The following is a 56,725-nucleotide window of genomic DNA, read 5'->3' as shown; positions in this document are numbered from 1 at the left end:
AGCATCTCTGCGTCGCCCAATCTCTCAACAGTTGGCCAGCCTGCAACACCACCTTCTACACTGTCCCATATGGCTTGCTCGCAAGCCTCAGACAACCACCACGCAAGGAGTCTGTCCCATGTCCGACAAAAAATGCGACTGCCCGGGCTGCAACTGCACGATCAAAGAAGGCGAACATTCCTACGCTGTACACGGTAAACACTATTGCTGCGAGGCTTGCGCTCATCACCACAAACACGGTGAAGAGTGTGCGATGAAGGGTTGCGGTTGCGCTCATCCGAAATAAGCGCGGCAAAAAAAAAGTGGAGCCTAATCAGGCTCCACTTCCATTTTCAGACTGTCGTCGTCCTGTCGTTCAAAGTGCCTGACCGTGCCTTGCAAGGTTCGCCCTTCGACCTTGACCACCACAACCTTGGCTTGGTGGAGGTCTTCCGGTACCGGTGCCTGAACGCACAAGGTGAAGCGGTAAGGGTCATCCGCGACCGTTTCCAGTGCGACTTGGCAATTCACCGTTTTGGTGATCTGGCCGAAGAAGGTGGTCAGGCCGTAGTCCAGTCGGGCCGGGTGATAAGTGTCGGTCATCGGTCGATTCCCCCTGTCGATTGCCAAGCCTGCGGTGGAGGCGGTGGGGTCAGTTGGTCTGGCGCCAGGTGACGTTTTCCAGACCGAATTTTTCTGCCATCGGTTTGCTGGTCTTTTGCACTTTCTCGCGGCCGAAGCGCGGGATGCGACCCACGCCCGCGTCGCAGCTTGCCCAATGCCAGGCTTCGGCGTTGTCCATTTTGTCCGAGCGGATAATGAACGACTTGGGGGTGCCATGCAGTGTGTAGTCGATGACGTAAAGTTTTGCGTTGTTCATAAAGCCCGAATTCCTCCCTGTGGTATTAAACGGATCGCGCTGTGCCGGGAAAATTCATTCGGATTGTCCGACGGTAGCTATCGTTGGCGAGGGCGGGGCGTGCTGGTTACCATGGCGGCTTCGCCAACCCCCAGTGAACGCTCGCCATGGCCCTCGCCGCGCCCCCTGATCTGACCGACACCGATGTGCCCGTGCAACCGCTGGCGCGAACCTATCCGCGTGGTTTGTTCATCGAGCCGCACGAGCATGTCTGGGGGCAGTTGCTGTATGCGATGAGCGGGGTGATGTGGGTGGAAACCCCGCACGAAGCGCTGGTGGTGCCGCCGCAGCGCGCGGTGTGGTTGCCGCCGGGAGTGCCGCACGGGATTCGTGTGGTGTCGGATTTGCAGATGCGCAATATCTACCTGCGCCCGGCGCTGGCGGCGACGCTGGATACGACGGTGCAGGTGATTGAAGTCGGTGGTCTGCTGCGCGAGTTGATCGTCGGGCTGGTGGCGCAGGGCGATGCCGGCGAGGCCGAGTATTACGAGGCACTGGTCGGGCTGGCGTTGCTGGAGCTGCGCCGGGCCAGGCGTTCGCAACTGAAGATTCCTCTGCCGGACGAGTCCGACCGGCGTCTGATGAATCTGTGTCAGGCGGTGATGGCCGCGCCGTCGCTGGAGATCCCGTTCGAGCAGCATGCGCAGAACGCCGGGGCCAGCGTGCGTACGCTGGCGCGCTTGTTCAAGGACAGCCTCGGCATGGGTTTCGCCGAGTGGCGACGGCAGGTGCAGTTGGCGACGGCGGCGGCAGCGTTGATTCAGGGCGTGGCAGTGAGCGTCATTGCTCGCGAACTGGGTTATTCGCCGAGCAGCTTCAGCGACATGTTTCGCCGGGAGCTTGGCGTAGCGCCTTCGCAATTTGCCGTGTAGGACAAATGTCTGATTTGTGAGATCCCTGTGGGAGCTGGCTTGCCAGCGATGGCGGCTTGGCATTCAACGGATATGTTGACTGACCCACCGCTATCGCTGGCAAGCCAGCTCCCACAAGGTTCTTTGTGAATTGGGGTTTTTGTCCGAAATTCAGAAGTCCTTGGCCGATACCGCTCCGCCCGTTTCCCTAGACTCTGCCCATCACTTATCGCGGCGGAGTTCCTTTCATGAACTACCTCATTTCTCTGGCCATTGGCCTGGGCGTCGGCCTGCTCTACGGCGCGCTCGATTTCCGTTCTCCCGCACCACCGGCGATCGCGCTGGTCGGTCTGCTCGGCATGTTGGCCGGTGAGCAGTTGTGGCCGATGGGCCGGCAACTGGTCGCTGGCTGGTTGTCCTGAATTTCCCTTTTTTCTTTCGGTGGATATGCCCATGAAAGCGTTGCAATTCGATCAGACCGGCGACCTGTCTTCCCTGCGTTTCGTCGACGTCCCGACCCCGGTGCCCGGCGCCGATGAAGTGCTGGTGCAGATTAAGGCTGCCGGGCTCAACCCCAGCGATGTGAAAAACGTCCTTGGGCGTTTTCCTTACACCACACTGCCACGGGTTCCGGGGCGGGATTTTGCCGGGGTGGTGGTCGAGGGGCCGCAAGCACTGATCGGTCAGGAAGTCTGGGGTACCGGGCGCGAGCTGGGCTTCTTCGCTGACGGCGCCCATGCGCAATTCGTCAAACTGCCGGCCAGCGGCGTGGCGCACAAACCGGTGCATCTGAGTTTCGCCCAAGCGGCCAGCCTTGGCGTGCCGTACACCACGGCTTGGGATGCACTGGAACGCAGCCTGGTCAGCGCCGATACGCGCTTGCTGGTGATCGGCGGCGGTGCAGTGGCAACCGCAGCTTTGGCCCTGGCAAAAGTGCGCGGCGCGCAATTGCTGGCGGCGGCGCGCCGGCCCGAGCAGGTAGCCGATTTGCAGAAGCAGGGCTATCAGACGATTCAACTGGATAAGCCAGAAGACCTCGGTGCGCAGGTCAACGCGGTGTATCGCGGTGGCGCCGATGTGATCTTCGACACCACCGGTTTCTGGCTGCCCGCCTCGGTGGCGGCACTGGCGACCTTCGGCCGCATCGCCATCATCGCCGCGCCGGTCGACGGCCACGTGCAATTGCCGGCGCTGGCGCTGTATCGCAAGGGCGGTTCGGTGGTCGGGATCAACTCGTTGTTGTACGGCGTTGAGGCGTGCGCGGCGATGCTCGAGCAGTTCGGGCGGTTCTTCGATGAGGACCGCTTGCCACTGCCGCAGGGCTTGGTGGAGGTGCCGCTGGCTGAAGGGCTGGCGCGCTATGAAGAGGTCAATCAGGGCGGTGGCGACAAGATCATCTTGCTGCCCTGACCACAGGGGAAAGGCATAGGATCCGGGATCATTTCCGTAGGATCCCGGCCGCTTCTCTGTGGGCCATGTCCTTTTCGCTCGCAGACCGGCAAAACAGGGAAAGGTCTGACTTCACCCATTGCAGTGCACCGTTGCACAGTCCCGTCTTTCACTCAGACACAGGGACAGGTGGATGCGCATCGCTGGCAGGCCCGTTGTTTTCACTCTCGAGATAGAAGGCGTTTCCCACGATCTTCAAGTGTTCGGTTTTCGCACCCGGGAAGTGCTCAACCAGACCTACGAACTGGATCTCGAGCTGGTCAGCGAGCGCCCCGATCTGGATCTGGAAGGCTTACTGCATCGGCCGGCCTTTCTCTGTTTCGGTGCCGACGGTAGCGGCATGCACGGGCTGGTCTATCGGGTCGGCCAGGGTGATTGCGGTGTTCGGCTGAGCCGTTACCAGATCACCTTGGCGCCACACCTTGCCTACCTCGCGCACCGGCGCAATCAGCGGATTTTCCAGAACCTGAGCGTGCCGCAGATCATCGCCAATGTGTTGAGCGATCACGGCATGCAGGCCGATGCCTGGCATTTTCAGCTCAGCGCCGAGTACCCGGCGCGGGTGTATTGCGTGCAATACCAGGAATCCGATCTGCACTTCATCCAGAGGCTGTGCGAAGAGGAGGGCCTGCACTTTCACTTCCGCCACCGCCGTGAGGCGCACCTGTTGGTGTTCGGCGACGATCAAACGGCGTTCCTCAAACACGACGTGACGACGCGCTATGTGCAGGGCAACGGCCTGGTTGCCGATGCGCCGGTTATCGACCAGTTCACTGTGCGCCTGGAGCCACGCTCCAACCTCGTCGAGCGCCGCGATTATCACTTCGAAAAGCCTGCGGTGCAGTTGGATGCCAAGGCCAGTGCAGCGCGGGTTCCGCTGCTGGAAGATTATGAGTTTCCCGGGCAGTTCACCCATCGCGAGCGCGGCAAGCACCTTAGCCAGCGTGCGCTGGAGCGCCATGGTGCCGACTATCGTCTGGCTAACGGGCGCAGCAATCAGGCGCTGATGCGCGGCGGCAGTTTCATGACCATGGCGGATTACTCGCGCACCGACTGCAACGATTTATGGTTGCTGACCGAGGTCGAGCACATCGGCAAACAGCCGCAAGTGCTCGAAGAAGCGTTCACCGAGCAGGCTGACGCAGATGGTTTCAGTCAGGGCTATCGCAACCATTTCGTCGCGACACCGTGGGACGTGGTGTTTCGCCCGCAGCTCAGGCATGTCAAACCGCGCGTCAGCGGCAGTCAGTTGGCGGTGGTGACCGGCCCGCCCGGCGAAGAAATCTACAGCGATGCCTACGGCCGCGTGAAAGTGCAAATGCTCTGGGATCGCGACGGCCAGCGTGATGAACAGTCAAGTTGCTGGCTGCGCGTGGCCACTGCCTGGGCGCATGACCGCTACGGCAGCGTGCAGATTCCTCGCGTCGGTATGGAAGTGCTGGTGGGCTTCACCGATGGCGATCCGGACAAACCGCATGTGCTCGCCTGCCTGCCCAACGCCGAAACCCCGGTGCCACTGGACCTGCCTGCGCAACAGACGCGCAGTATCTGGCGCAGCCAGAGCAGCCCCGGCGGCGGTGGTTACAACGAACTGCGCATCGAGGACCGGCAAGGCGCGGAAGAAATCTCCATCAGGGCGCAGCGCGACTTGGTGCAGCACGTGCTCAACGACTTGCGTGTGCAGATCGACAACCTGCACAGCCAAGTGATTGGCGGCGTCTCCAGCCTTGAGTTGCGTGACGAGGAACATCACCTGACCCACGGCAATCGCCTGACTGAACTCAAGCAGGACGATCATCTGTGGGTGCAGGGCGAGCAGCATGTGCGGGTCGCCAGCCAGCGCGTCAGTGCGGCGCAGCAGCTGCATTTCGGCGCGGGCGAGCAGGTGGTTTTCAACAGCGGCCTGCAGATCACTCTGGCTGCTGGCGGGCATTGGCTGACGGTCGGCGCCGCCGGCATTTTCAGCAGTGTGCCGGTGGTGCAGGGCGGGGCGCCGACGGTGTGTCTGCCAGCGGAACCCATGCTGCCGGGGGCCGCGCCGTTGCTTAAGGCGACGTTCCATGCCGTGCAGCAACGGCATGCGCTGCTGACCACGCGGACCTCGCGTTGCCTGATTTGCGAGGCGGCCCAGGCATGAACCTTTTGACGGATTGGCCTGAAGGTTTGCCGTGGGCTGAGCAGCAGGCGTTTGTGCTGCTCGACGGTGCGACGATCGCCGATCTACCGGCGCAACTGCGAAGGCTCGATCCCGCCGCCAACGCTTTCGCGCTGTACGACCAGCCACCGTTTTCGGCCCTGCGTGACGTCTCGCCGCTGCTGGTGGCGCTCGCTGACGCTGACGATCCGGTGGCGCGGTTTTATCGCCAGCACGCCCAACAGGAATGGGGCGTGCTGCTGTTCAGCGCCGCGCCGGCGCATGAAATCGTCGCGCATTTGCGCCAGTTGCTGATCGTCGAGTTGCCGGTCGGCTCGCCGGTGTTGTTGCGGCTGGCGGATGCCGCCGTAGCGCAGGCGCTGTTTGCCAGCGGCGATGCGAGTCTGTTCGGGCCGCTGGGGTGCGTGGTCACGGCGGATGGCGCGCGGGAAGTCTGGCACTGTCAGCGACCTCGGCACGGGCAGGGTGGGGCGCTGGTGGTGCCGTATCGGTTGAGCGCCGAGCAGGATGCCGCGCTGGATCGGGTGGATCGGCGGCGGGTGTTGCTCGACATCGATACCCACCTGCTCAAGCACTTTCCTGATTTTCATGTCGGGGACACGGCAGTTGAACGTTGGCAATTGCTGGAACGCATCCACGCCCATGCCAGCGAGCTTGCCTTGAGCAGCCCGTCCGAGATTCTGCTGTACGCCAACGTGGTGGCATGGCTGGACGATGCAGCGTGTAGTCGGCATCCGCAGATCCATCAGCTGATGCACACACCTTCGCTGCAATCCCCCGGCGAGCGCGTTGCGATTGCCGCTGCAATGGCCTTTCGATGGGCCTCTGAGAGGCATCAATCATGAATCACCCCGCCATCCTCGATGCGTTAGCCGCCTCGAAAGCGCCCATTGGTGCGCCAGCCGCCTGCCCCTTGCGCAACACCCACGTGCAACTGTTGCCCCTCGCTTACGGCCTGGTAGAAAAACCCTTCGACCCCAGCACCGAACTCACGCTGCCGTACACCCTGACCACGCGCCCCATGGGCATCCGCCGCCTGCGCGATGGCTGGCTGTACATCGTCGACAGTCTCAGCGGTGAGCTGTACGAATATCGCGTGCTCGACGGCGTCATTAGTGCATTGCTGCATCGCGGCAAAAGCGTCAGCGAGGAGCAGCGCAGCGCCATCGAAGAACGTCCGGCGTTGATCTTTTCGCGCAAAAGCACCCTTTACGTGACCTTCGCCGATGTGCAGTTGAGCGCGGCGAAGTGCCGACAGGTGCTGGACAGCGTGGAGGAACGCGAGCACTTCATGCAGGCGGTCGATCTCGGCCCGGTGCATTGTCTGATCGGCGGCGAGCATCTGCTTACCGTGGCCCAGGCCAAACAGTGGCTGGCGGAAGTGGCCTGCACAGCGAAACCGCTGGCCGAGGCGGACGCCACGCGGATGCCGACGGTGCAGGTCAGCGATGCGCCGGAGCACGAACGCGAACCCTATCTGTGGGAAAACCCGCGACGTTTTCGCGAGGCGCATATCGGCGAGTTTCTCGGGCGGGTGCACGGGCCTTATCAGGACGACACGCTGTTTCTGCTGGTCAACGACGACCTCGGCGTGATGCGCGATCTGGCCGATTATCAGGACCTGGTAGTCGGCTGGATCGAGCAGTGGAGCAACACCGACAACAACGAGCGCGACTATCTGCTGGCCAGTTACATCGAGTCGCTGAGCCAGCTCGGATCTCAGGACTTCGACACTTTGGCCAAGGCCAGCGACGATCCGCGCGCCCAGGCATTGTTTGCTGAACTGGAGCAATTGCCCGAACCGGATCGGGAAAATACCCGGCAGGCGCTGCTCGAGTATTTGAACAAGGGTGGTGAGGTTGTCCCGACCGATACCCGGGCTCGACCTGAACTGCAGCACCAGCGCGAAAAGGCACTGGACGAGTCACTGGCGCTGAACCGCTTTGATGGCGTCGCCCCGGATTTCACCGCGCACGCTCGCGTCACCGCCGAGGCGGACCGACGCTTTTACACCCGCGAATATTTTGCTGAAGTCGCCCCGGCCGATTTCGTCGAGCGTCATCTGAGCACACTGGTCGAGCTCGGCAAGGATCAGAGCCGGCGCATGAAAGACGTGCTCGACGGCCCATTGCTCAGCGGTAAGCGCGGCATCAACGACCTGATCGACCGCCCGGCGATGGACGAGGTGCTGAACAATCATCGCGACAACCTCGGACGCTGGAATCGCCTGCTCGAACGCATCACCGCCGACCGCGCGCAACTGCTGTGCGCCGGGCGTTTCCATCGCTCGGCGTGGTATTTCGACGGGCAAGTGCAGATCGATCAGGCGCTCGCCAGCGAATACGCCTGTCTCAAGGACATCGGCCGTAGCGACGCGGCCAATGAGCAAATGCTCGGTTACCTCGAGCAGCACCCGCAACTGACCCGCCCGTTGTTCTACACCTTGCCGCTGCGCTTGCAGACCGAACAGGCCGGGCAATATTCAACGCTGTTCAACGCCGGCATGGCGATGTTCAACAACCTGCCGGACTGGCTGGCCAAATTGCAGAGCATCGAGCAGCCGCAGCTGCCGGCCCTCGACGATCTGCCGGCACACAGCCGCGTCCTCGCCGATGCGGTGCAGGACACCTACAGCCCGGCGCTGAACCTGGGCCTGAGCCGAGCGCTGGAAGGCTTCGATCTTGCCGGTGAGAAAATCCCCGACCTCGACGAACTGTTCCAGCGCTTGCCCAAAGCCCTGCGCCTGCGCGTCTTCGACGCCGCGCGAACCAGCGGCGTGACCTTCACCGTGTCCACTCCGGCGGAACAAGCGGCGCTGCAAGCCACGATCAAGGAAGTGCTGCGCGAACGCGACTACCTGAAAACCCTCAACCGTGAACGCAACCAGCTCACCCACAACAAAAACCGCCAAGGCCACAAAACCGCCCGGGCGGTGGAATTGCAGCAGGAAATCGTCCGCGTGCGCACGCAACTGGCCTTGTTCGAAGGAAGACTGGCGGCAGCGTTAAGCCCGATTGATGAGGTGCCTGATCGCTCGGCTCGACTGTATGGCGCCACACCGGCGAAAGCGGGCGTGACGGTGGTGTTTCCGCCGGCGCAGCACGGGGAATTGCGTGGGTTGCTGGAGAACATTCGCGCGGGGGTGGCGGGGGTTTCGAAGGCGAGTCTGGTGCGGACGGAGGGGATGGGGTTGTTGGTGGTGTTGGTGCAGGTGGTGAATTTGGTGGGGGTTTATCGAGAGGTGATGAAGCAGACGAGGGACAGGAAGAAACGAGCGGAGTTTTCCGCGGCCCTTGCCGCGACAGGCGCGGCGGGTTTTACCGCTGCACAGGGGCTTGCTGATACAGCGTTAAGGGCTCGAAGATCCAGCCTTGTTGCCAGTTTGCAGCTGGAAGCGCTGCGACAGGTTCGTGTGCAAATGGGTAAGTTGCATGTTGGTTTGGGCTTCTTTACTTATGTTTTGGGTTTAAGCACCTCTGGTGCCAGCCTCGGAAAACAAAATCGAAAGTGGCAAGATGCGATTCGCAGTGGGACTCAAGCTGAGCAGACTGCGGCTGCGATGGCGACATTGGGCGCGACAGGCATGATTGCAACTAATGGCTACGGGTTTGGTAACACCATTTATGCTTCCATTAAAGTCTTAGCAGCACCGAATAGTTCTGCACGAACAGCCGCTTGGGCTGCCGCTGGTACACGTCTTTCTTTAGTGTTTTTTCGCTTCAATTTAGCCGGTGCATTGTTCACTGTTCTGGAGTTTGTCGGTACTTGGCTGTTCAATCGCTACAACGTCTCCGCCCACGACAAGTGGTTGAAAATCACACCCTGGAGCCGTGATGACCAGATGCGCGGTGACCACTCCCTGGATGACTATCAAAATTATCTGGCGTTTTTGATACACGCTCCTTACGCCCAATCAGGACCTGATCCCAGTGACACCTGGCTGAAGACTTTATTATTTGGCGCCAAACCGAGCGATATTCATTTGGTTCTGCCGAGGCTGGCGCTAAATGATCTTCTGCCGCCTTTAAACGGTAAACCGAGTCATCGCTTGGGAATCGGTGCCCATCGACTTGTTGTACCGCTGCATGGTCGCTGGGTGCCGCAAGCGCGCAAGGAAGTGATCAGTGAGGAGATATTAAGCAGTTTGCGAATCGTGAAATCGACGCCAGAGGGTTTGGTGCTCTGCCTTCAATACCCCGTCCGCCCCGATTCTGAATACGCGCCTGCAAAGGAAACGCTAGAACTTGCCATATGTATTCAGTCCGTCAATGGCAGAGGCGAGTCGGAAGCACGAACCCGTGTGATTCATATTGCCCCCCGGGATACCGGCCATTTCGCTGTAGTAGCTCCCGGCTCGGTCAAGGAAAACCCTCCGGTTTTATTGGTAGAAATTCAATATCTCGAATGGGCCGACCATGCTGAATAATCACAATGAGCCTCTTGTTGATGCGCAAAGTGAGGTGATTAGAAGACCGGGCGATGTAGAGCCGTTCCCAAGCGGAAGAATTACCTATCTCGCACCGTTGCCATTACCTACAGCAATGCCGCCTTATGGGCCTCATATTGGAGAGTTAAACGACGGATACATGGACTTTGGGCTTGGATTGCCAGAGGTATTTACGTGGCAGCTAATTTTCGGTGGGCCAATCGCAGGCGCCTTTATGATCATCGTTTTATTTCCTTTAGTTACAGGGTTACTAGGCATTATTTTTGGCTATGGAACCGGGGCCATTTGGGAATCAATGGTTGGTGTGTTCGAAGCGGGTTACGAGAACCAATCAATTTGCGGCCCCTTGATCCTTCTTATTGGCCTCGGCGTCTGGCACTACGCTCACAAAAAACGCCTCTCCCTCATCCCAACCCGCTTCAACCGTCAACGCCGCGAAGTCTGCTTCATGCCCGAGGGCGCCACCGAACCTGTCTTTGTCCCGTGGGAATCGCTCAGCGCCTGGATCATCGAAGCCAAGGGCGCCACCCAGTTCGGCATCCATCGCCAATACGGCATGGGCATCGGTTTCTATCAAGGTGAAACCCTCATAAGCCAGGAATTCCAATGCGCCGGCCTGGACCTCGCGATCAGCCATTGGGAAGCGATTCGCGGTTACATGGAGTACGAAGTCAACGACCTCAAATCAATTCAGGATTTGCAGGATCTGCAAGGCCCGGACGACCCGCCCCACGAAGGCCTGCACACTTTCCGTAACGCCCGGGCGCGGATGCATCAGCAGATCCGTGAAGGCCGCCGCTCGCGGTTGTCGGGATTTTTTTGGTACCTGTATCACGTCATGACTTTATGGACGATTCCAAACCGTTTGGTCGAATGGGAAGTGCGCCGACTCGAAAGAATCGGCAAGCAGGCGCTGCCGGAAGTCATGCGCGCCTGGTCCGAGCCGCTGCCGAAAGAGCAATGGGCCAAGCCCAGTGAAGAGTTGTTGCGGCTGAGCGAACAAGTGCGGCGGATGCACAAGCGCCAGCCGCACCGGCCGATTACGCAGATTTTTGCTGAGGTTTGCAGGCGGGCTGTGGACTGATGCAGAGCAGTTTTGTGACCAGAGGGAGGGAGGTTTTTTGCCTGTTTGAGCGCCTTCGCGAGCAGGCTCGCTCCCACAGGGGACCGCGCTGGATGCGGATGTTTCGGTTGATCTTGGCCGAGGTGGGAGACCCTCGGGGTGGCGGCCATTTCTCAGTTGTTGCTACCGGGTCGGTCAAGGAAAACCCGATGGTTCTGCTGGTAGAAACTCAATACCTCGAATGGGCCGACCATGCTGAATAATCGCAGTAATCCTCTTTCCAGTTCGGAATATGAGGGGGTTAAAAAAGCGGGCGATATTGAGCCGTTCCCAAGCGGGAAGATTACCTACCTCGCACCGTTGCCATTACCTACATCAATGCCGCCTTACGGACCTCATATCGGAGCGTTCAATGACGGATACATGGACTTTGGTCTCGGCTCACTGGAGGTATTCCCATGGCAGCTAATTCTCGGCGCGACGACCGCAGGAACTTTTATGGTTCTCGTTTTAATTCCTTTATTTACGGGCTTGCTAGGGATTCTTTTTGGCTATGGAAACGAGGCGATTTGGGAATCAATGGTTGGTGTATTCGAAGTGGCGTTGGAAAATGAATTAATTTGCGGTCCCTTGATCTTGCTCATCGGTATTGGCGTCTGGCACCACCACCACAAAAAACGCCTCTCCCTAATTCCAACCCGCTTCAACCGCCAACGCCGCGAAGTCTGCTTCATGCCCGAAGGCGCCATCGAGCCGGTCTTTGTCCCGTGGGAGTCGCTCAGCGCGTGGATCATCGAAGCCAAGGGCGCCACCCAGTTCGGCATCCACCGCCAATACGGCATGGGCATCGGTTTCTACCAAGGTGAAACCCTCATAAGCCAGGAATTCCAATGCGCCGGCCTGGAGCTCGCGATCAGCCATTGGGAGGCGATTCGCGGTTACATGGAGTACGAAGTCAACGACCTCAAATCAATTCAGGATTTGCAGGATCTGCAAGGCCCGGACGACCCGCCTCACGAAGGCCTGCACACTTTCCGTAACGCCCGCGCGCGAATGCATCAGCAGATCCGTGAAGGCCGGCGCTCGCGGCTGTCGGGGTTCTTTTGGTACCTGTATCACGTTATGACCCTATGGACGATTCCAAACCGTTTGGTCGAATGGGAAGTGCGCCGACTCGAAAGAATCGGCAAGCAGACGCTGCCGGAAGTCATGCGTGCATGGTCAGAGCCGCTGCCGAAAGAGCAATGGGCCAAGCCCAGTGAAGAGTTGCTGCGGCTGAGCGAACAAGTGCGGCGGATGCACAAGCGCCAGCCGCATCGGCCGATTACGCAGATTTTCGCTGAGGTTTGCAGGCGGGGCTGACTGGACGGTGCAGGCAGGTTCGATTGCTTTCGCGAGCGGGCTAGCTCCCACAGGAGACCACCGTACAAATGTGGGAGCGAGCCTGCTCGCGAAGGGGGCCGCTCGGTCAGCACAAAAATCTGCGCGCTCGCGCTCTGCTAGAATCCGCCCCATTCATTGCCAGAGACTCTCCCATGAGCGAGCCGATTCGTCTGACCCAATACAGCCATGGCGCCGGTTGTGGCTGCAAGATTTCCCCACAGGTGCTGGAAGTGATCCTCGCCGGCAGCGGCGCACAGAACCTCGATCCGAAACTCTGGGTCGGCAACGCCTCGCGTGATGACGCGGCGGTGTATGAGATCGATGCCGAGCGTGGTGTGGTGTCGACCACCGATTTTTTCATGCCGATTGTCGATGACCCGTTCGACTTCGGCCGCATCGCCGCAACCAACGCAATCAGCGACATCTACGCGATGGGCGGCGATCCGTTGATGGCGATCGCGATCCTCGGCTGGCCGGTGAATGTGCTGGCGCCGGAAGTGGCGCGGGAAGTGATTCGTGGCGGTCGCTCGGTGTGTGACGCGGCGGGTATTCCACTGGCGGGCGGGCATTCGATCGATGCGCCGGAGCCGATCTTCGGCCTCGCCGTCACCGGGCTTGTGGAAAAGCGCCACATGAAACGCAACGACACCGCCACCGCCGGTTGCCTGTTGTACCTGACCAAACCGTTGGGCATCGGCATCCTCACCACCGCCGAAAAGAAGGGCAAGTTGCGCGCCGCCGACGTCGGTGTCGCCCGCGACTGGATGTGCACCCTGAACAAGCCTGGCAGCCGTTTCGGCAAACTCGCTGGAGTCACCGCGATGACTGACGTCACCGGTTTCGGCCTGCTCGGGCATCTGGTGGAAATGGCCGACGGCAGCCAGTTGACCGCGCGCATCGCCTACGACCGCGTGCCGCGTCTGGACAGCGTCGAGTACTACCTCGATCAGGGCTGCGTGCCGGGCGGTACGCTGCGCAACTTCGACAGCTATTCGAGCAAGGTTGGCCGCGTGCAGGAGTTGCACAAACGCGTGCTGTGCGATCCGCAGACCAGCGGTGGTCTGCTGATTGCGGTCACGCCTGAAGGTAATGCCGAGTTCCTCGGCGTCGCCGCCGAACTGGGCCTGAGCCTTGCGCCGATCGGCGAACTGGTTGAGCGACAGACGAACGCGGTCGAGGTGATTTGATGCTCCGCGACTGCACCGACTACCGCGACATTTTCCTCAACGACCGGCCAATGATGGATGCCCGCGCGCCGGTCGAGTTTCACAAAGGCGCGTTCCCCGGCGTGGTCAATCTGCCGCTGATGAATGATCTGGAACGGCAGAAGATCGGCACCTGCTACAAGCAGCATGGCCAGCAGGCGGCAATCGAGCTGGGCCATCAAATGGTGTCCGGCGCAGTCAAGGCCGAGCGCATCCAGGCCTGGGCCGACTTCGCCCGGGCTCATCCCGATGGTTATCTGTACTGTTTTCGCGGTGGTTTGCGCTCGCAGATCACCCAGCAGTGGCTGCGCGACGAGGCGGGCATCGACTATCCGCGCGTCGGCGGCGGCTACAAGGCGATGCGCAGTTTTTTGATCGACACCCTTGAGCAGGCTATTGCGCAGTGTGATTTCGTTTTGCTCGGCGGCATGACAGGCACCGGCAAGACCGAAGTGCTGGTGCAGTTGCGCAACGGTGTGGATCTGGAAGGCCACGCCAACCATCGCGGCTCCAGTTTCGGCAAACGTGCCACCGGGCAGCCGTCGAACATCGATTTCGAGAATCGCCTGGCCATCGACTTTCTGAAGAAACGCGATGCCGGGATCGAGCAGTTTGTGCTCGAAGACGAGAGCCGTGTGGTCGGCAGTTGCGCCTTGCCGCTGCCGCTGTATCAGGGCATGCAGCAGTACCCGATGGTCTGGCTGGAGGATCGTTTCGAGGATCGTGTCGAGCGGATCCTGCGTGATTACGTCATCGATCTGTCGGCGGAGTTTGCTTCGCTGCACGGCGAAAACGGTTTTGCCTTGTTTTCCGAACGTCTGCTGGAAAGCCTCAACAACGTACAGAAACGCCTCGGCGGTGAGCGCCATTCGCGGATGCTGGCATTGATGGAACAGGCGCTGGCCGAGCAGGGCCGCAGCGGCGCGGTGTACCTGCATCGCGGCTGGATCGAGGGTTTGCTGCGTGAGTATTACGACCCGATGTATGTCTTCCAGCGCGAGAAGAAGGGCGGGCGGATCGAGTTTGCCGGGGAGCGTCAGGCGGTGATCGAGTATTTGCGTGCGAGGGTGAGTCAGAAGGCTTGAGGTGCAAGCACTGGCCTCTTCGCGAGCAGGCTCGCTCCCACAGTTGAAATGCGGTTCCCTGTGGGAGCGAGCCTGCTCGCGAAGACGCAAGGTCAGGCGCTACAAAACTCAGGTCGGGCAAGTGTCCTTGCCGTTATCCAGCCCCTGTTTGTAGACATGGCTCTGCAAACTGGCCTTGCCGTTGTGCCACTTCAGGGTCAGCACATACAGCGAATCGAAGTCATCGCCGGCCCAGTCATCGGTGATCTTCTGCCGCTCGCCCACTGCGTTGCCGGCGACCTTATTGATCAGATCCGGCAGATAACCGTGAGACCAGGCGGTGTAGATCGTCGAGTTGTGGTACTTCTCGTCCAGCAGCTCGCGGGCCAGATCGCTGGTGTCGTTGGCGGAGAACTCGATGTTCACCGGCAGGCCGAGCTTGATCGCGGCCGGGCTGATGGTCATCAGCGGACGAATGTAGCTGTAGGAATTATCCAGTTCGCCTTCCTCGACGTTGCGCGTCGGGTTGGCGGCGAACACGTAATCGGCCTTGCCGAATTTTTCCGGCAGCAGCGTCGACAGGTCGATAGCGCGGTTCAGGCCCTGGCAGTTGAGCTGGCCGAGGCCGCCTTCGGGCTTTTCCGCGTGGCGCAGGAACACCAGCGTCTGTGTGCCGTCCGCCGGTTGTGCGCGGCTTTCGCTGGATTCGAGGGACAGAAAAAGCGCGCTGACTGCCAGCAGGGAGGGCAGGGCCACGTACGCGCGATGTTTGAAACGTTTGGCGAAACTCATCAGATTCGTCATCAATTCGAGGGTTCTTCAGCAAAATCGGTTAAGGCTGACAAACCTTGGCACCGCGGGCTCCCAGCACCGGGTGTTTCCCTGTCGTGAACAGCTTCCTCTGCGAGAAAGGCATAACTCTGAGTCCTGTAACGCCGTTTGGTTCGTTCCAGGCCAGTGCGCAGCACTCTAGCGGCAACCTTTGCGGGCATGCAGGCAGGTTAGCGACAGGATGTTACGGTTCGTGTAGGCGCAGCGGCAGGCCTACTTTATGATCGGTTTTCAATTTGTGACTGGATGCTTCCAATGACCGATCTGTCTGCATTCCCGATTACTCAGAAATGGCCGGCGCAGTACCCGGACTGGATTCAGCTCTACTCCCTGCCGACCCCCAACGGCGTCAAAGTGTCGATCATGCTCGAAGAGATTGGCCTGCCGTACGAGCCGCACCGCGTCGGTTTCGACACCAACGACCAGACCTCGGCGGAATTTCTCTCGCTGAACCCGAACAACAAGATCCCGGCGATCCTCGACCCGCATGGCCCGGAAGATAAACCGCTGCCGCTGTTCGAATCCGGCGCGATCCTGATTTATCTGGCCGACAAGAGCGGTCAGTTGCTCGCTCAGGAAGGCGCGCTGCGCTATGAGACCCTTCAATGGCTGATGTGGCAGATGGGCGGCATTGGCCCGATGTTCGGCCAGCTCGGTTTCTTCAACAAATTTGCCGGCAAGGATTACGAGGACAAGCGTCCACGCGATCGGTATGTCGAGGAGAGCAAACGCCTGCTGAATGTGCTCAACACTCGCCTCGAAGGCCGCGACTGGATCATGGGCGAGCGCTACACCATCGCCGACATCGCCACGTTCCCGTGGGTGCGCAATCTGCTCGGGTTTTATGAGGCGGGGGATCTGGTCGGGATTGAGAATTTCCCCAATGTCACACGGGTGCTGGAGCGGTTTCTTGCTCGCCCGGCGGTCATTCGTGGCCTGACCATCCCGTCCTGACTTTCAGTTGTACACATGCCCCCTGTGGGAGCTGGCTTGCCAGCGATGAAGCCAGCACAGTCAACATCATTGGTGACTGACCTGCCGCCATCGCTGGCAAGCCAGCTCCCACAGGAATTTGAAATGTACATGCAAGATTATTACAAGCCCGGTAACGCTCTCTTGATTGATCCAGGTTTGTCCCGCACCCGCCGCAAGGCATAAGCTTCGCCCCCTACGACTTTCGTCTCATCCGCTGTTTTCAGGAAAGGCCCCATGTCCAGTCAGTTCCCCGAAGCACGTCCCCGCCGTCTGCGCCGCAATGCGAGCCTGCGCAGTCTGTTCCAGGAAACCGAGTTCAGCCTGAACGATCTGGTGCTGCCAATCTTCGTCGAGGAAGACATCGACGACTTCGTGCCGATCACCAGCATGCCCGGCGTGCAGCGCATTCCCGAGCGCAAACTGGCCAGCGAAATCGAGCGCTATGCCCGTGCCGGCATCAAGTCGGTGATGACTTTTGGCGTGTCCCATCATCTCGATGCCAACGGCAGCGACACCTGGCGCGAAGACGGTCTGGTCTCGCGCATGTCGCGCATTGCCAAGGACGCCGTGCCGGAAATGATCGTGATGTCCGACACCTGCTTCTGCGAATACACCGATCACGGCCATTGCGGCGTGATGCACAACCACGAAGTCGACAACGACCAGACTCTGATCAACCTTGGCAAACAAGCCGTAGCGGCCGCCCGCGCCGGGGCTGACGTAATCGCACCGTCGGCAGCAATGGACGGCCAGGTGCGCGCGATTCGCCAGGCGCTCGACGCCGCCGGCTTCACGCAGATTCCGATCATGGCTTATTCGACCAAATTCGCTTCGGCACTCTACGGCCCGTTCCGCGAGGCTGGCGGCAGCGCGCTCAAGGGCGATCGCAAAAGCTATCAGATGAACCCGATGAACCGCCGCGAAGCCCTGCGCGAATCGCTGCTCGATGAGCAGGAAGGTGCCGATGCGCTGATGGTCAAACCGGCCGGCGCCTACCTCGATATCATCCGCGACATTCGCCAGGCCTCGAACCTGCCACTGGCGGCGTATCAGGTCAGCGGCGAATACGCGATGATCAAGTTTGGCGCCCAGGCTGGGGCGATCGATGAGGATCGCGTGGTCCGCGAAAGCCTTGGCGCAATCAAGCGTGCCGGGGCGGATCTGATCTTCACTTACTTTGCGATGGATCTGGCGTTGGCCGGGATCTAAGCCGCACTTCGTACCCCTGTGGGAGCGAGCCTGCTCGCGAAGAGGCCGGATCAAGCACCACAAAAACCAAAAAGGCCACGCAACCATGAAGCTGCGGGGCCTTTTTTACGACGCGATGACGCTTAGAAGTCGATCGTCCCCGACAACTTCGCCACTCGCGGTTCGCCCTGGGTCAGGTAGCCGCCCTGAGCCGATTCCCAGTACTTCTTGTTCGCCAGGTTCTCAACACCGAACCGCACGGTCACGTCCTTCTCCGACACCTTGAACGCATAACGCGCGCCTGCATCGAAGCGGTTCCACGTTGGCAGGCTGAGGTTGTTCGCCGCGTCGGCGTATTGCCCGCCGGTGCGCAGCATCCGCGCATTCAGCGCAACGCCTTGCAGGCCCGGCACGTCCCAATCCACGCCAGCGTTGAACTGGAAGGTCGGCACGCCGATGGCGTGGTTACCGTCGTTGGCGCCGTTGAGGGTGTTTTTCAGTTCAGTGTCCATCAGCGTCAGGCCGCTGATCAGGCGCAGGCCGTCGATCGGCTCGCCGAAGACGTTCATCTCCACGCCTTTGTTGATCTGCTCGCCTTCGCGCACGTAGGTGCAAGTGGTAGCGCTGTTGATTTCGCAGTAGCCGTCGCTTGGCTGTTCGATGCGATAAACGCCCAGGCTCGCGCCGTAGGTGCCCATGTCGACCTTAACGCCCAGCTCGGTCTGCTTGGAGCGCTTCGGTGCGTAAACCTCGTTGCCGTTGGTCACGCGGAAACCGCCAGAGCTGGTCGGCGAAGTCGGCCCTTGGGCCAGGCCTTCGATATGGTTGGCGTAGAACGACACATGCTCCCACGGCTTGAACACGATGCCGTACACCGGCGTGGTGATCGATTCGTCGTAGCTCGACGAACGCGGGCCGCTGCCGTAGCTGGCGTAGCTGTAACCCTGCACCACCAGTTGCTGACGACGCAGACCGGCCGTGACCAGCAGGCGATCATCGAAGAAACCGAGGGTGTCGGAAATTGCCACGCTTCGGTTGAAGGTCTTGCCGACGATGCCCGGATCGTTGAGATCGCCACCGGCGAAGTTGCCTACCGGCGCTGGGGTAGTGATCGGGTGATAGATGTTGTTCGAGTAGCGGGTCAGGTCGAAGTCATAGGCACTGCGCTGCTCGGCCCAGATCCCGGTCAGGCCGAAATTCAGCTTGTGGCTGACCGGGCCAGTGTTGAATTTGCCGTTGAGACCGGCCATGACGCTGGTGTTGTCCTCGTCATGCGGGACGAACGAGCCGGTGGTGAACGAGGCGCCGCTGTTGCCAACCAGCGTGGTCGAGTTGTACCGGCCGACTTCACGGGTGTGCTTGGCGCCACCGGCGGCGTAGGCGGTCCAGTTGTCGTTGAGGTCGTACTCGGCGCGGAGCATGCCGAAGGTGTCTTCGATGTCGGTGTAACCCCATTTCGGCGCGTAGTTGGTGTCCGCCGATGGCGCGTCCGGGATGTGCGTGGCGGTGCCGAGGTTGACCGAGCTGCGGCCACCGTTGACGCGTTCCCTCTGATAGGCAAAGTCGCCGGAAACCCGCAGCGCATCGCCGCGATAATCCAGACCGATGGCGAACAGTTTCGAGCGCTGGTTCTCGTGATCGATGCCGGTGTCGCCTTCGCGCTGCGACAGGTTGACCCGCGCGCCGAAGCGGTTGTCTTCACCGAAACGCTGGCCAATATCGAAGTGATGACCGATGCGGCCTTCGCTGTTGATGTCGGTGGTGTAACGGCGCAGCGGCACATCGCCCGCGCGTTTGGGTTGCAGGTTGACGCCGCCGCCGATGCCGGAACCGGTCGGGGTCACGCCGTTGATGAAAGCGTTGGGGCCTTTGAACACTTCCACGCGCTCCAGCGCATCGGTGGAAATGATCTGCCGGGGCAACACGCCGTACAGGCCGTTATAGGAAATATCATCGCCATTGAGCGGCAGGCCGCGAATCATGAAGACCTGCGCCTGGTTGGAGAAGCCCGAGGCTTGGCGCACCGAGGAATCGTTGAGCAGTACATCGGCGACGTTTTCCGCCTGCTGATCCTGGATCAGTTGCTCGGTGTAGGACGCCGCGCTGAACGGCACGTCCATCATGTCCTGATTGCCGAGCACGCCCAACTGGCCGCCGCGCGCGACCTGACCGCCAGCGTAGACCGGGGGCAGGGCGTTGGGTGCAGGGGCTTGGGCATTGACGTTGACGTCGTCGAGCACCAGTTCTTTGCTGTTGTCTTCAGCAGCGTGAGCGGTGACGGTCAGGGAGCACAGCAGGGCGAGCAAAGTCGGGCGAAATGGAGCGCCGAGTCGAGCTGAAGCGGGCATGTCGGATACCTGGAGGCGAGCGGCCAAAGAAAAATAAGGGCGGCGCGGAACTCCTTGCGCTAATGCGACTCCAGGCGCGAATGATAGGGTTTCGCAGTAACGTTTTGCAATCAGTTTGTCATCAGCCTTGAAGGCGCTGCCGAAGGCATGGGTCGCGATCGGACGATCTTTTGATTTTGTCTTTTAAAACAAGATCAAAAGATCGCAGCCTGCGGCAGCTCCTACGGGGATTGTGTATCGTGGCCTCGGGTTCACGGATTGGAAAAGTGCATGTACACCTCAAGATTGATCATCGCCCTCGGCGCCGTGCTGCTGCTCGCCGGTTGCGCCAGCCAGCGCAGCAACGAACCGGCGCCGCGTCCGCCGGCCGAAGTGAAGGCTGAAATCGTTCGGCTGTTGCCGGCAAAAACTGCCGACCGTCAGGGTTGGGCCACGGACATCTACGCCGCGTTCGCCGCGCAAGGCATCAACACCACCACCCAAAATCTGTGTTCGGTATTGGCCGTGGCCGAGCAGGAATCGACTTTCCAGGCTGACCCGACGGTGCCCGGCCTGGGCAAGATCGCCCGCGACGAAATCGACCGCCGCGCCGCCAAGGTGCACATCCCCAGCCTGCTGGTCAGCGGCGCCCTGCAAGTGCGCTCGCCCAACGGCAAGACCTACAGCGAACGACTGAATGCGGCGCGCAGTGAAAAAGAGCTGAGCGCGATATTCGACGACTTCATCGGCATGGTGCCGATGGGCCGTACGCTGTTCGGCGGCTTCAACCCGGTGCACACCGGCGGGCCGATGCAGGTCAGCATCGAATTCGCCGAGGAGCACGCCAAGGATTACCCGTACCCGGTGGACGGCACGATTCGCCGTGAAGTGTTCAGCCGGCGCGGCGGCATGTATTTCGGCATCGCCCATTTGCTCGGCTATCCGGTGAATTACCGCGAGCCGCTGTATCGCTTCGCCGATTTCAACGCCGGCTGGTACGCCAGTCGCAATGCCGCGTTTCAGAATGCGGTCAGCCGCGCTTCCGGCATCCCCCTGACCCTGGACGGCGACTTGATTCGTTACGACTCGATCATGCCCGGCAGTACCGAACTGGCGGTGCGCACCCTCGGCAAGTCGCTGGGCATGCGCAACCCGACGATTCGCGATCAACTGGAGAAGGGCAAAACCCTAGAATTCGAAGAGACCAAACTCTATCAGCACGTGTTCGAACTGGCGGAGCGGGCCGAAGGCAAGGCGTTACCGCGCGCGGTATTGCCGGGGATTGTGCTGCAGAGTCCGAAGATCACCCGCAAACTCACCACAGCCTGGTTCGCCAAACGCGTGGACGAGCGCTACAAGCGCTGCATGGCCAAGGCCGGATAAAACACGCAGACATAAAAAACCCGGCTGCGGGAGCCGGGTTTCTCTGCGGTGTTGCGCTTGCAGTCATGCATCAGGCAACACGGCGTTCGATCAGACGATCCGAACCACCTTCAGCAACACGGCGTTCGATCAGACGATCCGAACCACCTTCAGCAACGCGGCGTTCGATCAGACGATCCGAACCACCTTCAGCAACGCGGCGTTCGATCAGACGATCCGAACCACCTTCAGCAACGCGGCGTTCGATCAGGCGATCCGAACCACCTTCAGCAACGCGGCGTTCGATCAGACGATCCGAGCCACCTTCGGCAACGCGGCGTTCGATCAGACGATCCGAGCCACCTTCGGCAACGCGGCGTTCGATCAGACGATCGGAACCACCTTCGGCCAGACGGCTTTCGATCAGCTTGTCCGAACCGCCTTCGGCGATCATGGTGTGCGCCGGGGTGGCGGCGAAAGCGTTAACTGCGAAAACCGAGAAAGCAATGCTGAGAAGAGTCTGGCGTTTCATGATGGTGTGCTCCGGGGTGTTGTTGGTTGGTATGGAGCTGATGTTACGCCCGGAATTTTTTATGAGAACTTCATTGCCGTGATGGTGAACATCGACGTCGATGATGGTTGCGGACAACCGCGTAGCAGAGCCTCAGAGCACCTTCACCGCACGCCCGATCGCCTGAATCGGCCCGGTCGGTTTGCCGATCGGTGAGCCATTGGCGCCTTCCAGCGTCAGCTCAAACAGCTGGTTCGGTTGCAGCGGCGGCAGTTTGTCCAGCGGCACCGACAAAGCCTGCCCGGGTTTGACCAAGCCCAACGACACCGGCCCCGACCAGCCGTCAGCCTTGGTCCAGAACTCCAGCGCCTTGTCCGCCGGCACCTCGACCACGCCCAGTGGAATCAACTGGATCTCCCGCGCATTGCTCGCCTGAATCACCCAGCCCGGCGCCTTGTCCTGCGGCGCCACCAGCACCACCAGATAACTCGGTTTCGGCGCAGTCTGCGTCAGCACCATCGTACCCAGAATCAGCGTTGCAGCCAGGCCCGCCGCACTCAAACCGCGCCACAGCGGCAGCAGATTCCACCACGAGGTCAGTGGTTTCTTCACCGTCAACCGTTCGAGACTGCGCTCGATACGTGGCCATAACTGCGCCGAGGGTTGCTGAGGTTCGGCCAGATCGGTCAGCTCCAGCAGACGTCGCTCCCATGCGTCGACTGCCGCGCGCAACTCAGGATCGTTCGGCAGGCGCCGTTGCACCTCGATGCGCTGTTCGAACGACAAGGTGCCGAGCACGTATTCGCCGGCCAGTTCATCCCGTTCCTGCGCTGATTCGCCGGTCATCCCATGCACTCCCGCAAAGCATTGAGGCTGCGCTTGATCCACGCTTTGACCGTGCCCAGCGGCGTGTCCAGGCGCGCGGAAATCTGCGCGTGGCTGTATCCGTCGACGTAGGCATGGAGGATGCAGCTGCGCCGCTGCGGTTCCAGTTGCTCGAGGCAGCGATGAATGCGCGCCGAGTGAACATCGACCGCCTCATCAGGCGCCGCTGCCTCATGTTCTTCACTGAACGGCGTTTCCCGACTTTGCTTGCGCAACTGATTCAACGCCAGGTGCCGGGTCACGCTGAACATCCAGCCCCGCGCCGAACCCCGCGCCGGGTCGAACCCGGCCGCACCGTGCCAGATCTTGATGAACGCCTCATGCACAATGTCCTCCGCCAGCGCCGTATCGCGCACCAGCCGCTTGGCCACGCCGAGCAGGCGCGGGCCTTCCTGCACATACAAATCGCGCAAAGCCGCGCGCTCGCCCCGGGCACAGGCGGCGAGGCGGGCTTCGTAATCGAAAACGGATTCGGGTAAAGGCATGGGGTGCAATCTAGCTCACATTTCCCAAACATCCAGAGGCATGGTTCCCTGTGGGAGCGAGCCTGCTCGCGAATGCGGTGGGTCAGAAAGTAATAAGGCGACTGACACTCCGTCTTCGCGAGCAGGCTCGCTCCCACAGGATTGTGCACTGCTTCCGAATATCAGTTCGCCGCCCAGAAAATATAATCCGCCTGGTACTTCACCACTTCCTGCTTGCCCTTGTTCGCCATGGTGCACTCACTGCCCGGCGCGACGCCGCCCTTGAGCGCGACACGCTGGATGTAGCTGACCCCGGTCATCGCGCCTTTGCCCTCGGCCGGATTGGCCTTGACCAGTTGATAGGGCAGGTTGCCCGGGCTCGACGGTGCCACGGCCAATTGCGTGCCGGTGACTTTCGAACCGTCCTTGGCTTGCCAGGTCGCTGGCGGGCCGAAATAGGTGCCGACCTGTTTGCCGCTGCGATCATTGAGCACCGCTTTCGGGCCGACAAAGGTCCACTCGGTCTGCCCGGCCATATTGGGTTTGTCGCGGCATTCGTAGGTGATCTCGCCAACCCCGGTGGTTTCCAGGGCAATCTTGTGCCCGTCCGGCACCTTGATCGCGTCGGGATAACTGCTCTGGGCGAAGGTGGTCGCGGTGAAGGCGAGCAAACCGGTGAAGCCAATCAGCTGGGTGATGTTCATCCGATGATTCTCCGAAAAGGGTAGGGCGCTGACAGCACCAGAGTGGGCTGTTACAGGGACTACCCGTGGCGGAGGCGATTGGATGCAGTGCCGGAAAAATATTTTTGGATCACCTCTATACCTGTGGGAGCTGGCTTGCCAGCGATGGCGTCGTGTCAGCAGACATCGATTTTTCTGATACACCGCAATCGCTGGCAAGCCAGCTCCCACAAGGTTCTTCATCAGGCTTCAGGCCGGAGGCTTTCAGGAGTTCCTGGGTGTATGGATGTTTCGGCGCAGCGAAAATCTCCCGCGACGAGCCTTGTTCAACCACCTTGCCATCCTTGATCACCATCAAGTCATGCGCCAGCGCATGTACCACCGCCAGATCATGGCTGATGAAGAGGTACGTCAGCCCATGCCTGATCTGCAACTGGCGCAGCAACTCCACCACTTGCTTCTGCACCGTGCGATCCAGGGCCGAGGTCGGTTCGTCGAGCAGGATCAGCGCCGGTTCCAGCACCAGTGCGCGGGCGATGGAGATGCGCTGGCGCTGGCCGCCGGAAAACTCGTGGGGGTAGCGATGGCGGCTTTGCGGATCGAGGCCGACTTCCTCCAGCACGCGAATCACCGCTGCCTCGCGCTCGGCCTCGCTGCCGATGCCGTGGGTCAGCAAGCCTTCGGCGATGATCTGCTGCACCGACATGCGCGGGCTGAGGCTGCCGAACGGGTCCTGAAACACCACCTGAATCTGCCGGCGCAACGGGCGCATCAGGCGCTGATTGAGCAGGCTCAACTGCTTGTTGCCGAAACGGATATTGCCCTCTGATTCGACCAGTCGCAGGATCGCCTGACCCAGCGTCGACTTGCCAGAACCCGACTCGCCGACGATGCCCAACGTCTTGCCGCGTTGCAGGGTGAAACTGACCCCGTCCACCGCTTTGATGTAATCCTGCTGACGGCTGAAGAGTTTTTTCGGCAGGGGAAACCACACCTTCAAATCATCAACTTCCAGCAGGTTGTGCTCGTATTCACTGGGCACTGGCGCGCCGCTCGGTTCAGCCTCGATCAATAAGCGGCTGTAAGGATGTTCCGGCGCCTGGAACAGCGTCTCGCAATCGGCCTGCTCAACGATCTCGCCTTGACGCATTACGCACACACGCTGAGCGATTCGGCGCACCAGATTGAGGTCATGGCTGATCAGCAACAGCGACATGCCGAGGCGCTGCTGCAACTCGATCAGCAGCTCAAGAATCTTCTGCTGTACGGTTACGTCCAGCGCCGTGGTCGGCTCATCGGCAATCAACAGTTCCGGCTCGTTGGCCAGCGCCATGGCGATCATCACCCGTTGCCGCTGCCCGCCAGAGAGTTGATGCGGATAGGCTTTGAGTCGCTGCAACGGCTGGCGAATACCCACCAGTTCCAGCAGCTCCAGCGTCCGCGCGCGGGCGGCGCGGCCCTTGAGGCCCTTGTGGATTTCCAGCACTTCGCTGATTTGCTTTTCCACCGTGTGCAGCGGGTTCAGCGAAGTCATCGGCTCCTGGAAAATCATCGCAATGCGATTGCCACGCAAACCGCGCATCTGCTGTTCGCTGGCGTGCAGCAAATCGACGCCGTTGTAGCGAATCGCGCCGCTGCTGCTGACGCTCTTGCCAGGCAGCAGGCGCAGGATCGAATGCGCCGTCACCGACTTGCCCGAGCCGGACTCACCGACCAGCGCCAGACACTCGCCACGGCGAATATCGAGGTTCACACCGTGCACCACTTCTTGCCCTGCGAAGGCGACGCGCAGGTCGCGGATCTCGATTAAATGGTCTTGCATGTCAGCTCCTCGGATCAAAGGCATCTCGGCACGCTTCACCGATGAAAACCAACAAAGACAGGATCAGCGCCAGGGCAAAAAACGCCGTCAGCCCCAGCCACGGTGCTTGCAGATTGCGTTTGGCCTGGCCGATCAGTTCACCCAGCGATGCGGTGCCGGCGGGCATGCCAAAGCCGAGGAAATCCAGCGCGGTCAGGGTGGCGATGGCGCCGGTGAGAATGAACGGCAGGTAGGTGAGGTTGGAGGTCATGGCGTTGGGCAGAATGTGCCGGCGCATCAGTTCGCTGTCGGTCAGGCCCAGCGCCCGCGCGGCTTTCACGTATTCGAGATTGCGTCCACGGAGGAACTCGGCGCGCACCACGTCGACCAGCGCCAGCCAGGAAAACAGCGCCATGATCCCCAGCAGCCACCAGAAACTCGGCGAGACGAAGCCGGACAGAATGATCAGCAGATACAGCACCGGCAACCCCGACCAGATTTCCAGTACGCGCTGCCCGAGCAAGTCGACCCAGCCGCCGTAATAACCCTGTAAAGCCCCGGCGAGAATGCCGATCAACGCGCTGATCGCGGTGAGGATCAGCGCGAACAGAATCGAGATCCGCGTGCCGAAAATCACCCGCGCCAGAACATCGCGAGCCTGATCATCGGTGCCCAGCCAATTGCTCGAAGACGGCGGGCTGGGCGCCGGTTCGGTGAGGTCGTAGTTGACCGTGTCGTAACTGAACGGGATCGGCGGAAACAGCATCCAGCCGCCCTGATCCTCGATCAGTCTGTGTACGTAGTTGCTGGCGTAATCCGGCTGGAACGGCAACTCGCCGCCGAAATCGGTTTCCAGATAATCGCTGAGGATCGGAAAGTAAAAGGCGTCGTGGTAGCGGATCACCAGCGGCTTGTCGTTGGCGATCAGCTCGCCACCGAGGCAGATCAGGCACAGGCCGATAAACAGCCACAGTGACCAGCGCCCACGGCGGTTGGCCTTGAATTGCGCGACGCGGCGCTGGCCCAGAGGCGACAGTGTGAACATCAGGCAGTCCTCGCCGAGAAATCGATGCGCGGGTCGAGCAGGGTGTAGCAGAGGTCGCCGATCAGCTTGATCAGCAGGCCGAACAGGGTGAACAGAAACAGCGCGCCGAACACCACCGGATAGTCACGCGACACCGCCGCTTCGTAGCTCATGCGCCCGAGGCCGTCGAGGTTGAAGATGGTTTCGATCAGCAGGGAACCGGCGAAAAACACTTCGATCAGTGCCGACGGCACGCCGGCCACCACCAGCAGCATGGCGTTGCGAAACACGTGGCCGTACAGCACGCGCCGCTCGGTCAGGCCCTTGGCTCGTGCGGTGATCACGTACTGCCGGCTGATCTCGTTGAGAAAGCTGTTTTTGGTCAGGATCGTCAGCGTGGCGAAGCCGCCGATCACCAGCGCCGTGACCGGCAGTACGAGGTGCCAGAGGTAGTCGCCGACCTTGCCCAATGTGCTGAGGCTGTCGAAGTTGTCCGACACCAGCCCTTGAACCGGAAACCAATTGACGTAACTGCCCCCGGCGAACACCACGATCAACAAAATGGCGAAGAGAAACGCCGGCATCGCATAGCCGACGATGATCGCGGTACTGCTCCAGACATCGAAGGCGCTGCCGTTCCTGATTGCCTTGCGAATGCCCAGCGGGATTGAAATCAGGTAGGTGATCAGCGTCGCCCACAAGCCCAGCGACAGCGACACTGGCAGCTTCTGCACGATCAGGTCGGTGACCTTGGCGCCGCGAAAGAAGCTGCTGCCCAGATCCAGTTGTGCGTAGTTTTTCAGCAGCAGCCACAGGCGTTCGTGCAGCGGTTTGTCGAAGCCGTAATGGTGTTTGATTTCCTCGATCAGCGCCGGGTCCAGCCCACGGCTGCTGCGCCCGGCACCGCCGACCGCCGCGACCTCGCCGCCACCGCCCATGCTGTGCCCGCCAAAGCCTTGCAGGCGGGCGATGGCTTGTTCCACCGGGCCGCCGGGCGCGGCCTGCACGATAAGAAAATTCACCACCAGAATGCACAACAGCGTGGGGATGATCAGCAGCAATCGGCGACTCAGATAACGCAGCATGTCACTGGCCTCCCGCAAGCTGAGCGCTCATCTGCTGCGTCGTCAGCGGCCTGGCCGAAACTTCCCACCAGGTGTTGAGGCCCTCGTCATACGAAGGTTGCACGGCGGGCATGCCGAAGCGGTTCTGATACACCGTCGGCGTGCCTTTGGAGTAGTAGTTGGGAATCATGTAGTAACCCCATTGCAGCACCCGGTCGAGGGCGCGGGCGTAATGCACCATGGCTTCGCGGTTGTTGGCCTGGACCAGCCCGTCGAGCAGTTGATCGACCGCCGGATCGGCCAGCACCATCGCGTTCGAGCTGCCGACTTGCGTGGCACTTTGCGAGCCGTACAGGCTGTACAATTCGCGGCCCGGGGAGACGATCGGATCGCCACTGCGCGGGAAAGCGCAGACGATCATGTCGTAGTCGCGGGCGTTGAGGCGGTTGATGTATTGCGCTGAATCGATGCGGCGCAGATTGAGTGTGATGCCGATCTGCGCGAGGGTGCGTTTGAACGGCAGCAGCATGCGATCGAAGCCGCCCTGGCCATCGAGAAATGTAAACTCCAGCGGCTCACCGGCGGCGTTGACCAGACGATTGTTTTTTGCCGTCCAACCGGCCGCGGCGAGCAGCTTCAGCGCTTGCAGTTGCTTGTCGCGGATGTAGCCGCTGCCATCGGTTTTCGGCGCTTCATAGACCGTGGTGAACACCTCGTCAGGGACCTTGCCGCGCAACGGTTCGAGAATCTTCAATTCTTCGGTGTCGGGCAGGGCGCTGGCGGCCATTTCACTTTTGGGCCAGAAGCTGTTCTGACGCACGTAGAAGCCGCGCATCATCTGTTTGTTGGTCCACTCGAAATCCCAGAGCAGGCTGATCGCCTGACGCACGCGGCGATCCTGGAAGAACGGGTTCTGCAGGTTGAACACGAAGCCCTGAGCGGCGGTGGGTTTGTCCGGGGCGAGGATCGACTGTTGCAAACGACCGTCGCGCAATGCCGGGCTGTCATAGCCGACCACATAACCGGACGAGGAGAACTCGCGGTTGTAGTCGAACGCGCCGGCCTGCAACAGTTGGCGAGCGACGTCGGTGTCGCCGTAGAAATTCACCGTCAGGCTGTCAAAGTTGTACATGCCGCGACTGACCGGCAGGTCCTTGCCCCACCAGTCCGGGTCACGCTGGAAACTGATGCTGCGCCCGGCGTCGACTTTGCTCACCCGGTACGGCCCGCTGCCCAGCGGTGGCTCGAAGCCGCCGCCATTGGCGAAGTCGCGGGTTTTCCACCAGTGCTCGGGCAGCACGCGCAGCGTCGCCAGATCCAGCGCGAGGGTGCGATTGAGGTTGTTCTTGAAGGTGAAACGGACCTGCCGTGGACCTTCGACCAGCACGTCCTGGACGTCGGCGTATTGCTGGCGGTAACTCAGGCTGCCCTTGGTCATCAGCAGGTTGAAGGTGTAGCGCACGTCTTCGGCGGTGATCGGCGTGCCGTCGGCAAAACGTGCCTTTGGGTTGAGGGTGAAACGCACCCACAAACCCTCGGGGTCGCGCTCGATCTGCTGCGCAACCAGAGCGTAAACCGTGTAGGGCTCATCCAGCGAACGGAACGCCAGCGGCGCGTAGACCCAATCGTTGACCTGCACCACGGAAATGCCCTGATCGGCATACGGCGTGATGTAGTTGTATTGACCGATCTCCATCGACGCACGGCTGAGCGAACCGCCCTTGGGCGCGTCGGGGTTAACAAAATCGAAATGCTTGAAGCCGGCCGGATACTTCGGCGCCTCGCCATACACCGTCAGCGCATAACTGCTGGCGGCCAGTGCCGAAGCGCCGGAGCACAGCAGCGCACTGCCGAGCAGCAGGCCAGCCATGTTGCGCAAAAAACTCATGAAGTCACCCTTGAAATCCCTGAAGGAACCCGGACCCGATGTGAGGCGAGCTTTTGTGGCGAGGGGATTTATCCCCGATCGGCTGCGCAGCAGTCGCAAGATCAATGCATGCGGTACTTCTGATTCTCCGCGTCGGCAGGTCTTGGGGGCGCTTCGCACCCCATCGGGGATAAATCCCCTCACCACAAAGGCTCGCTCCCACAGGGGGAGATGTGTTCTGTTTCCGGTTAGAAGTGGTAAGTCATGCGCGCAAACAATGTCCGGCCCAGCGGGTCGGTGTAGCGCGGGTCATAGCCGCTCTGGAAGTTGTAGGCCTGGTTGGAGAACGGCGGGTTGCGGTCGAAAACGTTCTTCATCCCGGCATCAACGTCGAGCACTTTGTTGAAGGTGTAACCGGCCGACAGATCCCACACCGAATACGACGCCACCCGCGCGTGCGTTTCGCGGTCGTAATCGTTGTAACCGGTGGTGAAGCGGTTGGTCAGCGCTGCCCGCGCCGCCCCCAGGCTCCAGCTGCCGGTGAGGTTGTGCTTCCAACGCGCGATCACGCCGTCACCCTGAAAGTCGCCGACCTTGTCGGTGAACGGGCCTTTGATGGTGCTCTGGAAGTCGTACTCGTCGACATAGGTGCCTTGCAGGCCGAGACCAAACTGACCGTACGGCGTGTTCGGGAAGCGATAGTCGAGCGACACGTCGACACCGTTGGTCTCGACGATGCCGAGGTTGGCGTTGCCGGTAACGATGTAGTTGAGCGTGCCGTCGGCGTTGCGCACGAAGCGGTCCGGGTAGGAGCCGGCCTGATCGAACACGGTGGATTCCGGGAACGGCTGGATCTGGTTGGAGATGTGAATCCACCAGAAATCCAGACCCACCGACAGATTGCTGATCGGCTGGTAGACGAAGCCCAACGTCACGTTGCGCGCCTTCTCCGGGGCCAGATCCTCGTTGCCGCCAATCTGGTTGAGGAATTGCTGACCGCAATCGCGCCCGCCGTTACCGCCCGGTTGCACCACACCGCCGGTACACAGCACCGGGTCGTTGTAGTAACCCTGAGTGAACGTGATGCTGCGCGGCGAATACAGCTCGTACAGCGATGGTGCGCGGAAACCTTCGCTGTAGGCACCACGTACCACCAGCTCTTTGATCGGCTGATAACGGAACGAATATTTCGGGTTGGTGGTGCTGCCGAAGTCGCTGTATTTGTCGTGGCGCACAGCGGCGGACAATTCAAGGCTGTCGAGCACCGGCACGTTGAGTTCGGCATAGGCGGCCTTGACGCTGCGATCACCTTCGACGCTACCGGCCGGGTCGATGCCGAGGCTCTGGATGTCGCCGGCGAACGACTCGAAGTCCTGATGGAATTTCTCCTTGCGGTACTCGCCGCCCAGCGCCAGACCGGACGGACCTGCGCCGAACCAGTCGCCGATTTCACGGCTGACGCGGCCATCGAAACCGGCGACGCGGCCCACGGCTGTGGAGTAGGCGCCGTGGTACGCGGCGGCGTCGATGTACTGCTGGCCGGCAGCGGTCTGCGGGCCGAACGGGTTGAGCAGACCGCTGGCCAGGCCGTCAATCATCGCCTGGTCGCTGACATAGCCACTGGTGACGCTGGAGACGATTTTGTTCTGGTTGTACGAGGCGCCGACGTTGTAATCCCAGCCGCCGACCAGACCGTCGAAGCTCAGCAGAAAACGCTGGCTGGTGTTCTGGTCTTTCGATTCACGCGGGCCGGCAGCGGTTTCACGCCAGTTGACGTCCACCGGCTGCGTCGGATCGAGGGCGAAATCGGTCGGCGCCGGGGTGATGCCGTTGCCGGGGTAGTAGGGCGAGGAAGAATCCAGGCTCAGACCAGTCAGTGGCGCCGGGCCGACGGCAACGGCGTTGTTGTTGCGCGACCAGAAATATTCAAGGTTGGCGTTGTGATCATCGCCGAGCTTGGCGGTGGTCTTGCCGAAGAACGAGGTCTTCTCGGTCTGTGGCACCAGATCGATGTACTCACGGGTGCTGAAGCGGCACAAGCCGTCGCGGGCGATCAGGTTGGGGCCGTTGCAATTGCTGTTGGCCAACGGATTGGTCGCGTTGCCGTTCTGGCTGTAGTTGCCGGGGAACGCGGTGCCGGAAGTCTGATCGAGACCGCGACCGGGCGCGTAGTCGGTGGCGAAGGAGCGGTCGTTGGCGTCGAGGTTCTGCTGCTTGTTGTAGTTGAACACGCCGAGGACATTGAAGCGGTCTTCTTCCAGATCGCCGTAGCCCCAACTGGCGCTCATGTCCTTGGTCGCGCCACCACCGCTGTGGGTCGGCGTTTCGCCACCGAGGGTCAACGCGCCGTCGGTAAGGGATTTCTTGGTGATGAAGTTGATCACACCGCCGATGGCGTCGGTGCCGTACAGGGCCGAGGCGCCGTCGCGCAGCACTTCCACGCGTTCGATGGCGGCGAACGGGATCATGTTCAGGTCCACCGCGCCGCCGGCCGAGTTGGTCCCCGACAGGGCATTGTTGGCCAGGCGTCGACCGTTGAGCAGCACCAGCGTCTTGTTCGCGCCGATGCCGCGCATGTCGGCAAACGACGCACCGCCCGTTGCCGCGCCGACGGAGCCGGCGCTGTTGTTGATCGACTGGCTGCCGGTGATGCGCTGCACCAGTTCGGCGGTGGTGGTCACGCCCTGTTTGCGCAGTTCTTCAGCCTTGAGAATGGTGATCGGCACCGCCGTTTCCGCGTCGACCCGGCGAATCGCCGAACCGGTCACTTCGACCCGTTGCAGTTGCGTGGTCGGCGCCGCCACGACGGCGGCTGCCGGCGTGGCGCTGTTGTCGTCCTCGGCCGCTTGCACGGTCCCGGCGCCCATCCCCATGGCCACCAGATACAGCGGAACGAAACGGTGGCGAGACATCGTTGCCACCAAAGGTTTGAGCGTGAAGCGTGGAGTGTTCATCAGCATGGTTGTTTCCGATTTTCAGACGTTATCGAATTGGCCTTGTGAGCCGCTCATTGCTCCGCTTCCGGTGATACCGCGCGCGGAAAACCACTTTCTTCAAGCAAGCCGATCCCCTCCGAAGACGCGTGGCGTTTTTTCGGTCGGCCGGGTGCGACGGGATTTCTTTTTTCAGCGGTGCCGGGCGGATGCTTTCAACAGCCGCCCGGCACCGTCATCAGTGGGTGGTCATCACCGAAATCTTGCTGATGCCGGAGCGTTCGATCGATGCCATCGCCTTGGCCACCTGGCCGTAATTGACGGCGGCATCGGCCTGCAACTGCACGCGCACGTCGGCGTCCTTGGCCTTGACCTCCTTGAGGCTGGCCTCGAGGGATTCCGGGGCCAGTTCGGTCTTGGCCAGATAGAACTTGCCGTCCTGATCGACGCTGACCACCACCGGGTCTTTCTTTTCGGCAGGGGCGACGGCGTCGGTTTTCGGCAGGTTGACCTTGATCGCGTTGGTCATCAGCGGCGCGGTGACAATGAACACCACCAGCAGCACGAGCATCACGTCGACCAGCGGCGTGACGTTCATTTCGCTGAGCACTTCATCGCTGTCTTGAGTGGAGAAGGACATCAGCTGGCCTCCCGCACGGCGTTGGTGCTTTTGCTGGCGATGGCCTGGCGGCTGATGGAAAACGCACTGCGCGAGGCGAGGGCGTCGAAGTCGTGGGCGAAGTCGTCCATGTCCGCCGAGGCGAGTTTCAGCCGACGCAGGAAGAAGTTGTAGATCAGCACCGCCGGCACGGCGACGGCGATGCCCACGCCGGTGGCGATCAGCGCGTGGCCGATAGGCCCGGCGACCGCTTCAAGGCTGGCCGAGCCGGTTTCGCCAATGCTTTGCAGGGCTTCCATGATTCCCCACACGGTGCCGAACAGGCCAATGAACGGCGCGGTGCTGCCGATACTGGCGAGGATCGCCTGGCCGTTTTCCAGCGAGCGACGTTCTTTCTGGATCTGCTGGCGCAGGTTGCGTTCCAGGCGATCGGAACGGTTGATGGTGTGCGCCAGTTGCTGCGTGGTGCGCGGCGACTCTTCCACCAGCAGGGCTTCGAAACCGCTGCTGGCGATGCGCGCCAGCGAGCCCGGATACTGGCTGGCGTGTTCAGCGGCGGTGAGCAGGTCCGGCGCGCTCCAGAAGGCTTTGGCAAAGTGCTTGTTCTGCGCTTTCTGGCGCAGGTACTGGGCCGACTTGACCAGCAGGATCGCCCAACTGACCACGGAAAACAGCACCAGACCCCAGAGCACACCGGGGACAATCATCGAAGACAGTGAATCGTTCATGGCTACACCTCGCTTGCGTTAATCAGTAATGAGTCGGTTGCGCCGTCATTGCGGCAATTTGAAATCGATGGTCTGGGTGGCGAAGCCGTCGATCGGCGTGTCACCGCGCTTGGCCGGAATAAATTTCCAGTTCTTCACGGCGGCGACCGCAGCTTCATCCAGTTGCGCCTTGCCGCTGGACTTGGTCACCGTCACCGCACCGGCACGGCCGTTGGCCAGCACCTGAATGCGCAGCACCACGCTGCCTTCCCAGTTGCGGCGCAGCGCCAGCGACGGGTATTCCGGCGGCGGATTGCCAAGGCTGGCCAGGCCGGAAATCGCCGCCGATTCCTTGACCGGAGCGGGCGCAGCAGGTGGTGCCGGTGGTGCGCTCGGTGTCGTCGGCGCCGCAGGTGCGGCAGGTTGCGCCGGGGCCGGCGGCGCTTTCGGTGGCTCGACTTTCTTCACCGGTTTGGGCTTCTCGACCGGTTTTGGTTTTTCGATTGGCTTGGGCTTCTCCACCGGTTTGGGCGGCGGCTTGACCGCGTCCTCGTCTTCCACCGGCTGCTCGGGTTCCGGCGGCGGTGGAGGCGGGGGCGGCGGTGGTGGTTCCGGTGTTGGCGGGACCGGAGGCGTCGGGCTGGTCAGCTCGACGGTCATTTCCGGAATTTCCGGCGGCGTCGGCAGTGGCTCCGGCCGTGCCTGATGAAAGAACCACCACGCGCCGCCGTGTATCAGCGCCGACACGGCGATCAGCAAGAGCATCTGTGGTTTGTTCAACCCGCCGGGTCGTGACGTGTTGGCTGTAAACGCCGGCCTGCCCGTTGCCGGCGGGACCGGCGCTTGCCGCAACGGCCCCGGCAGGGTTTTGTGCTTTACCGCATCGTTCATTAAAGCTCCCTCGGGTCAGATGAAGGGCAATAAGGTGCCGTCCGAACATATGGCTGATGTTCGAGTGAGTGGGTGCAACTTTCTTCAAGGTGTACGCGGGCCGATAGTTGGACTATCTGTTTAAACGGCCTCGAACAAACTTAATGGCTTAGTAGCATCTATATCGATTGTTCATTATCCATTCCGTGGCTTGTTGTTGTGTGGAGTCGTGAGCTGTCTCAGGTTTGTTACAGTTTGCAACAGGTGTGCCAGATGTTGCTGAAACGGGTTGAACGGATATCTTCGGTGTTACTGATGTCGCATTTATATAAGTTTCAGTTTCGCCCACTGTTTATTCGGCGCGAAGCGGTCCTCAAGTCCTCGCAGAAGGGCTTTTTCCAGAGCGAGTCAGAGGGAACGCTGTATCACGCCAATCGGCGGGATAGAGCGGCTGCTCGGTGATCAGGCTTAGCACCTATCGGTGCGTAGCGAATCGATTTGGTGCAGGTCAGTCATTCAGCGGTTCACAGGACAGGTTCCTTATTTTGATTCTGGAGTATTGGTTAACTGCATCACATTCGGGCGTGCGCTTTTGGTGCAACTTCAATGACGGAAAGTCATTGTTCGACAATCTTGTTGTTGTGCCTTTTATTAATTGCCGTATTTAAAAAATAAATAACACTTGGCGCCCGGCGATCGCTCGATCGCCAGGCACGCAGAGTGTGCATTGGGTTTCAGGTAATAAAGGAGAAACGCGCCAGGCTGAATAGGCTCGGCTGAACTTGGGGCTGGATTTGCGAGTAAGTCGGGTATGTCGTACGGCGGAGCATTTGAAGATTCACGGGTGAACTCCTTATTGCCAGCTCGGACAGGCGAACTTTTGGTTCGCTGTCGCACCTTACAAGAACGCGGATAGCGTTCGATGAATGCTCTTGGTGCGGGATGGGCACCGCCAGCGCTGATTGGCGAAGGTTGATTTCGCAAGTCGGCAGTGCATGGGAAAAACGTGCCAATCACGACACATATGCAGAATTTTCTACGTCAGGCCAGCCAGCCATCTACCCTGTGCAAAGGCCTTATCGGGGGAACGGACATGTACCAGCTCTACGGGCACAAGAATTCCGGCGCGGCTGCCATCGAGGCGGCACTGGAGTTGTGCCAGATCGCCTATCGCTTCATTGATACCGAAGCCAGCGCCGAGGCCGACGAAGCGCTGGGCAAACTCAATCCGCTGAAACAGATACCGACCCTGCAACTGCCGGACGGCAGCGCCATGACCGAAAGTGCGGCGATCCTGATTCACCTGGGCCTGACGTTTCCCAAATCCGGCCTGCTGCCGAGCGAGGCAGCCGATCGTGATCAGGCGATTCGCGGCCTCGCCTATATCGTCAGCAATTGCTACGCGGCGGTCGGCATCATCGATTACCCCGAGCGCTGGCTGAGCACGCCCGACGAGAACGCACGGCAAAACCTGATCGCCGGCACGCGCCAGCGCCTGCATTTCAGTTGGGAGGTATTTGCCGATCAGTTTTCCGGAGAGCTGTATCTGGATGATGAAACGCCCGGCGCACTGGATGTGCTGGCGGCCGTGGTGAGCCGCTGGGCCGGCAGCCGCGAACACCTGCGCCAGACCCGCCCGGGCTTTTATGCGTGGCTGCAAAGGATCGACCGACACCCGGTGCTGGCACCGGTGTTTGAGCGGCATTGGCCGGCCTAACAGGCGAGATCGTTCCCACGCTCTGCGTGGGAATGCCTCAACGGACGCTCCGCGTTCGGCTTTAGAGGGACGCGGAGCGTCCCAGGCTGCATTCCCACGCAGAGCGTGGGAACGATCATCACTGACCTGGCGCATTCGCGAGCAGGCTCGCTCCCACAAGGGGATCACGGCGGTGGGCTCATTCGCCGCGAATGTACTGCTCCAACTGTTTGATCAGCTCGGCCTGTTCGGCAATCGCTTCCTTCACCAGATCGCCGATCGACAACAGGCCGATCAACTGGCCGTCCTCGACCACCGGCAAGTGGCGCAGGCGTTTGTCCGACATGATGCCCAGGCAGGTGTCGACGGTTTGTCGGGTATCCACGGTAATCACGTCCTTGACCATGATGTCGCGCACTGGCGTGCCCACCGAAGAGCGCCCGTGCAGCACCAGTTTGCGTGCATAGTCACGCTCGCTGATGATGCCGACCACTTTGTCGTCTTCGACCACCAGCAAGGCGCCGACGTTTTTCTCGGCCATCTTCATCAGCGCTTCGAGCACCATGTGATCGGGTTTGATCTGGTGCACTTCCTGATTTTTCTGATCTTTGAGCTTGAGCAGTTGGGCGACGGTCTTCATGGCGGTTACTCAGGTGTTGTCGTTGTTCATCAAGCATCGTAGACGCAGCCGCGCAGAGCAAGGTGGCAAAGCGGCAGTTAGCGTGCAAAAAACGCCATTTGCCGGAAAAAACATCTTTGTATCGGTGAATGAAGCATCTGTGGCGAGGGGATTTATCTGTAACAAGGGGGATTATCTGTGGCAGAGGATTTATCTGTGGCGATGGGATTTATCTGTGGCGAGGGGATTTATCCCCGCTGGCCTGCGCAGCAGGCCCTTTCATTAAAAGCGGGGCCGCTTCGCGGCCAGCGGGGATAAATCCCCTCGCCACAAATGCTGCGTAGAATGGCGTTCTGATTGAAATGTTGAGGTCGCAGTGGTGGATTTACAGCAGGGCTTCGTCCTGACCCGGCATTGGCGCGATACGCCGGCCGGCACCGAAGTCGAGTTCTGGCTGGCAACGGACGCCGGGCCGCGCCGCGTGCGTCTGGCGCATCAGCCGTCGGTCGCATTTATTCCCGCCGCACAGCGAGAAGCAGCCGAGCGTCTGTTGCACGATGAAAAGAATGTAGAGCTGCGACCGTTGGCCTTGCTCGATTTTCAGCATCGTCCGGTGCTCGGTCTGTATTGCCAGCAGCACGGCCAGTTGATGCGCCTCGAAACCGCGCTCAACCGCGCCGGCGTCGACGTCTTTGAAGCCGACATGCGCCCGCCGGAACGCTTTCTGATGGAGCGCTTCATCACCGCGCCGGTGCTGTTTGGCGGCACGCCTGATGCTGACGGCGTACTGATCAACGCCCAGCTGAAGCCCGACTCCGATTACCGGCCGAAACTGCGCCTGGTCTCACTCGACATCGAAACCACCGAAAACGGCGAGCTGTATTCCATCGCGCTGGAAGGCTGCGGCGAGCGGCAGGTGTACATGCTCGGCGCGCCGAATGGCGACGCGAGCATTGTCGATTTCGACCTCGAGTACTGCGACTCGCGCACGCTCATTCTGAAGAAACTCAACGACTGGTTCGCCCGCCACGACCCCGACGCGATCATTGGCTGGAACGTCGTGCAGTTCGATTTGCGCATCCTTCACGAACACGCGCGGCGTCTTGGCGTGCCGCTGAAGATCGGTCGTGGCGGCGAAGAAATGCAGTGGCGCGAGCACGGCAGCCGCAATCACTACTTCGCCTCGGCAGCGGGGCGGCTGATCATCGATGGCATCGAGTCGTTGCGTTCGGCGACCTGGAGTTTTCCCTCGTTCAGCCTGGAAAACGTCGCGCAGACCCTGCTCGGCGAAGGCAAAGCGATCAACAATCCGTACCAGCGCATGGACGAGATCAACCGCATGTTCGCCGAGGACAAACCGGCGCTGGCCAAGTACAACCTCAAGGACTGCGAGCTGGTCACGCGGATCTTCGCCAAGACCGAACTGCTGACGTTTTTGCTCGAACGCGCCAGCGTTACCGGTTTGCCGGCCGACCGCAGCGGCGGTTCGGTCGCCGCGTTCACCCATTTGTACATGCCGTTGATGCATCGCCAGGGCTTCGTTGCACCCAATCTGGGCACCAATCCACCGCAGGCCAGCCCCGGCGGGTTTGTCATGGATTCACGGCCGGGGCTTTACGAATCGGTGTTGGTGCTCGATTACAAAAGCCTTTACCCGTCGATCATCCGCACCTTTCTGATCGACCCGGTGGGCTTGATCGAGGGCCTGCAACACCCGGACGACGCTGACTCGGTGCCGGGCTTCCGTGGCGCCCGTTTCTCGCGCACCCGCCATTGCCTGCCGTCCATCGTGGCGCGGGTGGCCGAAGGGCGCGAAACCGCCAAGCGCGAGCACAATGCGCCGCTGTCCCAAGCGCTGAAGATCATCATGAACGCCTTCTATGGTGTGCTCGGCTCCAGTGGTTGCCGTTTTTTCGATACCCGGCTGGCCTCGTCGATCACCTTGCGCGGCCATGAAATCATGCTGCGCACCCGCCAGTTGATCGAAGAGCAAGGCCACGCGGTGATTTATGGCGACACTGATTCAACTTTCGTCTGGCTGCGCCGCCTGCACGGTCAGGAAGAGGCGGCGCAGATCGGCCATGCGCTGGTCAAGCACGTCAATGATTGGTGGCGCGCGCATGTGCGCGAGGAATACGGGCTGGAAAGCGCGCTGGAATTGCAGTTCGAGATTCACTACAAGCGCTTCCTGATGCCGACGATTCGAGGCGCCGAGGAGGGCAGCAAGAAGCGCTACGCCGGTCTGGTCACCCGCGCCGATGGCCGCGAGGAAATGGTCTACAAGGGCCTGGAGACCGTGCGCACCGACTGGTCGTTGCTGGCCCGGCAATTTCAGCAGGAGCTGTATGAGCGGATTTTTCAGCGCAAGCCGTATCAGGATTACGTGCGCGATTACGTGCGCAAGACCCTCGCCGGCGAGTTCGACGATCGGCTGATCTACCGCAAGCGCCTGCGCCGCACCCTCGACGACTACGAACGCAACGTACCGCCGCACGTCCGCGCGGCTCGGCTGGCCGACGAATACAATGCCGAGCAGGGGCGGCCCCGGCAGTATCAGAACGGCGGCTGGATCAGCTACGTCATCACCCTGGCCGGCCCGGAGCCGCTGGAGGTACGCCGCGCCGCCATCGACTACGACCACTACATCACTCGGCAGCTGCAACCGGTGGCGGATGCGATTCTGCCGTTTGTCGACGACGACTTCTCAACCCTGATCGGTGGGCAACTGGGCCTGTTTTGAGTCGAGCAATTGCAGCGTCCATTCATCGAGAATGCCGTGGAAGTACCGCTCCAGTGCCTGATGGAACAGACTGTCCTCGGCGCTGAACTGGGCGAACAGGGTCATCGAAGAATGAAATTTCAGGTCATCGGGATGGCCAAACATTTCTGCAATCGAGCGCTGCGGCACATTCAGCACCAGTTGCGTGCAGGTGCGCAGCCGCGCGCCGAGCAGCTCGTGGGCCAGATAGGCCTGGGCTTCTTCGGCTGAACCAATGGCAAAGCGCCGGGCCATCTCGCTGCCGCCCAACCCGGCGAACTGCGGGAAGACGAACCACATCCAGTGGCTGCGCTTGCGGCCCGTTTCGAGTTCACGCTGGACCCGGTCGAACACCGGGTCCTGTGCCTGGACAAAACGTTGCAGGTTGAACGGGTCGTGCAGATCTGTGCTTCTCATGGCGAAGCCCTCGCAGTCGGCAACTCAGACCATGGCCAGCCGCTGCTTGCGTTGTGGCGCCGGGAACACCTTGTCCAGCGCCGCCAGATCCCCGGCGTCCAGTTGCAACTGCGCCGCCTCGGCATTGAGTTGCACATGCTCCGGGCGCACAGCCTTGGGAATCGCAATCACGCCGTCCTGACGCAGGAGCCACGCCAGCGAAACCTGCGCCGGGGTGGCGTTGTAACGGCTGGCAATGTCTTGCAGAACCGGCTCGGCGAGCATCGCGCCGCCCTGGCCGATCGGACAGTACGCCATCAGCGGCAGGCGCTGATGCTGGCACCACGGCAGCAAATCGAATTCGATACCGCGCTCCTCGAGGTTGTACAGCACCTGATTGGTGGCGCAGGCCGAGCTGGAGAGTTCTTCGAGGTCGTCGACATCGAAATTCGACACACCCCAACGGCCGATCTTGCCGTCCTCGCGCAGGCGTTCGAAGGCTTCGACGGTTTCCTCCAGCGGATACTGACCGCGCCAGTGCAGCAGATACAGATCGATGTAGTCGGTGCCGAGCCGACGCAAACTGCGCTCGCAGGCTTGCGGGATGCCCTGGCGGCTGGCGTTGTGCGGGTAGACCTTGCTGACCAGAAAGACTTGATCGCGCAGACCGGCGATGGCTTCGCCGACCACCGTTTCGGCACCGCCCTCGGCGTACATCTCCGCGGTGTCGATCAGGCTCATGCCCAGCTCGATGCCGGTGCGCAGCGCCGCCACTTCACGGCTGTGCGCCGAACGATCCTCGCCCATGCGCCAGGTGCCCTGACCAATTACGGGAACCTGCACGCCAGCCAACTCAAGGGTACGCATTCAAACCTCCTGCCTTAAAGAGTCGATATCTTTAGTGGGCAGCAGGATAGAGCAAGGGTTCCCGGAAGGAAGGAGGAGTCAAGGATGAAACCGGATCAATTGTGGTCAGGGGATCTTGTGGCGAGGGGATTTGTGGCGAGGGGATTCATCCCCGCTGGGCTGCGAAGCAGCCCCAAAAACCTGCAATAGAACGCTGTCTGATACAGCGCGTGTTGCCGGATCGGGGCTGCCTCGCATCCCAACGGGGATGAATCCCCTCGCCACGGGGAGCATGGCAGGTTACTTGGCGGAGAACTTGAGGATTACGCTGTGGGCATAGGTCTGCCCCGGATCAAGCCGCGTGCTCGGGAAATCCGGCTGGTTCGGCGAATCCGGATAGTGCTGGGTCTCGAGGGTGAATGCGCCCCAGTGCGGATAGACCTTGCCACCCTTGCCCTTGACCGTGCCGTCGAGGAAGTTGCTGGTGTAGAACTGCACGCCCGGCTCGCTGGTGAACAGTTGCAGGACGCGTCCGGATTGCGGGTCGCTGACTTCGGTGGCGAGCTTGCTGACATCGCCCTTGGTGTCCAGCGCCCAGTTGAAATCGAAGCCGCCCTGTTTCGGCTCGGCGAATTTCAGCTGCGGATGATCAGCCTTGATGTGCGTGCCGATCGCCGTCGGTTTGCTGAAGTCCATCGGCGTACCGGCCACAGGCGCCAGCTCCCCGGTCGGGATCAGTTTCGCGGTGACCGGCGTGTAATGGCTGGAGTTGATCATGGCGACTTGCTTGAGAATATCGCCATTGCCGGCACCGGCCAGGTTGAAGTAGCTATGGTTGGTCAGGTTGAGCACGGTCGGCTTGTCGGTGCTGGCCTTGTAGTCGATGCGCAGCTCGTTGTTGTCGGTCAGGCGATAGGTGACTTCGGTGGTCAGATTGCCCGGGAAGCCCATCTCGCCGTCGGCCGAGAGGTAGGTCAGGGTTACGCCAACCGAATCCTTGTCCTTGGTTTCTTTGGCCTTCCAGACTTTCTTGTCGAAACCTTCGGGGCCGCCGTGCAGGGCGTTGGATTTGTCGTTCTGCGGCACTTGATAGCGCTTGCTATCGAGTTCGAAAGCACCTTCGGCCAGGCGGTTGCCGAAACGGCCGATGGTCGCGCCGAAGTACGCGGTGCCTTTCTGATAGCCCTGCACATCGTCAAAACCCAAGACGACGTCGTCGAACTTGCCGTGTTTGTCAGCGACTTTCAGCGCTTGCAGGGTCGCGCCGTAGGTGATCACGGTGGCTTGCATGCCGTGGCTGTTGCGCAGGATGTACTGTTCCACAGGCGTGCCGTCATTGGTTTTGCCGAAGGCTTTGTGTTCGGCGGTCAGGCCCGCCGCGTTGGCGGAAAGGGTAGCGATCATCAGGGACAGTCCGAGGCCGGAGAGCAGGTGACGGGATTGAAGCATGGTTGACCTTCCTTTTTGTTGTTGTTTTGAGAAAACGCAATTAGTCAGGCTATTGAATATTTCGCAGAAGATTTATAGCGGATTTACCGCTGTTGGCAAATATAAAGTCCGACTAATTGATATGGCGAAAAGCGCCGAAGGTCGGCTCACCGCCCGGGCACTGCACTTTTTCGCAATCGGCGGCTCTATGCATGGCCAGGATGCGGTGACTCCCGCCGCACAGGAATGTGCCTGTCCGAGATTTCATGCCGAGTGTTTTTGCCCTGATCACCGCCGCTCACCGCCGCCCGTGCCTGCTGCTGGCCTGTCTGTTGTCGCTGTTGCTCAGCGGCTGCAGCCACCAGAACGGCAATGGATTTTTCAATCAGATACGTGAAGGGCAGCCGCAGGAATTTCTGCAGACCAGCGTCGACCGCATGGCCACCCTGGCGATGCGCGACAACCTCGACAGCCTCTATCGATTGATGGGCAAGCTCTACCTGCGCAACCCCGAAGAACTGCGCAAATCCGGTTTCCTCACCGTCAACGCCGCCGTGAAACAGGTGCGTCTCGCTGTCGAGCAACAGCAGCCGTTGCCCGTGCTGGGCGGGCGTAAGGACCTGGCGGCGCTGAGCTATGCGATGAGCCCGGAATTCCTCGGCGACCGCGTCGGCGCCTTCATCTATGCGATCGGCAGCATGCTGGTTACCGCCCACGGCAATCGCACCGAGTTCTACATGACCGACGCGATCAACCCGACGTTCGTGCACAACGCCGCGCGCAACATCGAAAAAGCCATGTGGATTTTGTCGCAACGACAAAACAAGGAAGGCCAGCCGCTGCTGTTCTCCAACGAAATCTCGGAGGAGGGCAGCAACCTCAGCTTCGCCACCGAATTCAGCAAAATCGTCGCGCGCCTGGATCTGCTCACGCAGATGCTCGATGAGCGCTATCGCAGGATCGGCCTGAATTACGCGCAGAGCCTGCTGTTCTTGAACTTCCTGCCGGTGCAGTGAGCCCCGCAGGTTTGCTGTAGCGCGAAGATCCACTGTGGGATCTGAGGTGAATTCGATATGGCATAACGATAGACCGCATCGATATATGTGGTTATAAGAAAAATCGCTATGCTGCGGGCCAGATTTTCCTGTCGTTTTCTGGACGTTTGAATGGAATTGGCAAATTTCGGCCTGGTGATTGCCGGGCTGGTGGTGGGGTTTATCGTAGGCATGACCGGTGTCGGCGGCGGTTCGTTGATGACGCCGATCCTGCTGTGGTTCGGCATCAACCCGGCGACGGCGGTGGGTACCGACCTGCTGTACGCCGCGATCACCAAATCCAGCGGCGTCCTCGTTCACAGGAAGAACAAGAACATCGACTGGGCCATCACCGGCTGGCTGACCCTTGGCAGTGTGCCGGCGGTGGCCATGACCCTGTGGTTCCTCAGCACCCTGCACACCGCGCCGGACGCGATGAACGCCATTATCAAGCAGGCGCTCGGCTTCGTCCTCTTCGCTACTGCCCTGGCAATTTTCTTCAAGAAACGCTTGCTCGAATTTGCCCACAAACGCGCCGGCGGCAACTACAACCCGAGCGGTTCGCGGCTTAACGTGATGACGGTGATCACCGGTCTGATCCTCGGCACCATGGTTGCCCTGACCTCGATCGGCGCCGGCGCACTGGGCACCGTCGCCTTGTTTATCCTTTACCCACTGCTGCCAACCCGCCGCCTGGTCGGCACCGAAATCGCCCACGCCGTACCCCTGACCCTCGTCGCCGGCCTCGGCCACGCAAGCATGGGCAACATGGACTGGGGCGTGCTGGGCTTCCTGCTGATGGGCTCGCTGCCGGGCATCTGGCTCGGCAGCCACCTGACCGGACGCATCTCCGACGAAGTCCTGCGCCCGTGCCTGGCGACGATGCTGGTGTTGATTGGTTATAAGTTGGCGTTCTGAGTCAGCCTGGAGAAAACACTTCCAATGCAGCGGCCGTAGGGATGTGCCGATGATCGCTTGCGTCATGTTGCGCAAAGCGCTCCCTGACCTAAGCTTCTGACAGGGCAATGCCTTTTTGCCAGACACCGCCGGAACAATCGCCACGATGCGCAATCAGTAGTGCGTGGATATCAAAAGGAGATGCGCATGCTCATCAGGTCCCTGACCCTGACCCTCTTGCTGGCAATCGCCGGCCCCCTGTTCGCCGCCGACAGCGATTCACCCCTGGCCGGGGACGTGGGCCGCGCCCGCCCGCTGATCGTGATTGCGCAAAGCACCGTCGACCCGGTGTGGCTGAGCCTGAAGAAGTCGCTGGAAGACCCGGCCAACAAAAAGGGCGTCACCGACCGCAACATCAAGGTCTACACCATCCTCAGCATGTCCGGACAGCTCGACGGCAAGGACATGGGCCAGCAGGACACCATGGCCCTGCTGCGTTCGCTGAAGCTCGGTGCCGGCGCTTATCCAAAAGTGTTCCTGGTGGGCAAGGACGGCGAAACCAAGCTCTCCGCCTCGGGTGATGAAGCCAAGGCATTGAGCCTGGCGAAAATCTTCGAAACCATCGACGCCATGCCCATGGCCGAAAAAGAAGCCGCCGCTGCGGCCGCCGCCGCACAAACGCCTGCCGCCACCGAGCCGGAACCGGCCAAAGGCGCTAAGGGCAGCAAACCGGCGAAACCGAGCAAACCGCCGCAGATGCCGGATGATTGATTGCGACTGAATGAAGCAAAATCCCTGTGGGGGCTGGCAAACCAGCTCCCACATTTTTTTGTGAAATGCACAGTTTAAATGTGGGAGCGAGCCTGCTCGCGAAAGCGGTTATTCAGGCGCTGAAAGGTGACTGATCGAGCGCATTCGCGAGCAGGCTCGCTCCCACCAGTCATCTTCTGATCGAAAGTTGTTGCAGCCTGCGACACCTCCAACGTTAACCGAGTGAAAACCCGATCCTGTAGAAGCTGCCGCAGGCTCGGGCCGCGATCGGACGATCTTTCACTACTAATCCGCCAACGCCGCGAAAACCGTATGCGCAATCTTCACCCGTTCGGCATTCGGGTAGTTCTTGTTGGCCAGAATCACAATGCCTATGTCCCGCGACGGCACGAACGCCACATACGCGCCAAAGCCCCGCGTAGATCCGCTTTTGTTGAACAGCACATTGGCCGGTTCAGCTTGCGGTGGGGTCAGCCACTCGACTTTGTGCGGTTCCATGGCCATGGGGGTCGAGTTGCCGTTTTGCAGTTTTTCCAGGCTGATCGGGTAGGCGTAGCGTTCCCAGCCCAGGCCTTGGGTCATGTCGCCGACGCGGTAATAACCGATGTGGGTGTTGGCGATGGCTTTGTGCAGATCAGGCGCAAGGCTGGCCGGTTTCAGCTGTGCCTGGACGTAACGCAGCAGGTCGGTGGCGCTGGTTTTGATGCCGTAGGCTTCGGCGTCGAGGGCGCCGGGGCTGACGCGTACCGGTTGGTCGGCGCTGTCGTAGCCGTGGGCATAAAGCTTCGACTGCGCTGACGGTATGCTGAGGAAAGTGTGCTGCAAGCCGAGTTTCGGCAGCAGGGTTTGCGTCATTGCCAAGTCGAACGGCTGGCCGAGGCTTTTCGCCGTCAGGTAGCCGAACAGGCCCAGGCTCGGGTTGGAATACAGGCGATGGCTGCCGGCGGGAAATTGCGGTTTCCACTGTTGGTAATAGCCGAGCATCTTGTCGGAAGAATCCGCCTCAGCGGGGAATTGCAACGGCAGTCCGCCTGCACTGTAGGTGCCCAGTTGCAGCACGCTGATGTTGTCGAAGGCGCTGCCCTTGAGCTCCGGCCAGAGTTGGCTGGCCTTGCTCGACAGGTCGAGTTTGCCTGTGGCCTGTGCGTAACCAGCGAGGGTGGCGGTGAAGGTTTTGCTCACCGAGCCGACTTCGAACAGGGTGTTTTCGCTGACCTTTTGCGCGGTGTCTTTAGCGGCAACCCCGTAGTTAAAGTAATGCGCCTGGCCATTCAGCGTGATCGCTACCGTCAGCCCCGGGATGTTGTTTTGCTGCATCACCGGGGTGACGGCTTGGCTGACCAGAGCCTGTAATTGCGCATCCGTCGGCGTTGCGGCATGACAGGCAACGCTGCCGAAGAACAGTGCGAAAGCGCTGTAGGAAAAGACCTTGCTCGGTTTTAAGGAACACATGATTGAATCACTCTCCATGAGTGTCGATTGGTGTATCCCGCTACACTGCGGGTGATTTTTCATCGGACGGCCGATCAGCGCGGCCAATTTAGGCACTTCGCCGGCCATCGACAAACGATGAAAACTCGCATGGGCCATTAGAAAAATTGGGGGCAACGCATGATTCGACCGCAACTGCCGCTCAACGCTCTGCGCGCATTTGAAGCCTCGGCACGTCATTTGAGTTTTACCCGTGCTGCCGTCGAGTTGTGCGTGACACAAGCGGCGGTGAGCCATCAGGTCAAAAGCCTGGAAGCGCAACTCAACCTGACCCTGTTCAAACGCCTGCCCCGTGGGCTGATGCTGACCAGTGAAGGCGAAACCTTGCTGCCGGTACTCAGCACATCATTCGATCATATTGCGCAGATGCTCGAGCGTCTGGCCGGTGGGCAGTATCGCGACATGTTGACGGTCGGCGCGGTGGGCACTTTTGCCGTGGGCTGGCTGTTGCCGAGGCTGGCGGACTTTCGGGGGAAACATCCGCTTATAGATTTACGTCTGTCGACCAATAACAACCGGGTGGATGTGGCGGCGGAGGGACTGGATTACGCCATTCGTTTCGGTGCTGGCGCCTGGCATGGCATCGAGGCGACACGCTTGCTCGATGCGCCGTTGTCGGTATTGTGCGTGCCGGAGATTGCCCGGCAACTGCACTCGCCGGCGGACCTGTTGCAGCAGACCTTGCTGCGTTCCTATCGCACCGATGAATGGCCGGAGTGGTTTCACGCAGCGGGACTGGCGACGCAGGCCGCGCCACCGCAAAGCATCGTGTTCGATTCGTCGCTGGCGATGATGGAAGCGGCATTGCAGGGCGGCGGAGTGGCGTTGGCGCCACCGCTGATGTTCGCCCGGCAACTGGCGGCTGATGCGATTTGCCAGCCGTTCGCGATCGAGATCACCACCGGCAGTTACTGGCTGACGCGGTTGCAGTCGCGAGCGGAAACGGTGGCGATGAAAGCGTTCAAAACCTGGTTGCTGCAAATTAATGCCTGACACAAAACCCTTGTGGGAGCGAGCCTGCTCGCGAAAGCGGTGTATCAGCGACAGCACTATCGACTGACCTGACGCCTTCGCGAGCAGGCTCGCTCCCACAATTGAAATCAGCGGCGCCTGCTGGATTACCGCACCAGACACGGCCGTTTGTTATCGAATTTCCACCCCGGAATCAGGAACTGCATCGCCACGCTGTCGTCCCGCGCGCCGAGGCCCATGCCTTTGTACAGTTCGTGGGCCTTGGCCACTTGATCCATGTCCAGCTCCACGCCCAGCCCGGGTTTTTTCGGCACCTGCACGAGACCATCGACAATCTGCAGCGGTGCCTTGGTCAGGCGCTGGCCGTCCTGCCAGATCCAGTGGGTGTCGATGGCCGTGATGTCGCCCGGTGCCGCAGCGGCGACGTGGGTAAACATCGCCAGAGAGATATCGAAGTGGTTGTTGGAATGCGAACCCCAGGTCAGGCCCCATTCGTGGCACATCTGCGCGACGCGCACCGAACCCTGCATGGTCCAGAAGTGCGGGTCGGCCAGCGGGATGTCCACTGACTGCAACTGAATCGCGTGACCCATTTCGCGCCAGTCGGTGGCGATCATGTTGGTCGCGGTTTTCAGCCCGGTGGCGCGGCGGAACTCAGCCATGACTTCGCGCCCGGAATAGCCGTTTTCCGCACCGCACGGGTCTTCGGCGTAGGCGAGCACATGATGCTGATCGCGGCACAAACGGATCGCCTCTTTCAGCGACCAGGCGCCGTTCGGATCGAGGGTAATCCGCGCATCAGGGAAGCGCTCGGCCAGTGCCGTCACTGCTTCGATCTCGGCATCGCCACTGAGCACGCCGCCCTTGAGTTTGAAATCCTTGAAACCGTACTTGGCGTGCGCCGCCTCCGCCAGACGCACGACCGCTTCGGCGGTCATGGCTTTCTCGTGACGCACACGGAACCAGTCGTTGTCGGCGTCCGGTTCGCTGCGATAGGCCAGATCGGTTTCGTGTTGATCGCCGACGTAGAACAGATAACCGAGCATCTTCACTTCGTCGCGTTGCTGACCTTCACCGAGCAGCGCCGCCACCGGCACGTCCAGATGTTGGCCGAGCAGGTCGAGGAGGGCGGCTTCCAGGCCGGTGACCGCGTGAATGGTGATGCGCAGGTCGAACGTCTGCAGACCACGGCCACCGGCATCGCGGTCGGCGAAGGTCTGGCGCACCTGGTTGAGGATCTTCTGGTAGGTGCCGATGGGGCTGCCGACCACCAGATTGCGCGCGTCCTCCAGGGTCTGGCGAATACGCTCGCCACCGGGCACTTCGCCGACGCCGGTGTGGCCGGCGTTGTCCTTGAGGATGACGATGTTGCGGGTGAAAAACGGCCCGTGGGCGCCGCTCAGGTTGAGCAGCATGCCGTCGTGACCGGCCACCGGAATGACCTGCATGTCGGTGATGATCGGAGCTTTGGCGGTGTCATGAACAGTCATTGTTGTTTTCCTTGTCGAGACGTAGTCAGGCGTGTTTCGGCGCGGCGTCGGCCACAGCCTTTTCAGCAGCGGGTTTGGGCGTGGTGCGCGCGGCGAAGACGATGATTGCGGCGATGATCGAGGTCGCGGCCAGGCCATAGAGGCCGCCCTGGATCGAGCCGGTGTGTTGCTCAAGCAGACCGAAGGTGGTCGGTGCGACGAAGCCGCCGAGGTTGCCCACCGAGTTGATCAGCGCGATCACTGCCGCCGCGATGCGTGCATCCAGATAAGCCTGGGGAATCGGCCAGAACAGCGACGAGGCGGATTTGAAGCCCAGCGCCGCAAAGCAGATCGCGACGAAGGCAAAGATCGGCCCGCCAGTGGTGGACATGAACATGCCCGCTGCGGCGATCAACAGGGCAGTGGCGACCCATGCTTGTTGGTGTTTCCACTTCGCCGACAGCGAGGCGAAGGCGTACATGCCGACGATCGACAGCAACCATGGAATCGAGTTGAACAGGCCGACCTGCACGTCGCTGAGTTCGCCCATCTTCTTGATGATGCTCGGCAGCCAGAAAGTCGCCGCGTAAATGGTCAGCTGAATGAAGAAGTAGATCAGGCAGAACAGAATGATCTGTCGGTCCTTGAGCAGTTTGCCCAGCGACGGCCGGATCGGCGTCGCCGCTTCGCGGGCCTTTTGCTCGTCGTCGATGGCGCTGACCAGCGCATCCTGTTCGGCGCGGCTCAGCCATTTCGCGTCATGGGGTTTGGCATCCAGCCAGAACCAGACAAACACGCACAGGCACACCGAGAACATTCCCTCAATGAAGTACATCCACTGCCAGCCGTGCATGCCCAGCCCATTGATCTGCAGGAGCAGACCGGACAGCGGACCGGAGATCAGCGAGGCCACGGCCGAGCCGCTGAGGAAAATCGCGATCGCCTTGCCGCGCTCGACGCCTGGCAGCCAACGGGTGAAGTAATAAATCACCCCGGGAAAGAACCCGGCCTCGGCGACACCAAGCAGAAAACGCAGGATATAGAAGTGGGTTTCGTTCTGGATGAACGCCATGCAGGCCGCGACTATGCCCCAGGTGAACATGATGCGGGTCAGCCAGATGCGTGCGCCGACTTTCTGCAAAAGCATGTTGGACGGCACTTCGAACAGCGCGTAACCGATAAAGAACAGCCCGGCGCCGAAGCCATAAGCGGCAGCACCAATGCCCAGATCGGTTTCCATGTGGGTGCGGACGAAGCCGATGTTCACCCGGTCAATGTAATTGACGATGAACATGATCACGAAGAGCGGCAGGACGTGGCGTTTGACTTTGGAGATGGCTGAGGTGAGCGTCGGATCGACGCTGTCCTGCATCCCGGAGATGGAGGTTTTCACTGATGTTTCTCCCACTGATTATTTTTATGCGGGTAGGACTGGGTGTTGCGTTGTTGCTAGACATCATACAACTGTAATTTTTTGTCCTACAAGTGGTGAGGGCGATCAAATTCTTCTGATTGTTCGTTTTTTTATGCAAAAACCGGATTATACCTCGTATTAATTGAATATTTCGCCAGTCGAGCGGAGCGCCTTTTTGAGATATGAATGGTGGTGCGTGATGGCTGGCGATCGAAAATATTCGACGTAATTGAGTGTTGTCATACAAGTCGATGGCCCGTCGACCGCTATAATCCATCTCAACCGTCATCCCGCAGTGCTACGATCGGCAAGCCCCGATCACCGGAACCGATCATGCAAGAAGACCTCGACGCGCCCGCGCGCAAACGCACGCACAACCTCGCTCATGACTTGGTGGAAAAGCTCACCCAGAGCATCCTGCTCGGACAACTGTCGCCCGGTGACAAGCTGCCTTCGGAGAACTCCATCGTTCAGGAGCACGGCGTCAGTCGCACCGTGGTGCGCGAGGCGATTTCCAAGTTGCAGGCCTCGGGGCTGGTCGAGACGCGCCATGGCATCGGTACTTTCGTGATCGAACGCGCAGCGGAGCAGGGCCTGCGCCTGAATGTCGACACGGCGCTCGGCGTGCGCAGCATTCTCGAGCTGCGCATGGGCCTGGAGACGCAAGCGGCCGCACTGGCGGCGCAGCGGCGCAGTGAGCAGCAGTTGCAGCAGATGCGTCAGGCGCTGGACGACTATCAACGGCTGCTGGCAAACAATAACAGCTGCGTGGAGGCCGATCGGCGTTTCCATCTGCTGATCGCCGAGGCCACCGGTAACGCTTGCTTCAGCGAGATCATGCAGCACCTGGGCAGTGCGATGATCCCGCGCAATCGCCTGAATGCCGCCGAGCGCGGCGCGGCGGATCTGAGCAAGCTCGGGCACTTGGCCAATCTGGAACACGAGGCGATTCTGAATGCGATCAAGCGTCAGGACGCCGATGCCGCCCGCGCCGCGATGTGGCTGCACCTGACCAACAGTCGCGATCGCTTTATCGCCCAAGGCTGATGCCGCTGGTCTGATCTATCGCACGCCGTCAAAGGTCGCGCTTCCAAACAATACGCCCCGGATAATCCGGGCCAGTATTGTGAGGTGCAGCATGGCTGATGACGCACTTGTTCCCGGTGGCATGGCGCCCACCGACCAGACCCGCCCCGTATCCGGCACTGACGAGCCGACCCTGAGCGATCACGACGCACCGCCGGGCATGGACCCGGGCCGCGACCCGTTGAGCGATGCCGACCGCCCGGATGACTGGAAGGATCCGCCGGATGACGAGGATGTGCCGCCAGCGGATGAGCCGACGCCGTTGTCGGATGATTTGCGCTGAGGTCTGGTTTTTTGGTGAGGTTGCCGGCCTCTTCGCGATCAGGCTCGCTCCCACAGTGGATGACACAAACTCCCTGTGGGAGCGAGCCTGCTCGCGAAGACGGCATCGGCTTCGCAGCAAATCACGGCCATGCTGCGAGTGCCAGACAAGATCGCCAGTCAACCAACACGCAAATCCCGCATCAACAACCCAAAGCGCAAGTCCACCGCATCCGGTATCGGCACGTACACCGTATGCCCGTCCCCCGGCGCCACTTCGATCGCTTGGCCGCTGACGCTCTGCAATTCATGCAGATCAAAGTGGAAATTGCCCTTGGGCGTCATCAGTTCCAGATGATCGCCCACGGCAAAACGATTCTTCACTTTCACTTCGGCCAGGCGACCACGGCGCTCGCCGGTCAGCTCGCCAGCGAACTGCTGACGCTCCGACACCGAACTGCCGTGCTGATAATTCTGATATTCGTCGTGCACATGGCGGCGCAGAAAACCTTCGGTGTAGCCGCGCTGGGCCAGCGATTCCAGATCCAGCATCAGGCTGCGATCGAATTCGCGCCCGGCCACGGCATCATCGATCGCCCGGCGATATACCTGGGTGGTGCGCGCGCAGTAGAAATGTGATTTGGTCCGGCCTTCGATCTTCAATGAGTGCACACCCATGCGTGTCAGGCGCTCGACATGCTGCACCGCGCGCAGATCCTTGGCGTTCATGATGTAGGTGCCGTGTTCGTCTTCGAACGCCGGCATCAATTCGTCGAGGCGATTGGCTTCCTGCAGCAGGAAGACTTGATCGGTCGGTGCGCCGAGACCCAGCGTCGGCTCGGGTTCAAAGGTCTGGACGATCTCGCCGAGCTGGTTTTCCGTGGCTTTTTGCGCCGTGTACTTCCAGCGGCAGGCGTTGGTGCAGGTGCCCTGATTGGCATCGCGTTTGTTCATGTAACCGGAAAGCAGGCAGCGCCCGGAATAGGCCATGCACAGCGCGCCGTGCACGAACACTTCCAGCTCCATGCCCGGCACCTGCTCGCGGATTTCACCGATTTCTTCGAGCGACAGTTCGCGCGACAGGATGATCCGGCTCAGCCCCTGTTGCTGCCAGAACTCGACGCTCGCCCAATTCACCGTGTTGGCCTGCACCGACAGGTGAATCGGCATCTGCGGGAAATGCCGGCGCACCAGCATGATCAGGCCCGGGTCGGACATGATCAGCGCATCCGGGGTCATCTCAATCACCGGCGCCAGATCTTTGAGAAACGTCTTCAGCTTGGCGTTGTGCGGGGCGATGTTGACCACGACGTAGAAGCGCTTGCCCTGCGCCTGCGCCTCACGGATGCCCAGCGCCAGGTTGGCATGATCGAACTCGTTGTTGCGCACCCGCAGGCTGTAGCGCGGCTGGCCGGCGTAGACCGCATCGGCGCCATAAGCGAACGCGTAACGCATGTTTTTCAGGGTGCCGGCGGGGGCGAGAAGCTCGGGGGCGATGAGAGTTGGCATTTGGGTGTCGGTCGCAAAAGCCGCGCAGGGTAGGGCAGCTGTTGCGAGGGTTTATTGATCTGGATCTATGCTCCATGAATAAACATGGCACTCGCGCGCTCGGCGGCTGACTAAGTGGGGCGGGCGTGCGTGACGCCTGACTGACATGGACCGGATATGAACGAAAAGAGTCTGCAATTCAAATCCCTGACGGTGCTGCTGGTACTGGTCACGGTGGCCTTTATCTGGATTCTGCTGCCGTTTTACGGCGCGGTGTTCTGGGCTGTCATCCTCGGCATTCTGTTTGCGCCGGTACAGCGCAGGTTGCAGCAGAAGTTCGGCTGGCAACGCAACGTGACGTCGCTGTGCACCTTGAGCCTGTGCCTGGTGGTCGCGATTCTGCCGGTGATCATCGTCAGCATCCTGCTGGTCCAGGAAGGGGCGACTGTCTACAAGAATATCGAAAGTGGCGAGCTGGATATTGCTGCCTATCTGGCGCAGTTCAAGCACAGCCTGCCGCCGTACTTTCAGCACTTGCTCGACCGCTTTGGCATGGGCGAACTCGACAGCTTGCGCGAGAAGATCGTCAAAGCGGCGATGCAGGGCAGCCAGGTGCTGGCGACTCAGGCGTTCAGTTTCGGCCAGGGCACGTTCGAATTCGTGGTGAGTTTTTTCATCATGCTCTATCTGCTGTTTTTCTTTCTGCGTGACGGCCCCGAGCTGGCGCGCAAGATGCGCACTGCCGTGCCGCTGGAAGAAAACCACAAGCGCCGCCTGCAACTGAAGTTCAACCGCGTGGTGCGCGCGACAGTCAAAGGCAACGTGGTGGTGGCCGTGACCCAAGGCGCGCTGGGCGGGTTGATTTTCTGGTTTCTCGATATTCCCAGCGCATTGCTCTGGGCGGTGCTGATGGCTTTTCTGTCGCTGTTGCCAGCGGTGGGCGCGGGGATTGTCTGGGCGCCGGTGGCGGTGTACTTCCTGCTCAGCGGCATGATCTGGCAGGGCGTGGTGCTGGGCTTGTTCGGCGTATTCGTGATCGGCCTGGTCGACAACGTGCTGCGCCCGATTCTGGTGGGCAAGGATACGAAAATGCCCGATTACCTGATTCTGGTCTCGACCCTCGGCGGCCTCGCGGTCTTCGGCCTCAATGGCTTTGTGATCGGGCCGCTGATTGCCGCATTGTTCCTGTCGAGCTGGGCGCTGTTCGTCGAGACCAAGCCCAAGGTGCAACTGCCTTAAGCATGAAATGTGCTGCTGGCGACCTGTTGCGACAAGGCCTGCGCTGCTGGTAACGAGGTGAGCGGGCCGCTGATCGGCTCGCCATCGCGCACCAGATACCAGCAAGCGAGCAAACCGGATGCACGCAGCGAAGCGGGAACTGCGCTGCCGATCACCGACATGATTTGAACCTGTGCCATGGGAAAACCTCCATCAAACTGATGGGGCTACCTTAGGGATTTGCCGGCACGACGGACAATCAACGTTTTCGATAGTGGTCATTGATGCCAGTGAGGTCTGGCGTCATTCGACCACTTGATCGAGCATGTGCATGACTTCGCGCTCATTGAGCAGGCCCTTGTGCACCAGGTTTTCGGCGAGCAGGGACAGCAGCTTGGCGCAGCGATGGCCTTCCAGGTGCTTGAGCTCGGTGAGCGCGCTGTACACCTTGCTCGAGGTGCACAGACCGACGATGCGGTGCGGGTTTTGGGTGGGCATACAGTCGTCCTTGTTGTTATCGATCTGTTGTTTACGGACGGATTCAGATTGCGGTTCCGTCATGACAAAGCGGTGACCGTTTGGTGAAAAAAAGCTCTACGGTCGATTCCATCATGCCGACTTTAGCTGCTCGAACTGTCCTCACAGCGACCTTGGCGAGATTTTTTCAGACGTTGGCCGACCAGCGGTCATAAAAAAGCCCCGCTTGAAAACGGGGCTCTGTGTTGCGCTTACCAGCGTGGACCGCCGTAATAGCCGTGTGGGCCGCCATAGTAACCGTGGGGACGACCGTAATAACCACGAGGCGGGCCGTAATAGACGGGGGCCGGCTGCACGTAGACCGGTTGCTGCACATAAACCGGCGCCGGCTGGTAATAGACCGGCGGTGGCGGTTGCTGCACGTAGACCGGTTGCGGCTGTACATAAACCGGCTGCTGCTGCACGTACACCGGCCGATCCTGGTTGATCAGTGCCGAGCCGATGATGGCCGAGCCGACGATCGCGCCAAACACTGCAGGGCCCTGCCAGCCATGGCCACCACCCGCTTCAGCCTGGCCGGTGACGGCAAGTGCGCCAATCAACAAAGCCATGATGGGAAGTTTACGAATCATGATAAGTCCTCGGTTCTTCGACCCGGCGCCGCGGCCTGAGTCAGGCCCACAGTTGTCGCGGGGATACAGCTAAGACAGCAAATTTGCGAAATTCAGCACAGCCGCTGGGTAAATTTTGTGTAAGGTCTGTACCGGCTTCTTTACCCGGCTACGCGGCGCCACAAACAAGCCCAAATGATGATTCAGAACCCGGTGGGCTGGCCAATCCCGTCCATCCGAAAGTGCGTTTGAAGGAGAAGTTTCATGCAGATGAACCCGAACAAAGACACCCAACTGTGCATGTCCCTGTCGGGGCGCCCGGGGAATTTCGGTCTGCGTTTTCACAACCATTTGTATGAACAGCTGGGCCTGAATTTCTACTACAAGGCGTTCAGCAGCCAGGACCTGACCGGCGCGGTCGGTGGCATCCGAGCGCTGGGCATTCGCGGCTGCGGCGTGTCGATGCCGTTCAAGGAAGCCTGCATTGCGCTGGTCGATGAGCTGGATGCGTCGGCGGCGGCGATCCAGTCGATCAACACCATCGTCAACACTGGCGGCCATCTCAAGGCCTACAACACCGATTACATCGCCGTCGCGCAATTGCTGGAAAGCCACGCGGTGCCGAAAGATTCGACCTTCGCTCTGCGTGGCAGCGGCGGCATGGCCAAAGCGGTGGCCAGCGCCCTGCGCGATGGTGGCTACAAGAACGGTTTGATTGTCGCCCGTAACGAGCGGGCCGGGCGCGCCCTGGCGGATTCGCTGGGTTATCGCTGGCAGGCCGAGCTGGGTGACGAGCGCCCGCAGATGCTGATCAATGTCACCCCGGTAGGCATGGACGGCGGGCCGGAGGCGGGGCAACTGGCGTTCGAGCCTGAAGTGATCAAAGCGGCTGAGACTGTATTCGACGTGGTGGCGATCCCTTCGGAGACGCCGCTGATCGTGCGGGCGCGGGCCGAGGGCAAGCGAGTGATTACCGGGCTTGGGGTGATTGCGATCCAGGCGCTGGAGCAATTTGTCCTGTACACCGGGGTGCGGCCGAATGAGGCGCAGTTTGCGGCGGCGGTGGATTTTGCGCGCAGCTGATTGATCTTTTAGTGGCTGGGCTGGCCTCTTCGCGAGCAGGCTCGCTCCCACAGATTGAGCGTGTTCCTCCAGTTGGAATGCGAT

Annotated in this window: 51 protein-coding genes and 1 pseudogene; 25 read left to right on the top strand and 27 right to left on the bottom strand. The window is 60.7% G+C overall.

Annotated features, from left to right (window positions below; translation table 11 throughout):
- Positions 1 to 118 precede the first annotated feature (118 nt).
- Positions 119 to 286 (top strand): metallothionein, encoded by a 168-nt coding sequence (locus tag BXA01_RS06335; protein WP_016775405.1) that lies wholly within the window; start codon positions 119 to 121, stop codon positions 284 to 286.
- Positions 287 to 309: 23 nt separating this feature from the next.
- Here BXA01_RS06335 and BXA01_RS06330 read toward each other — a convergent pair whose 3' ends face one another.
- Together BXA01_RS06330 and BXA01_RS06325 are read right to left on the bottom strand one after the other, a co-directional pair.
- A complete protein-coding gene (locus tag BXA01_RS06330; protein WP_076563603.1) occupies positions 310 to 582 on the bottom strand; it encodes a hypothetical protein in 273 nt (90 codons plus the stop codon).
- 49 nt (positions 583 to 631) lie between these two features.
- Positions 632 to 859 carry a DUF6555 family protein gene (locus tag BXA01_RS06325; protein WP_016775403.1) on the bottom strand — a complete coding sequence of 76 codons (228 nt, stop codon included), beginning with the start codon at positions 857 to 859 and terminating at the stop codon, positions 632 to 634.
- Between the two features lie 146 nt (positions 860 to 1,005).
- Between BXA01_RS06325 and BXA01_RS06320 the strand changes: the two genes are divergently transcribed.
- The 11 genes and pseudogenes from BXA01_RS06320 to mnmH all read left to right on the top strand — a co-directional run bounded on the left by BXA01_RS06320 (position 1,006) and on the right by mnmH (position 14,536).
- Positions 1,006 to 1,770 carry an AraC family transcriptional regulator gene (locus BXA01_RS06320; RefSeq protein ID WP_076563602.1) on the top strand — a complete coding sequence of 255 codons (765 nt, stop codon included), beginning with the start codon at positions 1,006 to 1,008 and terminating at the stop codon, positions 1,768 to 1,770.
- A gap of 227 nt (positions 1,771 to 1,997) precedes the next feature.
- Positions 1,998 to 2,171 (top strand): DUF1427 family protein, encoded by a 174-nt coding sequence (locus BXA01_RS06315; protein WP_007969534.1) that lies wholly within the window; start codon positions 1,998 to 2,000, stop codon positions 2,169 to 2,171.
- Between the two features lie 31 nt (positions 2,172 to 2,202).
- The gene (locus BXA01_RS06310; protein ID WP_076563601.1) at positions 2,203 to 3,159 is read left to right on the top strand and encodes a quinone oxidoreductase family protein; all 957 of its coding nucleotides are present in this window, start codon (positions 2,203 to 2,205) and stop codon (positions 3,157 to 3,159) included.
- 172 nt (positions 3,160 to 3,331) lie between these two features.
- Positions 3,332 to 5,335 carry a type VI secretion system tip protein TssI/VgrG gene (tssI, locus tag BXA01_RS06305; protein ID WP_076563600.1) on the top strand — a complete coding sequence of 668 codons (2,004 nt, stop codon included), beginning with the start codon at positions 3,332 to 3,334 and terminating at the stop codon, positions 5,333 to 5,335.
- Positions 5,332 to 6,198 (top strand): DUF4123 domain-containing protein, encoded by an 867-nt coding sequence (locus tag BXA01_RS06300; RefSeq protein ID WP_076563599.1) that lies wholly within the window; start codon positions 5,332 to 5,334, stop codon positions 6,196 to 6,198. The genes tssI and BXA01_RS06300 overlap by 4 nt, the downstream gene beginning before the upstream one ends.
- A pseudogene (locus BXA01_RS27585) lies at positions 6,195 to 6,605 on the top strand (toxin VasX); the annotation flags it as partial. The gene BXA01_RS06300 and the pseudogene BXA01_RS27585, both read left to right, overlap by 4 nt.
- 183 nt (positions 6,606 to 6,788) lie before the next feature.
- A complete protein-coding gene (locus tag BXA01_RS06295) occupies positions 6,789 to 9,779 on the top strand; it encodes a toxin VasX (protein ID WP_442961924.1) in 2,991 nt (996 codons plus the stop codon).
- Positions 9,769 to 10,884 (top strand): hypothetical protein, encoded by a 1,116-nt coding sequence (locus tag BXA01_RS06290; protein ID WP_076563597.1) that lies wholly within the window; start codon positions 9,769 to 9,771, stop codon positions 10,882 to 10,884. Before BXA01_RS06295 ends, BXA01_RS06290 begins: the two co-directional genes overlap by 11 nt.
- Before the next feature lie 231 nt (positions 10,885 to 11,115).
- Complete coding sequence (locus tag BXA01_RS06280; protein ID WP_076563595.1) at positions 11,116 to 12,225, top strand: hypothetical protein; 1,110 nt, start codon at positions 11,116 to 11,118, stop codon at positions 12,223 to 12,225.
- 173 nt (positions 12,226 to 12,398) lie between these two features.
- Positions 12,399 to 13,433, top strand: coding sequence for a selenide, water dikinase SelD (gene selD / locus BXA01_RS06275; protein WP_076563594.1), 1,035 nt, complete (start codon positions 12,399 to 12,401; stop codon positions 13,431 to 13,433).
- Positions 13,433 to 14,536 (top strand): tRNA 2-selenouridine(34) synthase MnmH, encoded by a 1,104-nt coding sequence (mnmH, locus tag BXA01_RS06270; RefSeq protein WP_076563593.1) that lies wholly within the window; start codon positions 13,433 to 13,435, stop codon positions 14,534 to 14,536. Before selD ends, mnmH begins: the two co-directional genes overlap by 1 nt.
- 108 nt (positions 14,537 to 14,644) lie before the next feature.
- Here mnmH and BXA01_RS06265 read toward each other — a convergent pair whose 3' ends face one another.
- Positions 14,645 to 15,319, bottom strand: coding sequence for a hypothetical protein (locus BXA01_RS06265; RefSeq protein ID WP_024013504.1), 675 nt, complete (start codon positions 15,317 to 15,319; stop codon positions 14,645 to 14,647).
- A gap of 282 nt (positions 15,320 to 15,601) precedes the next feature.
- Between BXA01_RS06265 and BXA01_RS06260 the strand changes: the two genes are divergently transcribed.
- Entirely contained in the window at positions 15,602 to 16,300 is a 699-nt protein-coding gene (locus BXA01_RS06260; RefSeq protein WP_056788645.1) for a glutathione binding-like protein, read from the top strand.
- A 255-nt stretch (positions 16,301 to 16,555) separates the two neighbouring features.
- Complete coding sequence (gene hemB / locus BXA01_RS06255; RefSeq protein WP_016775388.1) at positions 16,556 to 17,530, top strand: porphobilinogen synthase; 975 nt, start codon at positions 16,556 to 16,558, stop codon at positions 17,528 to 17,530.
- 122 nt (positions 17,531 to 17,652) lie between these two features.
- Here hemB and BXA01_RS06250 read toward each other — a convergent pair whose 3' ends face one another.
- The gene (locus BXA01_RS06250; protein ID WP_076563592.1) at positions 17,653 to 19,857 is read right to left on the bottom strand and encodes a TonB-dependent receptor; all 2,205 of its coding nucleotides are present in this window, start codon (positions 19,855 to 19,857) and stop codon (positions 17,653 to 17,655) included.
- Positions 19,858 to 20,127: 270 nt separating this feature from the next.
- On the opposite strand from BXA01_RS06250, the gene BXA01_RS06245 reads away from it, so the two are divergent.
- Positions 20,128 to 21,219, top strand: a complete 1,092-nt coding sequence (locus BXA01_RS06245) for a DUF1615 domain-containing protein (protein ID WP_076563591.1) — start codon at positions 20,128 to 20,130, stop codon at positions 21,217 to 21,219.
- Between the two features lie 70 nt (positions 21,220 to 21,289).
- Here BXA01_RS06245 and BXA01_RS06240 read toward each other — a convergent pair whose 3' ends face one another.
- The 12 genes from BXA01_RS06240 to BXA01_RS06185 form a co-directional block, all read right to left on the bottom strand.
- A complete protein-coding gene (locus BXA01_RS06240) occupies positions 21,290 to 21,730 on the bottom strand; it encodes a phage infection protein (protein ID WP_071172976.1) in 441 nt (146 codons plus the stop codon).
- A gap of 132 nt (positions 21,731 to 21,862) precedes the next feature.
- Entirely contained in the window at positions 21,863 to 22,555 is a 693-nt protein-coding gene (locus tag BXA01_RS06235) for an anti-sigma factor (RefSeq protein WP_076563590.1), read from the bottom strand.
- Positions 22,552 to 23,079: a sigma-70 family RNA polymerase sigma factor gene (locus BXA01_RS06230; protein ID WP_076563589.1), complete on the bottom strand. Its 528-nt coding sequence runs from the start codon at positions 23,077 to 23,079 to the stop codon at positions 22,552 to 22,554. The genes BXA01_RS06235 and BXA01_RS06230 overlap by 4 nt, the downstream gene beginning before the upstream one ends.
- Positions 23,080 to 23,240: 161 nt before the next feature.
- A complete protein-coding gene (locus BXA01_RS06225; protein ID WP_016775383.1) occupies positions 23,241 to 23,762 on the bottom strand; it encodes a DUF3455 domain-containing protein in 522 nt (173 codons plus the stop codon).
- 115 nt (positions 23,763 to 23,877) lie between these two features.
- The gene (locus BXA01_RS06220; protein WP_231991017.1) at positions 23,878 to 25,563 is read right to left on the bottom strand and encodes an ABC transporter ATP-binding protein; all 1,686 of its coding nucleotides are present in this window, start codon (positions 25,561 to 25,563) and stop codon (positions 23,878 to 23,880) included.
- Position 25,564: 1 nt separating this feature from the next.
- Positions 25,565 to 26,587, bottom strand: coding sequence for an ABC transporter permease (locus BXA01_RS06215; RefSeq protein ID WP_076563587.1), 1,023 nt, complete (start codon positions 26,585 to 26,587; stop codon positions 25,565 to 25,567).
- Positions 26,587 to 27,651, bottom strand: coding sequence for a microcin C ABC transporter permease YejB (locus BXA01_RS06210; protein ID WP_076563586.1), 1,065 nt, complete (start codon positions 27,649 to 27,651; stop codon positions 26,587 to 26,589). Before BXA01_RS06210 ends, BXA01_RS06215 begins: the two co-directional genes overlap by 1 nt.
- A 1-nt stretch (position 27,652) precedes the next feature.
- Positions 27,653 to 29,518 carry an extracellular solute-binding protein gene (locus BXA01_RS06205; RefSeq protein ID WP_076563585.1) on the bottom strand — a complete coding sequence of 622 codons (1,866 nt, stop codon included), beginning with the start codon at positions 29,516 to 29,518 and terminating at the stop codon, positions 27,653 to 27,655.
- Positions 29,519 to 29,745: 227 nt separating this feature from the next.
- Positions 29,746 to 32,457 carry a TonB-dependent receptor gene (locus BXA01_RS06200; protein WP_076563584.1) on the bottom strand — a complete coding sequence of 904 codons (2,712 nt, stop codon included), beginning with the start codon at positions 32,455 to 32,457 and terminating at the stop codon, positions 29,746 to 29,748.
- Between the two features lie 211 nt (positions 32,458 to 32,668).
- A complete protein-coding gene (locus BXA01_RS06195) occupies positions 32,669 to 33,070 on the bottom strand; it encodes an ExbD/TolR family protein (protein WP_041477201.1) in 402 nt (133 codons plus the stop codon).
- Positions 33,070 to 33,777 carry a MotA/TolQ/ExbB proton channel family protein gene (locus BXA01_RS06190; protein ID WP_076563583.1) on the bottom strand — a complete coding sequence of 236 codons (708 nt, stop codon included), beginning with the start codon at positions 33,775 to 33,777 and terminating at the stop codon, positions 33,070 to 33,072. Before BXA01_RS06190 ends, BXA01_RS06195 begins: the two co-directional genes overlap by 1 nt.
- 45 nt (positions 33,778 to 33,822) lie before the next feature.
- Positions 33,823 to 34,647 carry an energy transducer TonB gene (locus tag BXA01_RS06185; protein ID WP_076563582.1) on the bottom strand — a complete coding sequence of 275 codons (825 nt, stop codon included), beginning with the start codon at positions 34,645 to 34,647 and terminating at the stop codon, positions 33,823 to 33,825.
- 1,072 nt (positions 34,648 to 35,719) lie between these two features.
- Between BXA01_RS06185 and BXA01_RS06175 the strand changes: the two genes are divergently transcribed.
- A complete protein-coding gene (locus BXA01_RS06175; RefSeq protein ID WP_076563581.1) occupies positions 35,720 to 36,343 on the top strand; it encodes a glutathione S-transferase N-terminal domain-containing protein in 624 nt (207 codons plus the stop codon).
- Between the two features lie 178 nt (positions 36,344 to 36,521).
- Here BXA01_RS06175 and BXA01_RS06170 read toward each other — a convergent pair whose 3' ends face one another.
- Positions 36,522 to 36,962 carry a CBS domain-containing protein gene (locus tag BXA01_RS06170; RefSeq protein ID WP_016775372.1) on the bottom strand — a complete coding sequence of 147 codons (441 nt, stop codon included), beginning with the start codon at positions 36,960 to 36,962 and terminating at the stop codon, positions 36,522 to 36,524.
- Between the two features lie 358 nt (positions 36,963 to 37,320).
- On the opposite strand from BXA01_RS06170, the gene BXA01_RS06165 reads away from it, so the two are divergent.
- Positions 37,321 to 39,681: a DNA polymerase II gene (locus BXA01_RS06165; protein ID WP_172834000.1), complete on the top strand. Its 2,361-nt coding sequence runs from the start codon at positions 37,321 to 37,323 to the stop codon at positions 39,679 to 39,681.
- Here BXA01_RS06165 and BXA01_RS06160 read toward each other — a convergent pair.
- From BXA01_RS06160 to BXA01_RS06150, 3 genes are all read right to left on the bottom strand, one after another.
- Positions 39,646 to 40,116, bottom strand: a complete 471-nt coding sequence (locus BXA01_RS06160; RefSeq protein ID WP_076563579.1) for a DUF1810 domain-containing protein — start codon at positions 40,114 to 40,116, stop codon at positions 39,646 to 39,648. The genes BXA01_RS06165 and BXA01_RS06160 overlap by 36 nt on opposite strands.
- Before the next feature lie 24 nt (positions 40,117 to 40,140).
- Entirely contained in the window at positions 40,141 to 40,962 is an 822-nt protein-coding gene (locus BXA01_RS06155; protein WP_076563578.1) for an aldo/keto reductase, read from the bottom strand.
- Positions 40,963 to 41,241: 279 nt separating this feature from the next.
- Entirely contained in the window at positions 41,242 to 42,390 is a 1,149-nt protein-coding gene (locus tag BXA01_RS06150; protein ID WP_076563577.1) for an aldose epimerase family protein, read from the bottom strand.
- A 245-nt stretch (positions 42,391 to 42,635) separates the two neighbouring features.
- On the opposite strand from BXA01_RS06150, the gene BXA01_RS06145 reads away from it, so the two are divergent.
- From BXA01_RS06145 to BXA01_RS06135, 3 genes are all read left to right on the top strand, one after another.
- A complete protein-coding gene (locus tag BXA01_RS06145) occupies positions 42,636 to 43,385 on the top strand; it encodes a hypothetical protein (protein WP_016775367.1) in 750 nt (249 codons plus the stop codon).
- 150 nt (positions 43,386 to 43,535) lie between these two features.
- Entirely contained in the window at positions 43,536 to 44,321 is a 786-nt protein-coding gene (locus BXA01_RS06140; protein ID WP_071172964.1) for a sulfite exporter TauE/SafE family protein, read from the top strand.
- A 186-nt stretch (positions 44,322 to 44,507) separates the two neighbouring features.
- Positions 44,508 to 45,071, top strand: coding sequence for a DUF4174 domain-containing protein (locus tag BXA01_RS06135; protein WP_016775365.1), 564 nt, complete (start codon positions 44,508 to 44,510; stop codon positions 45,069 to 45,071).
- A 285-nt stretch (positions 45,072 to 45,356) separates the two neighbouring features.
- On the opposite strand, the gene ampC is transcribed toward BXA01_RS06135, so the two are convergent.
- Positions 45,357 to 46,523, bottom strand: coding sequence for a class C beta-lactamase (gene ampC, locus BXA01_RS06130; RefSeq protein WP_076563576.1), 1,167 nt, complete (start codon positions 46,521 to 46,523; stop codon positions 45,357 to 45,359).
- 159 nt (positions 46,524 to 46,682) lie between these two features.
- Here ampC and BXA01_RS06125 point away from each other — a divergent pair, with 159 nt between their 5' ends.
- Entirely contained in the window at positions 46,683 to 47,555 is an 873-nt protein-coding gene (locus tag BXA01_RS06125; RefSeq protein ID WP_016775361.1) for a LysR family transcriptional regulator, read from the top strand.
- Between the two features lie 125 nt (positions 47,556 to 47,680).
- On the opposite strand, the gene gudD is transcribed toward BXA01_RS06125, so the two are convergent.
- Complete coding sequence (gudD, locus tag BXA01_RS06120) at positions 47,681 to 49,024, bottom strand: glucarate dehydratase (RefSeq protein WP_076563575.1); 1,344 nt, start codon at positions 49,022 to 49,024, stop codon at positions 47,681 to 47,683.
- Between the two features lie 25 nt (positions 49,025 to 49,049).
- Entirely contained in the window at positions 49,050 to 50,396 is a 1,347-nt protein-coding gene (locus tag BXA01_RS06115) for an MFS transporter (RefSeq protein WP_076563574.1), read from the bottom strand.
- 354 nt (positions 50,397 to 50,750) lie between these two features.
- On the opposite strand from BXA01_RS06115, the gene BXA01_RS06110 reads away from it, so the two are divergent.
- Together BXA01_RS06110 and BXA01_RS06105 are read left to right on the top strand one after the other, a co-directional pair.
- Complete coding sequence (locus BXA01_RS06110; RefSeq protein WP_076563573.1) at positions 50,751 to 51,464, top strand: FadR/GntR family transcriptional regulator; 714 nt, start codon at positions 50,751 to 50,753, stop codon at positions 51,462 to 51,464.
- A gap of 91 nt (positions 51,465 to 51,555) precedes the next feature.
- Entirely contained in the window at positions 51,556 to 51,786 is a 231-nt protein-coding gene (locus BXA01_RS06105) for a hypothetical protein (protein ID WP_076563572.1), read from the top strand.
- A gap of 158 nt (positions 51,787 to 51,944) precedes the next feature.
- Here BXA01_RS06105 and trhP read toward each other — a convergent pair whose 3' ends face one another.
- Positions 51,945 to 53,273 (bottom strand): prephenate-dependent tRNA uridine(34) hydroxylase TrhP, encoded by a 1,329-nt coding sequence (gene trhP, locus BXA01_RS06100; RefSeq protein ID WP_076563571.1) that lies wholly within the window; start codon positions 53,271 to 53,273, stop codon positions 51,945 to 51,947.
- Positions 53,274 to 53,429: 156 nt separating this feature from the next.
- On the opposite strand from trhP, the gene BXA01_RS06095 reads away from it, so the two are divergent.
- Positions 53,430 to 54,491, top strand: coding sequence for an AI-2E family transporter (locus tag BXA01_RS06095; protein ID WP_076563570.1), 1,062 nt, complete (start codon positions 53,430 to 53,432; stop codon positions 54,489 to 54,491).
- On the opposite strand, the gene BXA01_RS06090 is transcribed toward BXA01_RS06095, so the two are convergent.
- From BXA01_RS06090 to BXA01_RS06080, 3 genes are all read right to left on the bottom strand, one after another.
- Positions 54,488 to 54,670 carry a hypothetical protein gene (locus BXA01_RS06090; protein WP_041477171.1) on the bottom strand — a complete coding sequence of 61 codons (183 nt, stop codon included), beginning with the start codon at positions 54,668 to 54,670 and terminating at the stop codon, positions 54,488 to 54,490. The genes BXA01_RS06095 and BXA01_RS06090 overlap by 4 nt on opposite strands.
- A gap of 103 nt (positions 54,671 to 54,773) precedes the next feature.
- Positions 54,774 to 54,968: a hypothetical protein gene (locus BXA01_RS06085; protein WP_016770691.1), complete on the bottom strand. Its 195-nt coding sequence runs from the start codon at positions 54,966 to 54,968 to the stop codon at positions 54,774 to 54,776.
- A 230-nt stretch (positions 54,969 to 55,198) separates the two neighbouring features.
- Positions 55,199 to 55,579 (bottom strand): hypothetical protein, encoded by a 381-nt coding sequence (locus tag BXA01_RS06080; protein ID WP_024013471.1) that lies wholly within the window; start codon positions 55,577 to 55,579, stop codon positions 55,199 to 55,201.
- 243 nt (positions 55,580 to 55,822) lie between these two features.
- On the opposite strand from BXA01_RS06080, the gene BXA01_RS06075 reads away from it, so the two are divergent.
- A complete protein-coding gene (locus BXA01_RS06075; protein ID WP_076563569.1) occupies positions 55,823 to 56,641 on the top strand; it encodes a shikimate 5-dehydrogenase in 819 nt (272 codons plus the stop codon).
- Positions 56,642 to 56,725 lie beyond the last annotated feature (84 nt).

It is taken from the genome of Pseudomonas sp. B10 (assembly GCF_900156235.1).
Classification (GTDB): Bacteria; Pseudomonadota; Gammaproteobacteria; order Pseudomonadales; family Pseudomonadaceae; genus Aquipseudomonas; species Aquipseudomonas siliginis.
This window is presented reverse-complemented; position numbering and strand designations above follow the sequence as displayed.

Excerpts from the sequence above, each read along its gene's own strand:
- BXA01_RS06240 (WP_071172976.1), bottom strand. The coding sequence starts at position 21,730 with ATGAAACGCCAGACTCTTCTCAGCATTGCTTTCTCGGTTTTCGCAGTT.
- BXA01_RS06170 (WP_016775372.1), bottom strand. The coding sequence starts at position 36,962 with ATGAAGACCGTCGCCCAACTGCTCAAGCTCAAAGATCAGAAAAATCAG.
- BXA01_RS06320 (WP_076563602.1), top strand. The coding sequence starts at position 1,006 with ATGGCCCTCGCCGCGCCCCCTGATCTGACCGACACCGATGTGCCCGTG.
- BXA01_RS06190 (WP_076563583.1), bottom strand. The coding sequence starts at position 33,777 with ATGAACGATTCACTGTCTTCGATGATTGTCCCCGGTGTGCTCTGGGGT.
- BXA01_RS06095 (WP_076563570.1), top strand. The coding sequence starts at position 53,430 with ATGAACGAAAAGAGTCTGCAATTCAAATCCCTGACGGTGCTGCTGGTA.
- BXA01_RS06080 (WP_024013471.1), bottom strand. The coding sequence starts at position 55,579 with ATGATTCGTAAACTTCCCATCATGGCTTTGTTGATTGGCGCACTTGCC.
- BXA01_RS06300 (WP_076563599.1), top strand. The coding sequence starts at position 5,332 with ATGAACCTTTTGACGGATTGGCCTGAAGGTTTGCCGTGGGCTGAGCAG.
- BXA01_RS06205 (WP_076563585.1), bottom strand. The coding sequence starts at position 29,518 with ATGAGTTTTTTGCGCAACATGGCTGGCCTGCTGCTCGGCAGTGCGCTG.
- mnmH (WP_076563593.1), top strand. The coding sequence starts at position 13,433 with ATGCTCCGCGACTGCACCGACTACCGCGACATTTTCCTCAACGACCGG.
- BXA01_RS06150 (WP_076563577.1), bottom strand. The coding sequence starts at position 42,390 with ATGCTTCAATCCCGTCACCTGCTCTCCGGCCTCGGACTGTCCCTGATG.
- BXA01_RS06135 (WP_016775365.1), top strand. The coding sequence starts at position 44,508 with ATGCTCATCAGGTCCCTGACCCTGACCCTCTTGCTGGCAATCGCCGGC.
- BXA01_RS06310 (WP_076563601.1), top strand. The coding sequence starts at position 2,203 with ATGAAAGCGTTGCAATTCGATCAGACCGGCGACCTGTCTTCCCTGCGT.
- BXA01_RS06185 (WP_076563582.1), bottom strand. The coding sequence starts at position 34,647 with ATGAACGATGCGGTAAAGCACAAAACCCTGCCGGGGCCGTTGCGGCAA.
- BXA01_RS06105 (WP_076563572.1), top strand. The coding sequence starts at position 51,556 with ATGGCTGATGACGCACTTGTTCCCGGTGGCATGGCGCCCACCGACCAG.
- BXA01_RS06155 (WP_076563578.1), bottom strand. The coding sequence starts at position 40,962 with ATGCGTACCCTTGAGTTGGCTGGCGTGCAGGTTCCCGTAATTGGTCAG.
- BXA01_RS06110 (WP_076563573.1), top strand. The coding sequence starts at position 50,751 with ATGCAAGAAGACCTCGACGCGCCCGCGCGCAAACGCACGCACAACCTC.
- BXA01_RS06245 (WP_076563591.1), top strand. The coding sequence starts at position 20,128 with ATGTACACCTCAAGATTGATCATCGCCCTCGGCGCCGTGCTGCTGCTC.
- BXA01_RS06250 (WP_076563592.1), bottom strand. The coding sequence starts at position 19,857 with ATGCCCGCTTCAGCTCGACTCGGCGCTCCATTTCGCCCGACTTTGCTC.
- BXA01_RS06090 (WP_041477171.1), bottom strand. The coding sequence starts at position 54,670 with ATGGCACAGGTTCAAATCATGTCGGTGATCGGCAGCGCAGTTCCCGCT.
- BXA01_RS06160 (WP_076563579.1), bottom strand. The coding sequence starts at position 40,116 with ATGAGAAGCACAGATCTGCACGACCCGTTCAACCTGCAACGTTTTGTC.
- ampC (WP_076563576.1), bottom strand. The coding sequence starts at position 46,523 with ATGTGTTCCTTAAAACCGAGCAAGGTCTTTTCCTACAGCGCTTTCGCA.
- BXA01_RS06215 (WP_076563587.1), bottom strand. The coding sequence starts at position 26,587 with ATGTTCACACTGTCGCCTCTGGGCCAGCGCCGCGTCGCGCAATTCAAG.
- BXA01_RS06210 (WP_076563586.1), bottom strand. The coding sequence starts at position 27,651 with ATGCTGCGTTATCTGAGTCGCCGATTGCTGCTGATCATCCCCACGCTG.
- BXA01_RS06220 (WP_231991017.1), bottom strand. The coding sequence starts at position 25,563 with ATGCAAGACCATTTAATCGAGATCCGCGACCTGCGCGTCGCCTTCGCA.
- tssI (WP_076563600.1), top strand. The coding sequence starts at position 3,332 with ATGCGCATCGCTGGCAGGCCCGTTGTTTTCACTCTCGAGATAGAAGGC.
- hemB (WP_016775388.1), top strand. The coding sequence starts at position 16,556 with ATGTCCAGTCAGTTCCCCGAAGCACGTCCCCGCCGTCTGCGCCGCAAT.
- BXA01_RS06235 (WP_076563590.1), bottom strand. The coding sequence starts at position 22,555 with ATGACCGGCGAATCAGCGCAGGAACGGGATGAACTGGCCGGCGAATAC.
- BXA01_RS06140 (WP_071172964.1), top strand. The coding sequence starts at position 43,536 with ATGGAATTGGCAAATTTCGGCCTGGTGATTGCCGGGCTGGTGGTGGGG.
- BXA01_RS06280 (WP_076563595.1), top strand. The coding sequence starts at position 11,116 with ATGCTGAATAATCGCAGTAATCCTCTTTCCAGTTCGGAATATGAGGGG.
- BXA01_RS06260 (WP_056788645.1), top strand. The coding sequence starts at position 15,602 with ATGACCGATCTGTCTGCATTCCCGATTACTCAGAAATGGCCGGCGCAG.
- BXA01_RS06175 (WP_076563581.1), top strand. The coding sequence starts at position 35,720 with ATGTACCAGCTCTACGGGCACAAGAATTCCGGCGCGGCTGCCATCGAG.
- BXA01_RS06075 (WP_076563569.1), top strand. The coding sequence starts at position 55,823 with ATGCAGATGAACCCGAACAAAGACACCCAACTGTGCATGTCCCTGTCG.
- selD (WP_076563594.1), top strand. The coding sequence starts at position 12,399 with ATGAGCGAGCCGATTCGTCTGACCCAATACAGCCATGGCGCCGGTTGT.
- BXA01_RS06265 (WP_024013504.1), bottom strand. The coding sequence starts at position 15,319 with ATGACGAATCTGATGAGTTTCGCCAAACGTTTCAAACATCGCGCGTAC.
- BXA01_RS06325 (WP_016775403.1), bottom strand. The coding sequence starts at position 859 with ATGAACAACGCAAAACTTTACGTCATCGACTACACACTGCATGGCACC.
- gudD (WP_076563575.1), bottom strand. The coding sequence starts at position 49,024 with ATGACTGTTCATGACACCGCCAAAGCTCCGATCATCACCGACATGCAG.
- BXA01_RS06145 (WP_016775367.1), top strand. The coding sequence starts at position 42,636 with ATGCCGAGTGTTTTTGCCCTGATCACCGCCGCTCACCGCCGCCCGTGC.
- BXA01_RS06195 (WP_041477201.1), bottom strand. The coding sequence starts at position 33,070 with ATGTCCTTCTCCACTCAAGACAGCGATGAAGTGCTCAGCGAAATGAAC.
- BXA01_RS06315 (WP_007969534.1), top strand. The coding sequence starts at position 1,998 with ATGAACTACCTCATTTCTCTGGCCATTGGCCTGGGCGTCGGCCTGCTC.
- BXA01_RS06200 (WP_076563584.1), bottom strand. The coding sequence starts at position 32,457 with ATGCTGATGAACACTCCACGCTTCACGCTCAAACCTTTGGTGGCAACG.
- BXA01_RS06230 (WP_076563589.1), bottom strand. The coding sequence starts at position 23,079 with ATGCCTTTACCCGAATCCGTTTTCGATTACGAAGCCCGCCTCGCCGCC.
- BXA01_RS06335 (WP_016775405.1), top strand. The coding sequence starts at position 119 with ATGTCCGACAAAAAATGCGACTGCCCGGGCTGCAACTGCACGATCAAA.
- trhP (WP_076563571.1), bottom strand. The coding sequence starts at position 53,273 with ATGCCAACTCTCATCGCCCCCGAGCTTCTCGCCCCCGCCGGCACCCTG.
- BXA01_RS06085 (WP_016770691.1), bottom strand. The coding sequence starts at position 54,968 with ATGCCCACCCAAAACCCGCACCGCATCGTCGGTCTGTGCACCTCGAGC.
- BXA01_RS06290 (WP_076563597.1), top strand. The coding sequence starts at position 9,769 with ATGCTGAATAATCACAATGAGCCTCTTGTTGATGCGCAAAGTGAGGTG.
- BXA01_RS06330 (WP_076563603.1), bottom strand. The coding sequence starts at position 582 with ATGACCGACACTTATCACCCGGCCCGACTGGACTACGGCCTGACCACC.
- BXA01_RS06125 (WP_016775361.1), top strand. The coding sequence starts at position 46,683 with ATGATTCGACCGCAACTGCCGCTCAACGCTCTGCGCGCATTTGAAGCC.
- BXA01_RS06225 (WP_016775383.1), bottom strand. The coding sequence starts at position 23,762 with ATGAACATCACCCAGCTGATTGGCTTCACCGGTTTGCTCGCCTTCACC.